Source organism: Pedococcus sp. P2_D7, from assembly GCF_056404295.1.
On record NZ_JBFUEH010000001.1, the window covers coordinates 55991 to 112721 of the forward strand.

At 71.2% G+C, this 56731-nt stretch carries 54 protein-coding genes (2 of these 54 cut by a window edge); 30 read left to right on the forward strand and 24 right to left on the reverse strand.

The annotated features are described in order from the left end of the window. Window positions 1-268, forward strand: the 3' portion of a protein-coding gene (locus AC1DWJ_RS00275) for an NUDIX hydrolase (RefSeq protein ID WP_457252928.1). 251 nt of this gene lie to the left of the window's left edge; 268 of the gene's 519 nt are visible here — the last part of the coding sequence; its start codon lies beyond the left edge, outside the window; it ends in the stop codon at window positions 266-268. Here AC1DWJ_RS00275 and AC1DWJ_RS00280 read toward each other — a convergent pair. Together AC1DWJ_RS00280 and AC1DWJ_RS00285 are read right to left on the reverse strand one after the other, a co-directional pair. After that, on the reverse strand, window positions 163-1512 hold the full coding sequence (locus AC1DWJ_RS00280) for a glycosyltransferase 87 family protein (protein ID WP_477619750.1): 1350 nt from the start codon (window positions 1510-1512) through the stop codon (window positions 163-165). The two genes, AC1DWJ_RS00275 and AC1DWJ_RS00280, sit on opposite strands and share 106 nt — an antisense overlap. Before the next feature lie 49 nt (window positions 1513-1561). Continuing rightward, window positions 1562-3361 carry an AMP-dependent synthetase/ligase gene (locus tag AC1DWJ_RS00285; RefSeq protein ID WP_477619751.1) on the reverse strand — a complete coding sequence of 600 codons (1800 nt, stop codon included), beginning with the start codon at window positions 3359-3361 and terminating at the stop codon, window positions 1562-1564. Between the two features lie 131 nt (window positions 3362-3492). Between AC1DWJ_RS00285 and AC1DWJ_RS00290 the strand changes: the two genes are divergently transcribed. From AC1DWJ_RS00290 to AC1DWJ_RS00315, 6 genes are read left to right on the forward strand one after another with little or no spacing between them, the layout of a single operon-like run. Further along, complete coding sequence (locus tag AC1DWJ_RS00290; RefSeq protein ID WP_457252925.1) at window positions 3493-3861, forward strand: hypothetical protein; 369 nt, start codon at window positions 3493-3495, stop codon at window positions 3859-3861. Window positions 3862-3871: 10 nt separating this feature from the next. After that, complete coding sequence (locus AC1DWJ_RS00295) at window positions 3872-4318, forward strand: SRPBCC family protein (RefSeq protein WP_457252924.1); 447 nt, start codon at window positions 3872-3874, stop codon at window positions 4316-4318. 48 nt (window positions 4319-4366) lie between these two features. Further along, window positions 4367-5578, forward strand: coding sequence for an ArsA family ATPase (locus AC1DWJ_RS00300; protein ID WP_477619752.1), 1212 nt, complete (start codon window positions 4367-4369; stop codon window positions 5576-5578). Beyond that, window positions 5571-6128, forward strand: coding sequence for a hypothetical protein (locus tag AC1DWJ_RS00305; RefSeq protein WP_457252922.1), 558 nt, complete (start codon window positions 5571-5573; stop codon window positions 6126-6128). Before AC1DWJ_RS00300 ends, AC1DWJ_RS00305 begins: the two co-directional genes overlap by 8 nt. After that, window positions 6125-7117, forward strand: coding sequence for an ROK family glucokinase (locus AC1DWJ_RS00310; protein WP_457252921.1), 993 nt, complete (start codon window positions 6125-6127; stop codon window positions 7115-7117). The genes AC1DWJ_RS00305 and AC1DWJ_RS00310 overlap by 4 nt, the downstream gene beginning before the upstream one ends. Next, the gene (locus AC1DWJ_RS00315; RefSeq protein WP_457252920.1) at window positions 7114-7917 is read left to right on the forward strand and encodes an endonuclease/exonuclease/phosphatase family protein; all 804 of its coding nucleotides are present in this window, start codon (window positions 7114-7116) and stop codon (window positions 7915-7917) included. Before AC1DWJ_RS00310 ends, AC1DWJ_RS00315 begins: the two co-directional genes overlap by 4 nt. Here AC1DWJ_RS00315 and AC1DWJ_RS00320 read toward each other — a convergent pair. From AC1DWJ_RS00320 to AC1DWJ_RS00330, 3 genes are all read right to left on the reverse strand, one after another. Next, on the reverse strand, window positions 7914-8756 hold the full coding sequence (locus AC1DWJ_RS00320; protein ID WP_457252918.1) for a hypothetical protein: 843 nt from the start codon (window positions 8754-8756) through the stop codon (window positions 7914-7916). The genes AC1DWJ_RS00315 and AC1DWJ_RS00320 overlap by 4 nt on opposite strands. Before the next feature lie 104 nt (window positions 8757-8860). Beyond that, window positions 8861-9445 (reverse strand): hypothetical protein, encoded by a 585-nt coding sequence (locus AC1DWJ_RS00325; RefSeq protein ID WP_457252917.1) that lies wholly within the window; start codon window positions 9443-9445, stop codon window positions 8861-8863. Between the two features lie 55 nt (window positions 9446-9500). Continuing rightward, a complete protein-coding gene (locus AC1DWJ_RS00330; protein ID WP_457254149.1) occupies window positions 9501-10238 on the reverse strand; it encodes an alpha/beta hydrolase in 738 nt (245 codons plus the stop codon). A 129-nt stretch (window positions 10239-10367) separates the two neighbouring features. On the opposite strand from AC1DWJ_RS00330, the gene AC1DWJ_RS00335 reads away from it, so the two are divergent. The 3 genes from AC1DWJ_RS00335 to AC1DWJ_RS00345 are packed head-to-tail and all read left to right on the forward strand — an operon-like array spanning window position 10368 to window position 13205. Continuing rightward, complete coding sequence (locus tag AC1DWJ_RS00335; protein WP_457252916.1) at window positions 10368-11309, forward strand: 1-acyl-sn-glycerol-3-phosphate acyltransferase; 942 nt, start codon at window positions 10368-10370, stop codon at window positions 11307-11309. A 13-nt stretch (window positions 11310-11322) separates the two neighbouring features. Then, window positions 11323-12507 (forward strand): MacS family sensor histidine kinase, encoded by a 1185-nt coding sequence (macS, locus tag AC1DWJ_RS00340; protein WP_457252915.1) that lies wholly within the window; start codon window positions 11323-11325, stop codon window positions 12505-12507. Beyond that, on the forward strand, window positions 12504-13205 hold the full coding sequence (locus tag AC1DWJ_RS00345) for a response regulator (protein ID WP_477619753.1): 702 nt from the start codon (window positions 12504-12506) through the stop codon (window positions 13203-13205). Before macS ends, AC1DWJ_RS00345 begins: the two co-directional genes overlap by 4 nt. Before the next feature lie 31 nt (window positions 13206-13236). Here the strand turns inward: AC1DWJ_RS00345 and AC1DWJ_RS00350 are convergent, their stop codons facing one another. Continuing rightward, complete coding sequence (locus AC1DWJ_RS00350; protein WP_477619754.1) at window positions 13237-13797, reverse strand: dihydrofolate reductase family protein; 561 nt, start codon at window positions 13795-13797, stop codon at window positions 13237-13239. Window positions 13798-13799: 2 nt separating this feature from the next. After that, entirely contained in the window at window positions 13800-13994 is a 195-nt protein-coding gene (locus AC1DWJ_RS00355; protein ID WP_477619755.1) for an ATP-binding protein, read from the reverse strand. Window positions 13995-14007: 13 nt separating this feature from the next. Here AC1DWJ_RS00355 and AC1DWJ_RS00360 point away from each other — a divergent pair, with 13 nt between their 5' ends. Beyond that, entirely contained in the window at window positions 14008-15360 is a 1353-nt protein-coding gene (locus AC1DWJ_RS00360) for a class II 3-deoxy-7-phosphoheptulonate synthase (RefSeq protein ID WP_457252910.1), read from the forward strand. 4 nt (window positions 15361-15364) lie between these two features. After that, window positions 15365-16432, forward strand: a complete 1068-nt coding sequence (locus AC1DWJ_RS00365) for a threonine aldolase family protein (RefSeq protein ID WP_477619756.1) — start codon at window positions 15365-15367, stop codon at window positions 16430-16432. A gap of 4 nt (window positions 16433-16436) precedes the next feature. Here the strand turns inward: AC1DWJ_RS00365 and AC1DWJ_RS00370 are convergent, their stop codons facing one another. From AC1DWJ_RS00370 to AC1DWJ_RS00380, 3 genes are all read right to left on the reverse strand, one after another. Further along, the gene (locus AC1DWJ_RS00370; RefSeq protein WP_477619757.1) at window positions 16437-17360 is read right to left on the reverse strand and encodes a DMT family transporter; all 924 of its coding nucleotides are present in this window, start codon (window positions 17358-17360) and stop codon (window positions 16437-16439) included. A 1-nt stretch (window position 17361) separates the two neighbouring features. Continuing rightward, window positions 17362-19323: a Stk1 family PASTA domain-containing Ser/Thr kinase gene (gene pknB, locus AC1DWJ_RS00375; protein ID WP_477619758.1), complete on the reverse strand. Its 1962-nt coding sequence runs from the start codon at window positions 19321-19323 to the stop codon at window positions 17362-17364. A 112-nt stretch (window positions 19324-19435) separates the two neighbouring features. After that, complete coding sequence (locus AC1DWJ_RS00380) at window positions 19436-20755, reverse strand: LysM peptidoglycan-binding domain-containing protein (protein ID WP_477619759.1); 1320 nt, start codon at window positions 20753-20755, stop codon at window positions 19436-19438. A 214-nt stretch (window positions 20756-20969) separates the two neighbouring features. Between AC1DWJ_RS00380 and AC1DWJ_RS00385 the strand changes: the two genes are divergently transcribed. Continuing rightward, window positions 20970-21425 (forward strand): Rv2175c family DNA-binding protein, encoded by a 456-nt coding sequence (locus AC1DWJ_RS00385; RefSeq protein ID WP_477619760.1) that lies wholly within the window; start codon window positions 20970-20972, stop codon window positions 21423-21425. Window positions 21426-21447: 22 nt separating this feature from the next. Here AC1DWJ_RS00385 and AC1DWJ_RS00390 read toward each other — a convergent pair whose 3' ends face one another. Next, window positions 21448-22533, reverse strand: coding sequence for a polyprenyl synthetase family protein (locus AC1DWJ_RS00390; RefSeq protein WP_457252902.1), 1086 nt, complete (start codon window positions 22531-22533; stop codon window positions 21448-21450). A gap of 95 nt (window positions 22534-22628) precedes the next feature. On the opposite strand from AC1DWJ_RS00390, the gene metF reads away from it, so the two are divergent. After that, entirely contained in the window at window positions 22629-23564 is a 936-nt protein-coding gene (metF, locus tag AC1DWJ_RS00395; protein WP_457252901.1) for a methylenetetrahydrofolate reductase [NAD(P)H], read from the forward strand. Window positions 23565-23806: 242 nt separating this feature from the next. Here metF and AC1DWJ_RS00400 read toward each other — a convergent pair whose 3' ends face one another. Then, a complete protein-coding gene (locus tag AC1DWJ_RS00400; RefSeq protein ID WP_477619761.1) occupies window positions 23807-25096 on the reverse strand; it encodes an MFS transporter in 1290 nt (429 codons plus the stop codon). A gap of 101 nt (window positions 25097-25197) precedes the next feature. Between AC1DWJ_RS00400 and AC1DWJ_RS00405 the strand changes: the two genes are divergently transcribed. Continuing rightward, a complete protein-coding gene (locus AC1DWJ_RS00405) occupies window positions 25198-25515 on the forward strand; it encodes an ArsR/SmtB family transcription factor (protein ID WP_477619762.1) in 318 nt (105 codons plus the stop codon). 36 nt (window positions 25516-25551) lie between these two features. On the opposite strand, the gene AC1DWJ_RS00410 is transcribed toward AC1DWJ_RS00405, so the two are convergent. After that, window positions 25552-26358 (reverse strand): HAD-IIA family hydrolase, encoded by an 807-nt coding sequence (locus tag AC1DWJ_RS00410; RefSeq protein ID WP_477619763.1) that lies wholly within the window; start codon window positions 26356-26358, stop codon window positions 25552-25554. Window positions 26359-26451: 93 nt separating this feature from the next. On the opposite strand from AC1DWJ_RS00410, the gene AC1DWJ_RS00415 reads away from it, so the two are divergent. Continuing rightward, window positions 26452-26838, forward strand: coding sequence for a VOC family protein (locus AC1DWJ_RS00415; protein ID WP_457252897.1), 387 nt, complete (start codon window positions 26452-26454; stop codon window positions 26836-26838). Between the two features lie 78 nt (window positions 26839-26916). Here the strand turns inward: AC1DWJ_RS00415 and AC1DWJ_RS00420 are convergent, their stop codons facing one another. Continuing rightward, the gene (locus AC1DWJ_RS00420) at window positions 26917-27567 is read right to left on the reverse strand and encodes a YbaK/EbsC family protein (RefSeq protein WP_477619764.1); all 651 of its coding nucleotides are present in this window, start codon (window positions 27565-27567) and stop codon (window positions 26917-26919) included. Window positions 27568-27945: 378 nt separating this feature from the next. Between AC1DWJ_RS00420 and AC1DWJ_RS00425 the strand changes: the two genes are divergently transcribed. The 6 genes from AC1DWJ_RS00425 (at window position 27946) to AC1DWJ_RS00450 (ending at window position 35493) form a co-directional block, all read left to right on the forward strand. Beyond that, a complete protein-coding gene (locus tag AC1DWJ_RS00425; RefSeq protein WP_457252894.1) occupies window positions 27946-28305 on the forward strand; it encodes a DUF6504 family protein in 360 nt (119 codons plus the stop codon). Then, window positions 28305-28850 (forward strand): SAV_6107 family HEPN domain-containing protein, encoded by a 546-nt coding sequence (locus AC1DWJ_RS00430; protein ID WP_457252893.1) that lies wholly within the window; start codon window positions 28305-28307, stop codon window positions 28848-28850. The genes AC1DWJ_RS00425 and AC1DWJ_RS00430 overlap by 1 nt, the downstream gene beginning before the upstream one ends. Further along, the gene (locus AC1DWJ_RS00435) at window positions 28847-32812 is read left to right on the forward strand and encodes a DNA polymerase III subunit alpha (protein ID WP_457252892.1); all 3966 of its coding nucleotides are present in this window, start codon (window positions 28847-28849) and stop codon (window positions 32810-32812) included. The genes AC1DWJ_RS00430 and AC1DWJ_RS00435 overlap by 4 nt, the downstream gene beginning before the upstream one ends. 43 nt (window positions 32813-32855) lie before the next feature. Continuing rightward, a complete protein-coding gene (locus AC1DWJ_RS00440) occupies window positions 32856-33629 on the forward strand; it encodes a methyltransferase domain-containing protein (RefSeq protein ID WP_457252891.1) in 774 nt (257 codons plus the stop codon). A 20-nt stretch (window positions 33630-33649) separates the two neighbouring features. Further along, window positions 33650-34936, forward strand: a complete 1287-nt coding sequence (gene dinB / locus AC1DWJ_RS00445) for a DNA polymerase IV (protein WP_457252890.1) — start codon at window positions 33650-33652, stop codon at window positions 34934-34936. Between the two features lie 143 nt (window positions 34937-35079). Continuing rightward, the gene (locus AC1DWJ_RS00450; RefSeq protein ID WP_457252889.1) at window positions 35080-35493 is read left to right on the forward strand and encodes a DUF3040 domain-containing protein; all 414 of its coding nucleotides are present in this window, start codon (window positions 35080-35082) and stop codon (window positions 35491-35493) included. A 60-nt stretch (window positions 35494-35553) separates the two neighbouring features. On the opposite strand, the gene AC1DWJ_RS00455 is transcribed toward AC1DWJ_RS00450, so the two are convergent. After that, window positions 35554-36039, reverse strand: coding sequence for a DUF456 domain-containing protein (locus tag AC1DWJ_RS00455; protein WP_457252887.1), 486 nt, complete (start codon window positions 36037-36039; stop codon window positions 35554-35556). Between the two features lie 21 nt (window positions 36040-36060). After that, window positions 36061-36282, reverse strand: coding sequence for a DUF7455 domain-containing protein (locus AC1DWJ_RS00460; RefSeq protein WP_457252886.1), 222 nt, complete (start codon window positions 36280-36282; stop codon window positions 36061-36063). Window positions 36283-36599: 317 nt separating this feature from the next. Here AC1DWJ_RS00460 and AC1DWJ_RS00465 point away from each other — a divergent pair, with 317 nt between their 5' ends. Further along, the gene (locus AC1DWJ_RS00465; RefSeq protein ID WP_477619765.1) at window positions 36600-38798 is read left to right on the forward strand and encodes a DNA gyrase/topoisomerase IV subunit B; all 2199 of its coding nucleotides are present in this window, start codon (window positions 36600-36602) and stop codon (window positions 38796-38798) included. Window positions 38799-38952: 154 nt separating this feature from the next. After that, window positions 38953-40389, forward strand: a complete 1437-nt coding sequence (locus AC1DWJ_RS00470; protein WP_457252883.1) for an APC family permease — start codon at window positions 38953-38955, stop codon at window positions 40387-40389. A 50-nt stretch (window positions 40390-40439) separates the two neighbouring features. Here AC1DWJ_RS00470 and AC1DWJ_RS00475 read toward each other — a convergent pair whose 3' ends face one another. The 8 genes from AC1DWJ_RS00475 to AC1DWJ_RS00510 form a co-directional block, all read right to left on the reverse strand. Next, window positions 40440-41486 carry a LacI family DNA-binding transcriptional regulator gene (locus AC1DWJ_RS00475; RefSeq protein WP_457252881.1) on the reverse strand — a complete coding sequence of 349 codons (1047 nt, stop codon included), beginning with the start codon at window positions 41484-41486 and terminating at the stop codon, window positions 40440-40442. Window positions 41487-41507: 21 nt separating this feature from the next. Then, the gene (locus AC1DWJ_RS00480) at window positions 41508-41669 is read right to left on the reverse strand and encodes a hypothetical protein (RefSeq protein WP_457252879.1); all 162 of its coding nucleotides are present in this window, start codon (window positions 41667-41669) and stop codon (window positions 41508-41510) included. Window positions 41670-41757: 88 nt separating this feature from the next. Beyond that, window positions 41758-42666, reverse strand: a complete 909-nt coding sequence (locus AC1DWJ_RS00485) for a carbohydrate ABC transporter permease (protein WP_457252878.1) — start codon at window positions 42664-42666, stop codon at window positions 41758-41760. Between the two features lies 1 nt (window position 42667). Then, window positions 42668-43726, reverse strand: coding sequence for a carbohydrate ABC transporter permease (locus tag AC1DWJ_RS00490; RefSeq protein WP_457252877.1), 1059 nt, complete (start codon window positions 43724-43726; stop codon window positions 42668-42670). Window positions 43727-43879: 153 nt separating this feature from the next. Then, a complete protein-coding gene (locus AC1DWJ_RS00495; RefSeq protein WP_477619974.1) occupies window positions 43880-45151 on the reverse strand; it encodes an ABC transporter substrate-binding protein in 1272 nt (423 codons plus the stop codon). A 190-nt stretch (window positions 45152-45341) separates the two neighbouring features. Continuing rightward, complete coding sequence (locus AC1DWJ_RS00500; protein ID WP_457252876.1) at window positions 45342-46325, reverse strand: sucrase ferredoxin; 984 nt, start codon at window positions 46323-46325, stop codon at window positions 45342-45344. Between the two features lie 10 nt (window positions 46326-46335). Next, the gene (locus AC1DWJ_RS00505) at window positions 46336-48783 is read right to left on the reverse strand and encodes a DNA gyrase/topoisomerase IV subunit A (protein ID WP_457252875.1); all 2448 of its coding nucleotides are present in this window, start codon (window positions 48781-48783) and stop codon (window positions 46336-46338) included. Between the two features lie 66 nt (window positions 48784-48849). Next, window positions 48850-49527 carry a nitroreductase family protein gene (locus tag AC1DWJ_RS00510; protein WP_457252874.1) on the reverse strand — a complete coding sequence of 226 codons (678 nt, stop codon included), beginning with the start codon at window positions 49525-49527 and terminating at the stop codon, window positions 48850-48852. Window positions 49528-49670: 143 nt separating this feature from the next. Between AC1DWJ_RS00510 and AC1DWJ_RS00515 the strand changes: the two genes are divergently transcribed. The 6 genes from AC1DWJ_RS00515 to AC1DWJ_RS00540 all read left to right on the forward strand — a co-directional run. Then, window positions 49671-50192, forward strand: a complete 522-nt coding sequence (locus tag AC1DWJ_RS00515; protein WP_457252873.1) for an RNA polymerase sigma factor — start codon at window positions 49671-49673, stop codon at window positions 50190-50192. Continuing rightward, window positions 50189-51637, forward strand: coding sequence for a sialidase family protein (locus AC1DWJ_RS00520; RefSeq protein ID WP_457252872.1), 1449 nt, complete (start codon window positions 50189-50191; stop codon window positions 51635-51637). Before AC1DWJ_RS00515 ends, AC1DWJ_RS00520 begins: the two co-directional genes overlap by 4 nt. 119 nt (window positions 51638-51756) lie before the next feature. Beyond that, window positions 51757-54423, forward strand: a complete 2667-nt coding sequence (locus AC1DWJ_RS00525; protein ID WP_457252871.1) for a bifunctional acetate--CoA ligase family protein/GNAT family N-acetyltransferase — start codon at window positions 51757-51759, stop codon at window positions 54421-54423. Window positions 54424-54470: 47 nt separating this feature from the next. Then, window positions 54471-55091 (forward strand): DUF5998 family protein, encoded by a 621-nt coding sequence (locus AC1DWJ_RS00530; protein WP_457252870.1) that lies wholly within the window; start codon window positions 54471-54473, stop codon window positions 55089-55091. A gap of 94 nt (window positions 55092-55185) precedes the next feature. Then, window positions 55186-56334 carry an alkaline phosphatase family protein gene (locus AC1DWJ_RS00535; protein ID WP_457252869.1) on the forward strand — a complete coding sequence of 383 codons (1149 nt, stop codon included), beginning with the start codon at window positions 55186-55188 and terminating at the stop codon, window positions 56332-56334. A gap of 11 nt (window positions 56335-56345) precedes the next feature. After that, on the forward strand, window positions 56346-56731 hold the 5' portion of the coding sequence (locus tag AC1DWJ_RS00540; protein ID WP_457252868.1) for a thymidine kinase. The gene runs 289 nt beyond the window's last position; 386 of the gene's 675 nt are visible here — the first part of the coding sequence; the start codon lies at window positions 56346-56348; its stop codon lies beyond the right edge, outside the window.

Sequence of the window (56731 nt, forward strand, 5' to 3'; positions counted from 1 at the left end):
CTCCTTCGAGGGGCGCACGATCGTCCAGCAGCAGGTCTTCTACGGCTGGGTCACCGAGCGCTTCGACGCCGACCCATCCGGCTTCGCCGAGCTGGAGGTCCGGTCGACCATCCAGCTGGCGTGGATCGACCCTGCCCTGCACCGCGCTCGCGGTGAAGCGGTCTACCCCGTGGTGCTCGAGCAGCTGGTGCAGGACGTCCTGCAGGCGGCCGGGGCCAGGGCGAGCGAGACGACGACCAGGGACCCGACGAGCCAGAACTGGTTGTAGAAGGCCTGTTTGTTGACGAGGTTGGCCACCAGCAGCACCAGCGCCAGCCAGCGCAGCACGTCGGCCAGGTCGGGCTGGCGGCGCCAGACGGTCCAGCAGACGGCGGCGAGGGTGCCCAGCACGGCGACCCCGGTCACGGCGAACGGCAACGTCACGCCAAAGGTGTTGAGCGCCAACAGGTAGAGCGTGTTGGCGAACTTGATGGGGTGGAACCCGACGAGCAGGCTGATCGTGTCGTGGACGAAGTCCGGCGGGCTCGCGACGAACCACGGCGCGACCAGCACCCCGGTCAGCGCACCCGTCGCCACGGCTCGGCGCCACCCGAACGGTCGCCACACCAGCAGCACGGGCAGCAGCAGGGCCAGGTGCTGCTTGCTGGCGCAGGCGAGGGCGAGGGGGATGACCGCCCACCACGCGCGGTCGCGCTGGACCAGCACGGCCCACCACACCAGGCCCGCGAGCAGCAACGGCTCGGTCCAGGCCTGGTCGAGCTGGGTGAGCGTGCCGGGGGCCAGGACGAGCAGACCGGTGACCGCGGCCGCGGTCCAGACCCAGGCGCCCCCGGTATGCCGTGGGGCCGCGCCGCGGGCGAGCATCCAGACCCCGGCCACCGCGACGAGCGTCCAGAACGCCAGCGCCCACCGCACGTCACCGAACAGCCAGCGGCCCGGCGCGAGCAGCACGGCCGTCCAGGGCAGGTAGGTGAAGGCGTCCTGGATGCCGGGGGATCCGGTCCAGTTCATCGCGTAGAAGTTCTCGCCTCGGCCGAGGCCGTCGGCGGCCTGCTGCAGCGTCACCCAGACGTCGATGCGGGGCCGCGGTGAGGACGTGATCGCGACGGCTGCACACGCGGCATACCCGGTCACGGCCACCACGCCGGCAGCCCAGTGGGCGCGAACGGTGTTGGCACACAAGAGGACCGCGCACGCCAGCGGTACCACGACGAAGAGCGTCGTCGCGATCGCGAGGCCGGTCGGTGCGAGGTAGCTGAACAGGGGCACCGCAAGGGTGGCCAGGGCCGAGCCGGCCAGCATCACCGCCACCGCGGGTCGGTGGAGGCTGGCCCGCCAGCCGGCCCACTGCCAGAGCGCCAGCCCCAGCGTGGCCGCGGTGAGGGCGATCACGATGGGGATGCGGTAGCGCACGACGCTCCACTGCAACGCGGTGAAGAAGACCAGCCACGCCAGCGGCAGGGCGAACGACCCCACCACGGACCGGGCGGAGGGTCCGGGGGCAGTGCGCATGGCTAGACCCTACGGGTCGGTGTTGGCCGGGACCGTGCGGGTCAGCGGGTCACTCCTTGGCGCCGGAGTAGAGCGCCTCGACCTCGTCGTGGAAGTCCTTCATGACGATGTTCCGCTTGAGCTTCAGGCTCGGCGTGAGGTAGCCGTTCTCCTCGGTGAAGTCACCCGGCAGCACCGCGAACTTGCGGATCGACTCGGCCTTGGACACCGACTTGTTGGCGTCGTCGACGGCCTTCTGGAGCTCGGCGAGGACGGTCTCGTTGGTGCGGGCCTGGTCGAAGCTGACCCCGGAGAGGCCGTTATTCTTGGCCCAGCCCGGGTACATCTCCTCGTCGAGGGTGAGGAGGGCGCCGATGAACGGCTTCTGGTCGCCCACGACGATGCACTGGGAGATGAGGGGATGCGCCCGGAGCCGGTCCTCCAGACCTGCCGGGGCGACGTTCTTGCCGCCGGCGGTGACGAGGAGCTCCTTCTTGCGACCGGTGATCTTGAGGTAGCCGTCCTCGTCGAGCTCGCCGATGTCGCCGGTGTGGAACCACCCGTCGAGCACCGCACTCGAGGTGGCCTCGGCGTTGTTGTTGTAGGCGGCGAAGACGTTGTTGCCCTGGATCAGGATCTCGCCGTCGTCGGCGATGCGGATGCCCACGCCGGGCAGGGGGGCACCCACGGTGCCGATCTTCACGCGGTCGGGCACGTTGACCGTGGCCGGGGCGGTGGTCTCGGTCAGGCCGTAGCCCTCGAGCACGGTCACGCCGATGCCGCGGAAGAAGTGGCCCAGCCGGGTGCCCAGCGGGGCGCCACCGGACACGGCGTACATGACCTGGCCGCCCATGGCGGCGCGCAGCTTGGAGTAGACCAGCTTGTCGAAGATGCCGTGCCGGACCTTGAGGCCGAGCCCGGCCCCGCCGGTGTCCTGGGCGGTGGACCAGGCGATGGCGGTGTCGGTCGCGGTCGCGAAGATCTTGCCCTTGCCCTCGGCGGTCGCCTTGGCCTCGGCAGAGTTGTAGATCTTCTCGAAGACGCGGGGCACCGAGAGGATGAAGGTCGGCTTGAACTCGGCGAAGTCCGCGAGGAGGTTCTTGATGTCGGCGCTGTGGCCCATCTTGGCCTCGCCCGTGACGCACAGGACCTGGATGAACCGCGCGAAGACGTGGGCCAGGGGGAGGAAGAGCAGGGTCGAGGCGCCCTCGGCCTTGACGACCGACTTGAGCTTGGTGATGGCGTTCTCGGACAGGGCGAGGAAGTTGTCGTGGGTCAGCTGGACGCCCTTGGGGCGACCGGTCGTGCCCGAGGTGTAGATGATCGTCGCGATGCTCGCGCGGTCGAGCCCGCCCTTGGCGGCCTCGAGGTCGGCGTCACCCACGTCGGCGCCCGAGCTCTTCAGCTCGGCGATGGCACCGGCATCGACCTGCCAGGCGTGGTCGAGCCCTGGCAGCTGGTCGCGGACCTCGGCGAGGGTGGCCGCGTGGGACGGGGTCTCGAGCATGATGCCCCTGGCCCCGGAGTCGGTGAGGATCCAGGCGACCTGCTCGGCGGAGGAGGTCTCGTAGATGGGGACGGTGACCGCACCGGCAGTCCAGATCGCGAAGTCGGTGAGGGTCCACTCGTAGCGCGTCTTGCACATGATGGCCACGCGGTCACCGGGCGCGATGCCGGCGGCGATGAGGCCCTTGGCGACCGCGCGCACGTCCTCGTCGAACTCGGCCGCGGTCACGTCGATCCACCGGCTGCCCTCCTTGCGGGAGAACGCCACCCGCGTGGGGTCGGAGGCGGCGTTGCGGCCCGGCAGGTCGGCCAGGCTCCCCTCGGTCGTGGGTGGCACGAGTGGGGGTGCGACGTGTTCCTGCACGGAGTCTCCTTTGACGACGGCGTGACTGCCTCAGTGGGCGTGACTGCCTCAGTGCGCACAGACTACCCGCGGGTAGGCACGCGGGGGAGGGTCCATCCACATGCCGACGTGACGTGCGGAACACTGATCCGGTGCGCGACCACAGGATCGACATCGTCGACGAGACCTTCATCCGGGCATCGCCCGAGGTCGTGCGCGCGGGCCTGGACGACGAGAGTTGGGTGGCGCAGGTCTGGCCGCACCTGGCCCCCACGGTGACGCGGGACCGTGGGGTCAAGGGCGTGCGCTGGGCCGTGACCGGCCAGGTCGTCGGCGAGATGGAGGTCTGGCTCGAGCCGTTCCGCGACGGAGTGGTCGTCCACCACTACGTCCGGGGCCATCGGGGGCCGCGCGCACCCCGGGACGTCGCCACGCGGCATACCTTGCGGTGGAAGCGGGCGGTGCACGGACTCAAGGACCGCCTCGAAGGCGGTCCGTCGTCCGACGCCTCGGTCTTGTAGCCTTCGGCGCATGGCCGACCGCACCGAATCAAGCATCGACATCGACGCAAAGCCGGGTGAAGTCCTCGACGTCATTGCCGACTTCGAGAGCTATCCGGAGTGGGCCACCGAGGTCAAGGCGGTCAGCATCCTCACCGAGGAGGGCGACGGCTGGGCCGACCAGGTGCAGTTCACCCTCGACGCCGGGGCGATCAAGGACACCTACACCCTCGACTACGAGTGGGACGTCGCACGCAACGGCACCGGGGTCGTCTCGTGGAGCCTCGTCGAGGCCACCGTGCTCAAGGCGATGAACGGCTCCTACACCCTGGCCGCCAAGGGCAAGGACACCACGACCGTCACCTACCGCCTGGCCGTCGACGTGAAGATCCCGATGCTCGGGATGCTCAAGCGCAAGGCCGAGAAGGTCATCATCGACACCGCGCTCAAGTCGCTGAAGAAGCGGGTGGAGGGTTGAGGCAGCTCGTCGCCGCGGACTCCCGATAGCCGAGGGGTGTCGACAGCCATGCGCGTCATCCTCTTCACCGGCAAGGGCGGGGTCGGCAAGACGACCACGGCGGCCGCCACGGCCGTCAAGGCCGCTCGCGCCGGGGTCAAGACCCTGGTCATGTCGACCGATGCCGCCCACTCCCTGGGCGACGCACTCGGGGTCGCCCTGGGCGGGTCGCGCGGCGGGTCCCCGGTGGACGTCGAGCCCGGCCTGTCCGCGCTGCAGATCAGCCCGCCCCACCTGCTGGGCGAGTCGTGGCGCGTGGTCCAGGACTACCTGCTCGCCGTCCTCGACACCGTGGGCGTCGACCCGGTCGTCGCCGAGGAGCTGACCCGCCTGCCCGGCGCCGAGGAGGTCGCGGCGCTCCTCGAGCTGCGGTCGCAGGTCGAGTCGGGCCCGTGGGACCTCGTCGTCGTCGACTGCGCCCCCACCGCCGAGACCCTGAGGCTGCTGGCCCTGCCCGAGGCGCTCGCGTGGCACCTCGAGCGCCTGCTCCCGGCCCAGCGCGGCCTGATCCGCACCCTGCGTCCGGCCGCCGCGGCGGCCGCCGGGGTGCCGCTGCCCGACTCGGCGGTGGTCGAGGCGGTCACGGGGTGGCACCGGCAGATGCGCGAGGTCCACCGCATCCTCACTGGTGAACAGACCTCGGTGCGGCTGGTCCTCACGCCCGAACGCGTGGTGATCGCCGAGTCCCGGCGCACCTGGACCTCCCTGTCGCTCTACGGCTTCGTCGTCGACGCGGTCGTCGTCAACCGGGTGTTCCCGGACGCCATCGCCGAGCAGGGCCAGCGACCCGACGCCTGGCGGGCCTCGTGGAACGCGGCCCAGCAGGGTGGGCTGGTCGAGGTGCGCGAGTCGTTCGCGGGGCTGCCGGTGGTCGTGACCCCCTACCTGCCGTCCGAGCCGATCGGGGCCGACGCGCTCGCCGAGCTCGCGGAGGCGCAGGAAGGCGGAACCGACGTCCTCGCCCCCGTCACCCACCGAGGCCTGGCGGTCGAACGGACCGACGAGGGGTTCCTCCTGGTCCTCCCGCTCCCGCTGGCGCATGCCGCCGACCTGGGCCTCCAGCGCCGCGACGACGAGCTCGTCGTGACGGTCGGGGAGCACCGCCGGGTGCTCACCCTGCCGTCGGCTCTGCAACGATGCGTGGTCGAGGGTGCTTCCGTGCGCGACGGACTGCTGCGGGTGCGCTTCGTCCCCGACGAGGAGGTCTGGCCGCGTGGCTGACGACGAACGCCCTGCCGTGGGCACGGTGGCGGAGGAGGCTGCCCGCCTCCTGGACGCGCTGGGCGGCTGGGCCGCCAGTGCGCAGACCGGGTATGCCGCGCGACCGGCTCAGGCTGCGACCGCGCCTGCCGCCGACGGGTCCGGCACCGACGGGTCCGGCACCGACGGGTCCGGCACCGACGGGTCCGGCACCGACGGGTCCGGCACCGACGAGTCGGGCACCGACGAGTCCCCGGCACCCGCAGAGGGCGCCGAGTCGGCCACGCCACGCTGCTCGTCGTGCGGTGCGGAGAACGGCGTCGGGCAGGCGGTGGCCTGCCAGCTGTGCCCGGTCTGCCAAGGCATCGGGCTGCTGCGGTCGGTCCGACCCGAGACCGTCGACCGGTTGGCCGACCTCGCGGGGGCGCTCGCCGCGACGTTGAGGGACATCGCCGGCCAGCGCCGCACCGACGCCGGGACGGCGTCACCGCGGCGGTCCCAGTCCCCCTCCTCGCGGGTGCAGGACATCGCCGTCGACGACGAGGACGCTCCGGGGAGTGCGACCTCGTGAGCGGCGGCCTGTCGGTCGGGATCGACATCGGGGGCACCAAGGTCGCCGGCGGAGTCGTGGACACCGACGGCGTGGTCGTGGCGCGCGCCCGTCGCGACACGCCGCACCGCTCGACCAGCCCCGGCGTCGTCGAGGACACCATCGTCGACGTGGTCGCCGAGCTGATCGACGGCGCGGGTGACGACGTCGTCGCGGTGGGCATCGGCGCGGCGGGGTTCGTGGCCGCCGACCGGGCGACCGTGGTGTTCGCCCCCCACCTGTCCTGGCGCGACGAGCCGCTCGAGGCCAACCTGCAACGCCGGGTACCGGTGCCGATCTCGGTCGACAACGACGCCAACGCCGCGGCGTGGGCGGAGTGGAGATTCGGTGCGGCGCAAGGCGACTCGCACGTCGTGATGGTCAACCTCGGCACCGGGATCGGGGGCGCGATGATCTTGGACGGTCAGATCATGCGCGGCCGCTACGGGATCGCGGGGGAGTTCGGCCACATGCAGGTCGTCCCCGGCGGCCAACGGTGCGAGTGCGGCAACAAGGGCTGCTGGGAGCAGTACGCCTCTGGTAACGCCCTGGTGCGCGAGGCCCGGGCGATGATGACGGCCGGCAGCCCGATGGCGACGGACCTGCTCAACCTCGTGGGCGGTGACCCGTCCTCGCTGACCGGTCCGATGATCACCGAGGCGGCCCGCGACGGTGACGCGACGGCGACCGAGCTGCTGGGCGAGATCGGCCAGTGGCTGGGGATCGGGATCGCCAACCTGGCCGCGGCCTTCGACCCCGGGGTCTTCGTCATCGGTGGCGGGGTCAGCGCTGCGGGAGACCTGCTGCTCGACCCGGCCCGGACGACCTTCCGGCGTCACCTCACGGGGCGTGGCTACCGGCCCGAGGCCCGGATCGTCGCCGCGGCCCTGGGCAACGAGGCGGGGTTGATCGGCGCAGCGGACCTGGCGCGCCGCGACGCCCTCGGACGGGCCGCGGCCGAGGGCGCATGAGCACGATGCGGGTGGCGTCCTACAACCTCAAGGACTTCACCCTCGACCGGCACGCGGCAGCGCGCGTCATCCGCGCCATCGACCCCGACGTGCTGTGCCTCCAGGAGGTGCCTCGACGGCTGCTCTCGACGTGGCGCGTGTCCGACTTCGCGGCCGAGTGCGGCCTGTTCTGGTCCGGACGGCACCGCGGCAGTGGCGGGACGACGATCTTCACCTCCCTGCGCGTGCAGGTGAGCGAGTCACGGCACCACCGACTCCGGGTGGCTGCGCTGCAGCGCACCCGCGGGTATGCGGTGATCCGGGTCGGTCCGGCCGGTCACCAGCCGCTCGTGGTGTCGTCGGTGCACCTGAGCCTCGACGCCGACGAACGCGAGCGGCACGCGGGCCAGATCCTGCGGACCGTGGCCGGGGGCGGTCCGGTGCTCCTGGCCGGTGACCTCAACGAGGGGGAGACCGGCAAGGCGTGGCGGCTGTTCGCCGCGCCGCTGCGCCTCATCTCGCCCGGCGTGCCGACCTACCCCGCCAAGGCTCCCCACCGGGTGCTCGACGTCATCTTCGCCTCGCCCGAGCTCGTGGTGCTGCCGCACCGGGAGGTCGAGCTCGCGGTCGCCGACCTCGTGGCTGCCAGCGACCACCGCCCCACCTGGGTCGACGTCGACCTCGACCCCCAGGCGGTGCCGACCGCGGAGACCGAGACCGAGGGTGAGCCGGTGGTCCCCGCGTCGACCGTCGAGCGGGTCGAGCAGGTCGCTGCCGACGCAGCGGCGGCAACCGGCCCGGAGGACGACCGACCGGCCTAGGAGGCCGAACTGGGGGGCGTGGCCGACGGCGGCTCGTCGGTGGGTGTCCTCGCGGGGTCGCGCGGTGTCGCGCCGAGCATCGACAGGAGCCCGGGCAGCAGTCCGCCGGAGGTGACCAGCGGCTGCAGCGCGGCCGGGACCGGGGTGTCGGCTTCGCCCACGGCCCACGGCATCAGCGAGTCGAGCCGCGGACCCTTCACCACCTGCACGGACGGGGCGAAGGCCGTGGCCGCCTTGGTGAGGGCGGCCCGCTCGAGCCGCCCCGCGACGCCGATCTGGCGGTAGGGCATCTCCTCCCAGGACCGGACCGACTCCAGCACCGCGTCGCGGACGTCCGGCAGCCCCTCGAGCACCTGGTCGAGCTGCGCCCGCTCCGGTGCCGGAGTGGGCCGCGGGACCCGGAGCCGGACGCCGAGGGCGCGGTGTCGCTGGAGCCCGGTGAGACCCACGCGACGCTCTACGGCCGTGAAGAAGACCAGCTCGGCGACGTTGCTCCACGGGATCGCCTCGCCGGCCCGCCGGTCCGTGCCGGCCAGCCAGACACCGCCGGCCCCCACGGAGACTGCTGGTGCGGAAGCCTGTTGGTAGCGGACCCACCCCAGGTAGCCAGGGACGGCAGCGAACAGGCTCATGATGAGGAAGCCCGGGATGGACAGGTGGGCCAGGGCGAAGACCGCTCCGACGGCACCGACGAGGGACACCACGATGAGGAACAGGATGTCGACGACCGGGCCGGTGACCCCCGTGACCGGGCCGCCGCGAGTGACGGACTCGGGTGGCACGAGGTCGCGGGCGCGCATCCACGACACCTGGGTCTTGACCGGCCTGATGCTCTGCATGCGCGCGAAGGTAGCGCCCGGTCACGGACCCGCTGGGGCGAATGGGGACAAGTCCGGCTGAACGGGCCGGGGGCCGAGGCCCCCGAGGTCACCCCAGGCGTGCGTCAGATGCGGGCGCCGTTGTCGGGGTCGTCCTCGTCGCGGGCGTGCGGCTGCCGCATCACCAGCAGGACGAAGCCCATCACGGTCAGCCCCAGCGCACCGAGGATCCACCAGTCGCTCACGTCGGGCCGGAAGAGGACCAGCCAGAGCAGCAGCAGAGGGCCCGCGACCAGGCCGACGATGATCCCCCAGAACTGGAGGTCCTCCTGCGGCGGCAGGGGAGCGGTCGGCCCGGGCTCGAAGTGGTCGTCGTCGACGTCGGCGAGGTCGCGGAGCTCCACCGGGTCGGGGGACTCCTCGCCTGGCTCGGGCTCCGGGATCTCGGCACCGCGCCAGACGACGAAGGGCCGGGTCGGTGGCGGGTTGGTGTTCGACCGCAGCGGAGGGTTCACACCGGGCCCGAGAGCCTGGGGGGAGTCGCCGGGCGCGGTCGGCCCGTCGCCCGTCGCCGGGTCGGTCCGCACGTCTGTCCCGGCATCGGTCTCCGCGGTCGCGGCAGAGCCCTCCGCGGTGTCGGGCAGCGACTCGACCTCGTCCCAGCGCGCGATGATGTCCGCGAACTCGGCGTCGACGTCGCGGTCGCTCATGGATGCCCCTTGGTCTGGATCGGACGACTGGCCGGCCGGCGTGGGACCGGCACGATCAGGTCAGCCGCTCGATGAACTGCACCGACTCGTCAAAGATACGTGGCGCGTCGTGGTCGAGGGTAGCCACGTGGTAGCTGTCGTGGAGCAGGATCTCGGTGGAGTCCTCGCTGGAGATCCGGGCGAGCACCAGCTCGGAGCTCGACGCCGGCACGACGTGGTCCTCCGCGGAGTGCAGGAGGAGCACGGGTTGGGTGACCTCGGGCAGGTCGCGGATGACGTTCTTCCACGCCGTGAACTGCGAGTGAGCCGCCTGCACCGGCGACCGGCCGTAGGCCAGCTCGACCACTCCCGGCTTCTTGATGTCGCTGGCGATGGGGGCGACGCTGGGCACGACGTGGCGCAGCAGCGGCACCAGTCGCACCCGCCAGTCGTCGAACTTCACCGCGGGGTTGACCAGGACCAGGCCGGACACCCGGGGCCCGTGCTCCTGGGCGAGCGCGAGCGCCAGGGCCCCACCCATCGAGAGTCCGCCGACGAACACCCGGCCACACCGCTCGTGGAGCTCGCGGAACGCGGCGTCGGCGACGGCATACCAGTCCGGCCAGCGGGTGCGGTTGAGCTCCTGCCACGTCGTCCCGTGACCCGGCAGTCGGGGCACCCGCACCGTCCAGCCGCGGCCGGCGAGGTGTTCGGCCCACGGGCGCACGGCCTGGGGAGTGCCGGTGAAACCGTGGAGCAGCAGGACCCCGGTGTCGGTTCCGTCGTGGGAGTACGGCTCGGCGCCGGGAAGCACGGACAACGGGGCTCCTGGGTGACTCCGGGGTCGGACGGGGGGATCCGACGATGGCGCGCATTCTCGCACGGTGCCGCGGGGACTCCCTCGGTACCGTAGAGTTCACGGCGTCACTTCGGAGGTGTGCTGGTGTTCTACTGGGTGCTCAAGACGGTCGTTCTTGGCCCGATCCTCAAGCTGCTCTTTCGCCCGTGGGTCGAGGGCGAGGAGAACATTCCCGACGACGGCGCCGCGATCTTCGCGAGCAACCACCTGTCCTTCTCCGACTCGATCTTCCTGCCGCTGGTCGTCCCGCGCCGCATGACGTTCCTGGCGAAGTCCGACTACTTCACCGGTCGGGGCCTCAAGGGTCGCGCGACGGCCGCGTTCTTCCGCGGCGTGGGCCAGCTGCCCGTCGACCGCTCCGGTGGTCGGGCCGGCGAGGCGGCACTGCGCTCGGGGCTGAAGGTCCTGCGTCGGGGTGAGCTGCTCGGCATCTACCCCGAGGGCACCCGCAGCCCCGACGGACGGCTCTACCGTGGCCGCACCGGTGTCGCGCGGATGGCCCTCGAGGGCGGCGTCAAGGTGCTGCCGGTGGCGATGATCGGCACCGACAAGGCCCAGCCCACCGGCACCAAGATCCCCAAGCTGATCCGGATCGGCGTCAAGATCGGCAAGCCGCTCGACTTCTCGCGCTACGAGGGCATGGAGGACGACCGCTTCGTCCTGCGGTCGATCACCGACGAGATCATGTACGAGCTGATGCTCCTGTCCGACCAGGAGTACGTCGACATGTACGCCACGTCGATGAAGGACCGCATCGTCGCCGCCGCGAAGACCAAGGCGCGCGAGCTCCAGGAGGCCGCCCTGCCGGGCACCGCCGCCAAGGAGCTCGAGGAGGCGCTCGACGCGCAGGACGACGAGTCATCGCGCAAGGTGCGTCCCAGCGTCGACGACGCGGTCGGCGACATCGACGAGCTGACCGCCCGCGACGACGTCCGTGCCGAGGCCGGTGCCGACCCGCTCCACGTGGAGGACTCGGGCGACAAGGCCTCCGACGAGGTGCCCCCGGGCGCCCGCGCGGCGAGCTGAGGGCACCTTCCCAGTGGCGCGGCACCTGAGCCTGTCCGCGCGCCGGGACGTCGCAGTGCCGGGTTCGCAACCCGAGGTGGTGTCGGCGTTCTGGAAGGGCATCGACGTCTTCCGGCCCCTGGCCCTGGCGTATGCCGCGTACTCGCTCTGGGACCGCCCGCACGACCTGGTGCGGCCCACCCTCGCGTGGGCGGTGCTCGCCGTGCTGGGCGTCTGGACCGTCTTCCTCGTGTTCTACCGTCGTCGCCGGTGGTGGCTGGTGGCGGTCGAGCTGGTGCTGGCGGCGGGGGCGATCCTCGCGACCAGGCTGGTCGACACGGCTGCCGCGATCGAGGCGGGGAGCCGCACCCTGCCCACCTTCTGGCCGGCGGCCGGAGTGGTCTCGGCGGCCGTGCTGCTCGGTCGCAAGGGCGGCCTGGCGGCGGCCGTCTTCATCGGGGTCGTCGACGTGGTCGAGGTCGGCCGCGCGACGCCCAACACCATCAACAACATCGTCCTGCTCCTGCTCATCGGGACGCTCATCGGCTACGCCTGCGACCTGGCCCGCGAGGGCCACGCCAAGCTGCGCGAGGCGCTCGCCCTCGAGGCTCGGGTGCGCGAGCGCGAGCGGCTGGCCCGCACGGTGCACGACGGCGTCCTGCAGACCCTTGCCTTCATCAACCGGCGCGGCACCCAGCTCGGCGGCGAGTCCGCCCAGCTCGGCGCCATGGCCGCCGACCAGGAACGGCTGCTGCGCGCGCTCGTCAGCGGGACGTCGCCGGCCGACACCGAGGCGACCGTGTCGGGCGACGTCGACCTGCGCCAGCTGCTGGGGCGCTACGCGGGCGGCAAGGTGCACCTCGTCGCGCCCGCCGACCCCGTGCTCGTGCCGCCGCGGGTGGCGGGTGAGCTGGTCGCGGCAGTGGGTGCCGCGCTCGACAACGTCCGCGTGCACGCGGGAGAGGACGCCGAGGCCTGGGTGCTCGTCGAGGACGACGGCGACGAGGTCGGCCTGACCGTCCGCGACAACGGTGTGGGTATGCCGGCGGGTCGCCTCGAGGAAGCGGCCGCGGCCGGGAGGATGGGCGCGTCATCGAGCATCCGGGGTCGGCTCTCCGACCTGGGTGGGACGGCGGAGTACGCCGGACGTGAAGGTGCCGGGGTGACCGTGCGGATGCGGGCGCCGAAAGACGGCGGACGAGACGAAGGAGCGCGATGAGCGAGCAGGAGCAGCCCACCGGCGACGCGGGGGTGGAGCCCGCGCGGGAGCCGAGCGTGGTGGTCGCCGACGACCACCCGTTGTGGCGTGACGCCGTGGCCCGCGACCTGGCCGAGGCCGGCATGGCGGTGCTCGCCACCGCCGACGACGGACCGTCCGCGGTCAACCGCACCAAGGCCACCCGTCCGGACGTGCTGGTCCTCGACCTCAACCTGCCGGGGATGCGCGGCCACGAGGTGTGCGCGGCCCTGGGTTCGCTGCAGACGAGGGTGCTGGTGCTCTCGGCGTCGGGCGAGCAGCAGGACGTCCTCGAGGCGGTCAAGGCCGGCGCGACCGGCTACCTGGTGAAGTCCGCCTCGCGGGAGCAGATCGTCGAGGCCGTCCGGGCGACGGCGCGCGGCGAGGCCGTCTTCACGGCCGGCCTCGCAGGGCTGGTGCTCGGGGAGTTCCGCAAGCTGTCGACGCAGCCGCAGACGGACCCGTCGCGGCCGATCCCCGAGCTGACCGAGCGGGAGACCGAGGTGCTCAAGCTGGTCGCGACGGGCATGTCCTACAAGGAGATCGCGTCCGACCTGTTCATCTCGCACCGCACCGTGCAGAACCACGTGCAGAACACGCTGGGCAAGCTGCAGCTGCACAACCGGATCGAGCTGGTGCGGTTCGCCATCGCGAAGGGCCTCGACACCCCGGAGGCGTGACGGTCCCGGCGGTCGTCGGGGAGGACTGCTGTCAGCGGGAGTCGCCGGCCCGGCGGTACTGCTCGTACGCGACCCCGCCGCCGAAGGTGCGCGTCTCGGCGAGCTCGAACCGCACGAGGTCGGTGACCGGCGGCAGGTGGGGCGTGCCGCCGCCGACGACGACCGGGTAGCGGAACACCCGCAGCTCGTCGACGAGGCCCAGCTCGAAGGCCTGGCCGGCCAGGTCTGCCCCACCGATGGAGACGTCCCGGTCGGTCTCGCCGAGGGCTCGGGCCACCTCCTCGAGCACTGTGCCCCGGGCGACCCGGGCGTTGCCCTGCACGGCGTCGAGGGTACGGCTGAAGACGACCTTCGGCAGCGCGCACCAGACGTCGGCGAACGCCGCACCGTCCTCGGTGTCCCGCAGGGAAGGGTCGGTCTCCCAGACCAGCATCGTCTCGTAGAGCCGGCGGCCCAACAGGTAGGCGCCGAGCTTGCCGACCTCGGCGAGGTGGAAGCGGAATAGGTCGTCGTCGAGCGCGCCCCAGCCGAAGTCGCCCACCCGGTCGTTGATGAAGCCGTCGACCGAGACGCCTATGGAGTACATCAGCATGGCTACCGGCTCCTTGCCGTGGTCGGGAGCTCCACGGTGGTCCGCAGCCCACCGTCCGGTCGGGGGCTGAGGGTGAGGGTCCCGTCGTGGGCTCGGACGATGCTGTCGACGATAGCGAGTCCGACCCCGGCCCCGTCGCGACAGCGCCGGTCGTGACCGCGATCCGAGCCGGCCGCCCACGGGCTGGTGACGCGCACCTATCCTTGACCGGTGAGCACCACGCAGCACCACGACGCCCTCGCCAGCCTCGCGGCCGGCGCAGCCCTCCCGGCCGCCCAGCAGCCGGAGTGGCCCGACGCCGCCCGCCTGTCCAGCGCCGTCGCCGAGCTCGCCTCGTATCCGCCGCTGGTATTCGCGGGGGAGTGCGACGTCCTCAAGTCGCGGATGGCCGCCGCCGCGCGTGGTGACGCCTTCGTGCTCCAGGGTGGCGACTGCGCCGAGACCTTTGCCTCGGCGACGGCCGACAACATCCGCGACCGCGTCAAGACGATCCTCCAGATGGCGGCCGTCCTCACCTACGGCGCGTCCGTCCCGGTGGTCAAGGTCGGCCGGATGGCGGGGCAGTACGCCAAGCCGCGCAGCAGCGGTGCCGAGACGCGCGAGGGAGTGAGCCTCCCGGCATACCGCGGAGACATGGTCAACGACTTCGAGTTCACGCTCGAGTCGCGCACGCCCGACCCCCAACGGCTGGTCAAGGCCTACCACGCGAGCACGGCCACCCTGAACCTCGTCCGCGCCTTCACGCAGGGTGGCTTCGCCGACCTGCGCCACGTGCACGACTGGAACCGCGGCTTCGTCGCCAACGCCGCCAACAGCCGGTACGAGCGGCTGGCCAAGGACATCGACAAGGCGATGAAGTTCATGCAGGCCTGTGGCGCCGACTTCGACGCCATGCGCACGACCGAGTTCTTCTCATCCCATGAGGCCCTGCTCCTCGACTACGAGCGTCCGCTGACCCGGGTCGACAGCCGCACCGGCGAGCTCTACGACACCAGTGGCCACTTCATCTGGGTGGGGGAGCGCACCCGCGACATCGACGGGGCGCACATCGACTTCGTGTCGAAGGTGCTCAACCCGATCGGCGTCAAGCTGTCGGCCAAGGCCGAGGTCGACGACGTGCTGCGCCTCATCGACAAGGTCGACCCCGACCGCGAGCCCGGCCGGCTCACCTTCATCACCCGCATGGGTGCCAAGACGGTGCGCGACGCCCTGCCCACCCTGGTCGACAAGATCACCGGCAGCGGCGCCCAGGTCACCTGGATCTGCGACCCGATGCACGGCAACACGTTCGAGTCCGCCAGTGGCTACAAGACGCGCGACTTCGACGACGTCGTGGAGGAGGTGCGCGGGTTCTTCGAGGTCCACCAGGGGCTCGGGACGGTGCCCGGTGGCATCCACGTCGAGCTCACCGGCAACGACGTCACCGAATGCCTCGGTGGCGCGGAGAAGATCCTCGACGCCGACCTCAACAAGCGCTACGAGACGGTCTGCGACCCGCGGTTGAACCACCAGCAGAGCCTCGAGCTCGCGTTCCTCGTCGCCGAGATGCTGGCCAAGGACTGACCGTATGCCGCCCACCGCACCTGACGTGCACGTCGACCTGCTGTCCGACACCCTCACCCAGCCCACCGATGCGATGCGTCGCGCCATGGCCGACGCCCCGGTCGGCGACGACGTCTTCGGTGAGGACCCCACGGTGCGTCGGCTCGAGGAGCGGGTGGCCGAGCTGCTCGGCCACGAGGACGCCCTCTTCGCGCCGACCGGGTCGATGGCCAACCAGCTCTGCCTGCGGCTGCACGTCGCCCACGGCGAGGAGCTGGTCGCCGACTCGCTCGCGCACGTCCTGCGTGCCGAGATGGGCGCTGCCGCAGTGCTTTCCGGCATCTCGTCGCGGTCGTGGGTGGCCGAGCACGGACTGCTCGACGCCGCGCAGCCGCTGGCGCTGATGATCCCCGACGGCGGGACCTACCAGGTCAACACCCGCCTGGTCGTCGTCGAGAACACCCACAACTTCGGCGGTGGCACGGTCCAGCCCCTCGACCAGATCGAGGCCTTGCGCTCGGGCACCCGGGACCGCGGAGTCGCGATGCACCTCGACGGCGCCCGCCTCTGGAACGCCCACGTCGCCACCGGTGTCCCGCTCGACACCTACGGCCGGCAGTTCGACACCGTCAGCGTCTGCCTGTCCAAGGGCCTCGGCGCACCGGTCGGCTCCGTGCTGGCCGGGTCCCGCGACCTGATGGCCAGCGCCCGGATCTGGCGCAAGCGGTTCGGCGGTGGCATGCGCCAGGTCGGCATCCTCGCGGCAGCCGGCCTGCACGCCCTCGACCACCACCTCGAGCGGCTGGCCGACGACCACGCCCGGGCCCGCCGGTTCGCCGAGGCGGCGGCCGCGGCGGTCCCCGGGTCGATCGACCCGCAGCGGGTGCAGACCAACATCGTCGTGCTCGACGTGGCCGGTGCCGGGTGGACGCCCGCGGCGTTCGTGGCGGAGGCGGGTCGACGCGGCATACGCCTCTATCCGGTGAGCACGACGGCGGTGCGCCTGGTCTGGCACCTCGACGTCGACGACGCCGGCACCGACCGCGCCATCAGCGAGCTGGTCCCGCTGCTGGCCGACGGTCCCTCGAGCTGACGCCTCAGACGTCGTGGTGGAGCAGCTCGGCCGGCCGGTCCTCGGCCGCCGTGGCACCCGGCGGCCCGGAACGCCGTCCCAGGAGCTCCACCACGTACATCGCCGTCAGCACCATCGCGCCGCCCACCACCATCCGGGAGGTCAGCGACTCGCCACCGAAGAGCACGGCGAAGAACGTCGCGAAGACCGGCTCCATGGTCATGACGATCGCCGCGCGGGTCGCCGGAAGGTGCGACTGGGCCCAGGTCTGGGCCCACAGGGCCACGGCACCGGCGATCAGGGCCATGTAGAGCAGCGAGGTCCACTGCCCGCCGGTCGCCGGAAGGGTGATCCCACCGGGCAGGGCCGCCACCAGGGTGACCGCCGCGATGACGAAGGCCTGCACGGTGGCCAGCCCAGTGGCTGACTCCGCGGTGGAGTAGCGCCCCAGACCGACGATGTGCAGGGCGTAGAGGGCTGCGGAGGCCAGCGTCACCGCCTCGCCGTAGCCCACGGTGAGCCCCCGCAGCGACAGGACGGCCAGTCCGGCGGTCGCGAGGAGCACCGCCAGCCAGGTCGTGCGGTTGATGCGGTCGCGCAGCAGCAGCGCCCCGAAGACGGGGGTCAGCACGACGTAGGTGCCCGTGACGAAACCCGACACGGACGCGGGGGTGTGCTCGAGGCCGATCGTCTGGAGCAGCTGGGCCAGGCCGTAGAGGACGCCGAGGCCGACCCCGATGAGGACCTCGCGACGGCTCAGCGCAAGGGTCTGGCGCCGGAAGAGCACGGCCATGACGACCGCTGCGATCGCGAACCGCACGGTGAGGAAGTCGGCCGAGGGGACGTGGGTGACGAGGTCGCGGATGAGGAAGAAGGTCGAGCCCCACACCGCGGTGACCGAGACGAGCAGCAGCGTCGCGAGACGGCTGGCGGGCAGGCGGCTGGACACCTCAGACGATGACGAGCTTGATGGTGCTGCCCTTGGGCTGTTCGGTGTTGGCCCCGGGCTCCTGGCTGCGAACGGTGCCGAAGATGCCGCCCATGAAGCGCTCCACCACGACCTTGAACCCGACGCCCTCGAGGATGGCCTTGGCCTCGGCCTCCTGCTTGCCCTGCACGTCAGGCACCTTCACCAGCACCGGGCCCTTGGAGACCACGAGCTTGACGGTGTCGCCCTTGAAGAGGGTGCCGCCGGCTGGCGACTGGGAGATCACGTTGCCCTTGGCCACGGTGTCGCTGTTGGCCTGCTCGGTCGCGTCGACCTCGAGCCCGGCCTTGGACAGCGCGTCGACCGCCTCGCTCGCGGGCTTGTTGGTGAAGTCGGTGACCTGGATCGGCTGGCGGCCCTTGGAGACCACGAGGTTGACCTTGCTGCCGCGCTTCAGCTGCGTGCCGACCTTCGGGTCGACCCCCACGACGAGCCCGGCGGCGATGGTGTCGTCGAAGGCCTCCTTGGAGGTGCCGACGGTGAGCTTGGCCGCGGTGATCTGGTCACGCGCCTCGGCTGCCGACTTCTTGACCACGTTCGGCACGGCATACCGCTCCGGACCCTTGGACACGGTGACCTTGACGTCGGTGCCGCGGCGGACCTCCTGGCCGGCGCCCGGGTCGGTCGACATGACGATGCCCTTGGGCACCGACTCGTCGAAGCTCTCCACCTGCTCCGCGCCGAGGTGGGCGCGCTCTAGTGCGGTCTGGGCCTGCGCGAAGGTGAGCTTGGTCGTCTGCGGCACCACGGTGGGCGAGCCGGGGCCGGCCAGGAACCACCACGCGGCGAGGCCGGCGATGAGGGCGACCCCGAGGGCCGCCCAGACCCAGCGCCAGGGCCCACGCCGCTCGTCCTCGTCGTCGTAGGTGTCGACGACGCGGCCGTGCAGTACGGGGGGAGTGGTCGGGGTGCGGTCGATCGGGAGCGCGACCGGGGGCAGCGCGCGGCCGCCCTGCGCGGCATGCCGCGCCTCGTGCTGGACCGGCAGCGCGCTGGTCCGCTCGACGGCCACCGTGCTCGCGCCACCGCCGAGGGCGGCGGGGCCCTCGGGGCGCCGGTCCAGCTCGGCGGCGGTCAGCATCGCCCGCGACTTGCGCACCTCGGTGAGGAAGTCCTCGGCGTCGTGGGGCCGGTGGTCCGGGTCGCGAGAGGTGGCCAGGGCCACGAGGGCGTCGAGCTCGCTGGGCACCGAGCTCACCCGCGACGAGGGAGCCGGGATCGAGCCGTGCACGTGCTGGTAGGCGATGTGGATCGGCGTGTCACCGGTGAACGCCTTGGTGCCGGTCAGCATCTCGAACAGGATCAGCCCCGCGGCGTAGACGTCGCTGCGGGCGTCGGCGATGCCGCGCTCGACCTGCTCTGGGGACAGGTAGGCCACCGTGCCGAGCAGCACGCCGGTCTGGGAGTGGGAGGTCTGGTTGGAGACTGCGCGTGCGAGCCCGAAGTCGGCGACCTTCACGGTGCCGTCGCCCTCGCGCAGGATGATGTTCTCGGGCTTGACGTCGCGGTGGATGATGCCGCCGCGGTGCGCGGCGCCGAGCGCCTGCAGGACCGGGCCCATGATGTCGAGGGCGGCGCGCGGGGTGAGGGGACCCTCGGCCTTCATCACCTCACGCAACGTCTGCCCTGGCACGTACTCCATGGCCAGGAACATGTGGCCGTCGTCCTCGCCCTGGTCGAAGACCGACACGACGTTGGGGTGCGAGAGCCGGGCCGCGGAGCGGGCCTCGCGCTTGAACCGGCTGACGAACGCGTCGTCCTGGGCCAGGTCGTGACGCAGCACCTTGAGGGCCACGTCACGGTCGAGCCGGGTGTCGAGGGCAAGGTAGACCGACGCCATTCCGCCGTCGGCAATGTGCGACAGGACGCGGTAACGCCCGTCGAACACCCGACCGAGCAACGACTCGGTGACACCTGAAGACACCCGCAAAGTGTAGGAGGTCTCGCTGGTCATCTCGCGCAGGCGGGTCCGTGGGTGGTGTCCGGGCTCACATCAGGTGCCTGAGATCCGGGGTCACCCTGGCCCACACCGGGGCTCACATCCGCCCGCGGTGCGCCTTGATGTTGGCCACGTAGACCTTGGTGTCGGCGTACATGCCGTGCTGCTGCACCGAGTAGAGCCCTTGGTAGTAGCCGGCGATCGCCTGGTCGAGGGTCTTCGCCGAGCGGGTCAGCGAGCGCAGGATGACGACGCCGGCGGTGATGTTGTCCTGGGTGCGCAGCAGGTTCAGGGGGCGACCGGCCATGTCGGAGGCCCACTGTCCGGAGGAGGGGATGACCTGCATGACGCCGATGGCGTTCGCGACGGAGACCTGCCGCTGGTTCCAGCCCGACTCCTGCCACCCGACGGCCAGCGCCAGCTGGGGATCCACGCCGTGACGACGTGCCGTCGCGACGATCATGGCCTTGGTCTGGCTGCGGCTGGGCACGGACGTCCTGGCCAGGGCGGCCCGGTTGCGGTTGGCCGCGTTCACCGTCGAGCTGGGATAGGTGCGCCCGGCGAAGCTGTTGGCGCTCGTCGCGCTCTTGACGGGTTTGGCCGGCACTCGCAGCCGCTGACCCGGGTGGATGACCGAGGCCCCCGACAGGCGGTTGGTCTTGAGCAGGGCCGCGAGGGTGGTGCCGTGCTTCACGGCGATGCCGCTGAGGGTGTCACCCGAGCGCACCCGGTATGCCGCGGAGCCGGCTCGCCGGGTCGCCGCCGGCGTCGTCCCGCGCACCCTGATGAGCTGGCCGGGGTGGATGACGCTGCGCGCGTTCAGGCGGTTCACGGAGTAGACGGTCGCCAGCGACGTCTTGGTGCGGGCGGCGATGGCGCTGAGGGTGTCGCCGCTGCGCACCCGGTAGGTGGTGGTCGAGACCGTCCGGGCGCCCGGACGGCTCGCACTCGCCGCGCCGGCACCGGGGATCCGGATCTTCTGGCCGACCTGCAGGATCGAGCGGGTCGACAGGTGGTTCGCCTTGAGCAGCGCCGCGAGCGAGACGCCCTTGCGGGCGGCGATGTGGCTGAGGGTGTCTCCGGGGCGGACGACGTAGGTGGCGCGCTTGATCGCGGCGGCGCGGGCTGCCGCCGCGGCCCTCGCCCGGGCGGCCTCGGCCCGCGCCTGGGCGGCGGTCTTCGGCACCGAGAGGCGCTGGCCGATGGAGAGGTGGTTGCCCCCACCCTTGAGGTGGTTGCGGGACGCGAGCACACCCGTGGTGGTGCCGGTCCGGTCGGCGATGGCGGCGAGGGTGTCGCCACTGCGCACCGTGTAGGTGGTCCAGCCGTGCGGGGCGGGCGTGGCCTTCTGCACGACCGCGACCGGTGCCTGCAGGGTGGCCGAAGGGAGCGCTGCGGGAGCGATCACTGGAGACATCGGGGGGGCTGCCTTTCGGGCGAACGGTGGGCGATCCTGCCCGCGGCGTGCGGGCCGCGAGGCTGGAGCGTCAGTCGGTGCTGGAGTTGACAGTGTGGCGACTGTGACGAATGTGAAAGGTACACCATTCGGGCACTCCCATATCGACTTACATCGATGTAATTCGCATTCTGGTGCGATTTGCTTTGCCTGCTCCTGCTGGCACTCTTGTCCCGTGACCGAACAGCCCGCGGCGTCCACCGCCCAGTCCGACGACACCGCGCAGTCCAATGACACCGCGGAGTCCGTCGACGCCGCGCAGTCCGATGCCGCCGAGCCCTCGCTCGAGACCCTGGTCGGCTCCTGGCTGACCGTCCCCGACGTCGCCGAGCGGATGGGCATCGCCCTGTCGGCCGTCCGACGGCTCATCGAGGAACGCGAGCTGCTGAGCGCACGCATCGGTGAGCGCAGGGTCGTGGCCGTGCCCGAGCAGTTCCTCCACGAGGACGTGTTCCGGCACCTGCGCGGCACCTTCACGGTGCTGGGCGACGGGGGTCTGGACGACGACGAGATCCTGCGCTGGCTCTTCACCCCCGACCCGACGCTGCGCGTCCCGGGCACGCCGGTCGACAACCTTGCCGCCGGTTTCAAGACCGAGGTGCGGCGCCGGGCGATGGAGCAGGCCTTCTAGGGCTGCCCGCACTCCGGTCGGGTCAGTTGGCTCGGCTGGTCGCGCTGTCGATCAGCTGGTCGAGCACGCCGGTCGCCTCGGGCGACAGGTCACGCGTCGACTTCAGGGCCATCCGTGCCGACCCCGCGAGGCGGGCGATGTCGGCCTCGACGGCGTCGACGGCCCCGGCTGCGGTGATGGCGTCACGCAGCTGCTGGACGACTTCGGCATCCAGGGCCGGGTCGCCGAGCCGGCTCTCGATGAGCTCGCGGTCCGCGTCGTCCGCCCCGGCCAAGGCGTGCGCGACCAGCACGGTGCGCTTGCCCTCGCGCAGGTCGTCGCCCGCGGGCTTGCCGGTGGCCGCCGGGTCCCCGAAGACGCCCAGCAGGTCGTCGCGCAGCTGGAAGGCCTGACCGAGGTCGAGCCCGTACCGCGACAGCGCAGCGAGGTCGTCGTCCGACGCGCCGCCGGCGGTCGCGCCGATGAGGAGGGGGTGCTCGACGGTGTACTTGGCGCTCTTGAACCGGATCACGTGCTCGGCCCGCTCCACCCGCTCGCTCGTCGGCACGCCGTCCCAGGACCGGGCTGACTCGACGACGTCGAGGAACTGACCGCCCATCAGCTGGGTGCGCATGCGGTCGAAGACCCCGCGCCCGCGCGCGAGGTGCGCGGGATCGAGGCCCGAGGTCGCGTAGATCTCCTCGGTCCAGTTGAGGCACAGGTTGCCGGCCAGGATCGCGCCGGCCACCCCGAACCGGTCGGCGTCGCCGGACCACGACTCGCGCTCGTGGCGCGCCGCGAGCGAACGGTGCGCCGCCGGCATACCTCGTCGGGTGTCGCTGTCGTCCATGACGTCGTCGTGGATCAACGCGGCCGCCTGGAAGAACTCCATCGCGGTTGCGACGCGGACGAGGGCGTCGGAGTCGGGCTGGCCCGCGGCGCGGTAGCCCCAGTAGAGGAAGGCGGCCCGCAGCCGCTTGCCGCCGGTGAGCAGGCGGGCGACGGCGCCGAGCAGCTCCTGCGCGTCGGGGCCCACTTCGGCCAGGACCGTCGCCTGGTGGGCGAGGACGTCGTCGACGGTGGCCTGCACCCGCTCACGCAGGGCGGCGGCGTCGAGCGGGTTGGTCACCACGCGATCCCTCCCAGGCGGCTGTCGGTCCGAGGATGTCTCATCCTGTGCTGGCCCCGAGCCTACGGCGTGACGCCTCGACTAGTCTCACCGCCATGGCTTTGGTGCACACGTCGCGGGACGGGCGACGAGGCAGGGAACCGCTGTCGATCCCCGGCATGCTGGCCGCCGACCACCCGTCGATCAGCTTCGAGTTCTTCCCGCCCAAGGACGACGCGGGGGAGTCGGCCCTCTGGGACGCCATCCGTCGGCTGGAGTCCGTGCGACCGGACTTCGTGTCGGTCACCTACGGCGCCGGTGGGTCGAACCAGGACCGCACCGTGCGGGTCACCGAGCGGATCGCCCGCGAGACCACGCTGACCCCGCTGGCTCACCTCACCTGCGTGGGAGCGTCGGTCGCCGCGCTGCGCCAGGTGGTCGGGCTGTATGCCGCGAGCGGCGTCCACAACATCCTCGCCCTGCGCGGCGACCCGCCGGGCGACCCCGGCGGCGAGTGGACGGCACACCCCGAGGGACTCAACCACGCGACCGACCTGGTCGAGCTCGTGCGGACCCTGGGCGACTTCACCATCGGCGTCGCAGCGTTCCCCGACGTCCACCCCGCGTCCCCGAGCTTCGAGCACGACGTCGATGTGATGGTCCGCAAGGCCGACGCCGGCGCGAGCTTCGCGATCACCCAGATGGTCTTCGACGCCAACAGCTACCTGCGGCTGCGCGACGCCGTCGCCGCACGCCGCGACCTGCCGATCACGCCCGGCCTGATGCCGGTCACCAACTTCAAGCAGGTCGCGCGGATGTCCGAGCTGATGGGAACCCCGCTGCCGGCGGCCGTCGTGCAGCGGCTGCAGGCGGTCTCCGACGACCCCGCCGCCACGCGCGAGGTGGGGGTGCAGATCGCCACCGAGCTGGCCAACCGGATGCTCTCCGAGGGGGCGCCCGGGCTGCACTTCATCACCATGAACCGCTCGACCGCGACGCTCGAGGTCTACCGCAACCTCGACCTCGGGGCGAAGGCCGCCAGCAGCGCCTGATCCCGGCGCGCAGGCCCGGCGACGGCGGAGGCCTGCGACATCTGAGTACCTGTACGGATGCCCGCGTCGGTGCCGGCGCGGGAGGGTGGACCCCGTCGCAGTCGGGGGAGTGCGGCAGCGGGACACGAACCGTGACGCAGCCATGAGGGGAGCCTGCGCCCGGCTCGTGTCCCGCCCCCGTGGGCCTGCTCCACGGTGGCCTGCACCACGGCCTGCACCACGGTGGGGCGGTGGTCCTGCGGTCAGTCGCGGGTGGTGAAGGCCCGTGCGAGCGCCGCGGCGCCCGAGAGCACGACCACGGCCAGGCCGTAGACCGTCGCGGTCCGCTCGAGACCAAGGTGGGGAGCAGCGAACCCGGCGGCGACCGCGGGCAGCCCGAAGGCCAGGTAGCTGACCACGAACACGCTGGAGAAGAGCTCGCCGCGCTGCTCCGGCCCGACCGTCGGGGTGATCGAGCGCATGATCCCGAGGAACGACGTCCCGAAGCCGGACCCGGCCACCACGGCGGCGAGCAGGAAGCCCACCAGCGACTCGGCGTGCAGCGCCACGAGGGTCAGGATCGTGCCGAGCGCGAGCATGGTGGTGCCGTAGAGCGTGATCTCGCGGGGCGAGCGATGCCGGCCGAGGGCCGAGCTGAGCGCGCCGACCCCGGTCAGGATCGCCACGACCGCGCCCTGTTCGAGGTGGCTTCGCCCGCCCAGGAGCTGACCGACGATCGGCGCTCCGAGGGAGAGGTAGAGGCCGCCGGTGGCCCAGCCGGCGAAGAGGGCGGGGGCGCTGCGCCGGAAGGCAGGTCGTGCCGCCACGGGTATGCCGACCTGTGGCCGCAGCGAGCGCCGCCAGCCCTCGTGGCGGGGGGAGGTCTCGGGCAGTGCCAGCACGGTCACGGCGAGGACCACGTAGAGGACCGTGAGGGTCGCGAACACGATCGGCAGGGCGTGCGTCGTGGCGTCCAGGGCGATCCCGGCGAGCAGGGCGCCCGCGGCCAGGCCGAACAGCGGGGTGACGCTGTTGAGGGTGGCGGCGAGGCCGGGGCGGTTCCGGGGCTCGAGGTCGACGACGGCGGCGGACATGGTCGACATCAGCAGGCCCGCGGCCACGCCCTGCACGGCGCGCGAGGCCATCAGGGTCGCCACGCCATCGGCGTGCCAGAACCCGACCATGCTCACGGCGAGGACGACGAAGCCGGTCGCCAGCACGGGACGGCGGCCGATGTGGTCCGACAGCGACCCCGTCACGAGGAGGGTCGCGAGGAGGGTGAGGGCGTAGACCCCGAAGATGGTGGTCATCGTGCCCGGGGAGAAGCCGATCTCGGCCTGCAGGACGGGGTAGAACGGCGACGGGGCGCTCGCGCCGACCATCATGGCGACGACGGTCGTGAGGGCGAGCGCGAAGGCAGGGCGGCGGGGGAGCCGTAGCCGGCCCAGCCCCTCTGGGGGCGCCGGCCTGGCGGTCGTGCTGGTCGTCGTGCGGGGAGTCGTGCTGGGGGTCGTGCTGGTGGTGCCGGTCGGGATGCTGCTGGTCGCACTCATGACGGGCCTCTCGGACGAAACAACGGTTCGATATTTGTCGAACTGTCATTCCGGACGGGGCATTCCCGATTCCGCCAAATTGGTTCGAGTATTATCGAACCATGCCCGCCAACCAGGTGCTCCCGCACCCTGACCTCGCCGACCTCACGCTCACCGACGTGCTCTTCGCCCTGAGCGACCCCGCCCGGCTGCAGATCGTCCGTGACCTCGCGGACGGCCCGCTCGAGATGGCCCAGTGCGGCGCCACCAACCCGGCCCTGCCCAAGTCGACCAAGTCGCACCTGATGAAGGTGCTGCGCGAAGCGGGGGTGATCCGCAACGAGCCGCGCGGTCGCGAGCGGCTGGTGTCGCTTCGTCGCGAGGAGCTCGACCTGACCTTCCCCGGACTGCTCGACAGCGTCCTCGGCGCCACCCGCTGACCCGGCCACGCGGCATACCCGCGTCGGGGGACGCGCTCAGTCCCGGGGTGCGGGGCGCAGCTCGCTGACCAGCGGCACGACGTCGGCGATCGAGTCGACGATGCGCGTGGGCTGGTAGGGGAAGCGGCCCACCTGCTCGGGACGGGTGGAGCCGGTGAGGACCAGGACGGTGCGCAGCCCCGCCTCGAGGCCGCTGATGACGTCGGTGTCCATCCGGTCGCCGATCATCACCGTCGACTCGGAATGGGCGTCGATGCGGTTGAGCGCGCTGCGCATCATCAGGGGGTTCGGCTTGCCGACGAAGTAGGGCTGGTGGCCGGTCGCCGTGCTGATCAGGGCCGCGACGGAGCCGGTGGCGGGCAGCATGCCGTGCGGGCTGGGACCGCTGACGTCGGGGTTCGTGGCGATGAAGCGGGCCCCCGCCTCGATGAGCCGGATCGCCTTGGTGATCGCCTCGAACGAGTACGTGCGGGTCTCGCCCAGAACCACGTAGTCCGGGTCGCGCTCGGTCATCGTGTAGCCGACCTCGTGCAGTGCGGTCGTCAGGCCGGCCTCGCCGACCACGAACGCGGTCCCGCCGGGTCGCTGGTCGGCGAGGAACTGCGCGGTCGCGAGGGCCGAGGTCCAGATCGACTGCTCGGGCACGTCGATGCCGCTGGCGAGCAGGCGGGCCCGCAGGTCACGTGGGGTGAAGATCGAGTTGTTCGTCAGGACGAGGAAGCGTGTCCCGGACTCCTGCAGGGCGGCGATGAACTCGGGTGCCCCGGGGATGACGCTCTCCTCGTGGACGAGCACGCCGTCCATGTCGGTGAGCCAGCACTCGACGGGCTTGGGGGTGGTCATGGGCCCATTGTGCCGACTTGTGCTGCGCGCTTTGGTGGAGCACCAGCAGCCGGACCGGGAGCACGCTGGGAGGGCCTGAAGGAGGTGCTCGTCATGTCATTGGCCACGAGCGCAGTTGCGGCGCTGCTTCCTGTCGCGGACATCGATCGCGCCAAGGGTTTCTACGACCTGCTGGACCTGCCGTTCCTGGGGACGAACGACGAGGGCAGCCTCATGTACCAGCTCAGTGGTGGCGCGATGCTGATGCTGCTTCCCCGTGAAGCGGGCACGCAGAACCCCAGCACCGCGCTGACCTGGGAGGTCGACGACGTGGTCGCCGAGGTGGCCGACCTCGAAGGGCGGGGCGTGGTCTTCGAGGACTACGACCTGCCCGACCTCAAGACCGTCGACCACATCGCCGAGATGGGTGGCGAGAAGGCGGCGTGGTTCAAGGACCCCGACGGCAACGTCCTGTGCGTCCACCAGGTGGCGAGCGGCTAGCCAGCAGCCCTCGTATGCCGTGCCCCGCCCTCAGGGGCACGCCCGACTCCGTGCGTGCGGGGTCAGGGTGCGGGTCGCTCAGGCGACCTCGATGGCGTGTCCGCCGGTGACCCGCAGGAGCTCCTCGTAGGTCGTGCGGAAGACCGTGTGGCTGTGCCCGGCGGCGGCCCACACGTGCCGGTAGCGGCTGAGCGAGACGTCGACGAGGGTGCGCACCGGGGTGGCGTGGCCGACCGGTGCGACCCCGCCGATGGTGAAACCGGTCGCCGCCAGGACGAAGTCGGCGTCGGCGCGGTCGAGGTGGTCGATGTCGTCGACGAGCTCGGCGACCTTGACCAGGTCGACCTTGTGCGCGCCCGAGGTGAGGATGAGCACCGGGCTGATGCTCTGGTCGGGGGCGTGGGCACGGAAGATGAGTGAGTTGGCGATCTCGGCCGGGGTGATGCCGAGGGCGGCGGCTGCGGCGGCTGCGGTCCGGGCGGCGTCGGGCAGGCTGACCACCTGCGGGACGACGTGGTGCACCGCAAGCGTGTCGAGGACCCGGCGCACGGCGGGGTGCCCGGTCAGGTCGGGGGTCGAGGCAGCCGGGTCGGTGGCTGGTGCGGCCGGGTCGGCGGTGGATGCGGCCGGGTCGGCGGTGGATGCGGCCGGGTCGGTGGCGGCCGGCATCGGGTCGGTGGCGGAGGCCACCAGGTCGGGGGCCGACGGCGGTCCGTCGGGCGCTGTCATGTCCCCAAACTAGGGGCGTGGGGGAGTCGCTGTCACCACTGGTTCCGCAGGGGTTGACGGGCTGTCCGTGGCGGGGTGTACGGTTCTTCTTATCGAACACTTGTTCGAACTCGTGGTCCCACGACCGGTCCACCGGTCACGGCCCGCTGGTGACGGCTCCACCGTGACCGGCGGTCCCGCGGAGCACTGCGGCTCTGGCCCTGTGATCAGGCGCCTCGACCCCGCCCGTCACAGGGCCAGAGCAGCACCCGAGTGCGCCGTCGCGCCTGCCCTCGACGGTGCTGCGTCATGCCCGGTTTCACGCTGCCCATCTCATCGCCCTCTCATCCCACCTCTCATCCCACCTCTCATCCGCACCAGACCGTGAAGGAGCATCCCGTGGTTCGCCGCTACGAAGAGACCATCGAGGTCCGCGAGGGGGTTCGCGACGATCTCACCTCCGGCACCCTGGGGGCTGCCGGAGGTGTCGAGGGTGCGGGAGCAGGACGCGAGCCCGAGGCGTTCGTCTGGCGCGGCCGGCTCTACGTCGTGCGGGCCGTGCTCGACCGCTGGCAGGAACGCCGCCCGTGGTGGCGCGACGCCCGGGAGCGTGATGGTGGCAGTGACGTGCTCACCGATGCCCGCGAGCGACAGGTCTGGCGGGTCGAGGCGAGTGCCGGCCGCCTCTGCGGGGTGGGGGTCTACGACCTGGGTGCCGACCACGGCAGCCAGTGGCGGCTGCTGAGGGTCGCGGACTGATGGGAAACCCACTGATGACCACCGAGGCCTCCACCGGGGCTTCCACCGGGGCTTCCACCGGGGCTTCCACCGGGGCTTCCACCGGGGCCGCTGCCACCCTCGACCTGCTCGACCGGGCCCGGCACTCACTGCTCGAGGCCTGCCAGAGCCAGGAGGTCACCCGGCGTTACGACCAGGCCCAGCTCGGGGCGCTGCGCGCCGCCGCCGCCGTGGTCGCCACCCGCACCTCCAGTCGTCCACCCACGGGTCAGTCGGGTCCGCGCAGCCTGTGGGAGCTGCTGCCCACGGTCGCCCCGGAGCTCTCCGAGTGGGCGGGGTTCTTCGAGGTGGTCGGAGCTCGTCGCCACCACGGTCACAGTGCACGGGAGGCCGATGACGTGCTGCGGCAGTCCGAGCTCTTCCTCGACCTCGTCTGCCACACCCTCGGTCTGCCGGTGACCGTGTCGCCCCACGACCACCTGCTGGTGCCCACCGCCCTGGCCACGACGACGCCTGACCCCACCACCACCCGAGCTGCCACCACCGGTGCGAGGGCGGCGCCATGAGCACCGAGTTCGCCCACCTGCACGTCGCGTCGGGGTTCTCGATGCGTTACGGCACAGCACCCCCCGAAGCCCTGGTCGAGCGCGCCGCCCAGCACCGCCAGCCGATCCTCGCCCTCACCGACCGTGACGGTCTCTACGGCGCGGTCCGGTTCGTCCAGGCGGCCACCGCGGCCGGGATCGCCCCGGTCCTCGGCGTCGACCTCGCGGTGGGTCCGGACGCGGCCCACCCCGGCGCAGCGGGGGCGCGACCCGCTCCCACCCCCACCCGGACGCCGGTCCGCGGTGGTGCCGAGCGCGACGCGCGCCACCCACGGGTCACCGTCCTCGCGCGGGGGCGCACAGCCGGGGTGCCCGCCGGGGTGGGGTGGGCGGCGTTGTGCCGGCTGGTCACCCAGACCCACCTGCGGGGGGAGCGCGGGGTGCCGGTGAGCTCCGTCGCGGTGCTCGCCGGCGCGTGCGGGGGACCGGCGGGAGTGCCGGGGGAGCAGGGCGGTGGAACAGCAAGGGGAGCAGCAGGGGGACCCGACGGTGGGGGAGAGCCCAGCCCGCTCGTGGTGCTGCTCGGACCCGACTCCGACGTGGGTCGCGCGCTGCTGGCGCGACGCACCGACCGGGCCCGGGAGCTGCTGTCCGCCTGGCGACGCCGGCTGCCACCCGACGCCGTCGTCATCGAGGTGGTCTGCCACGGGGGACCCGAGGGCACGCCGGCCTCACGCAGCCACGCCCGGCGACTGCTCGGGCTCGCCGACGAGCAGGGTGTCCCTGCGGTGCTCACCGCCGCGGTGCGCCACGTCGACCCGGGGGAGTCGGCGGTCGTCGACGTGCTCGACGCCGCGCGGCGGTTGGTCGCCCTCGACACCCGGCACCTCGACCGGGTCACCGACGCGGCCCACCTCGCGAGCACCGACACGATGCACGCCATCGCCCGCGAGGTCACCGGTGGCGACCGGGCGCGCGCCGACGCCCTGGTCGCCCGCACCCTGGCCCTGGGGCTCGGGTGCGCCCAGAGCGCACGGCACGACCTCGGCATCGGCTCGATCCACCTGCCCGAGCCCGAGCGGCTGGGGGTGGAGCCGGGCATGAGCGCCCAGGTCATGCTCGAGCAGCGGTGTCGCGGGGCGGTGGCCTGGCGCTACCCCGGGGCCAGCGAGCACGAGCTGATGGCCATCGAGAGCCGGCTCGCCGACGAGCTCAAGGTGATCGCCGAGCTCGGCTACCCGACCTACTTCCTCACCGTCGCCCAGGTCGTCGACCTGATCCGGGAGATGGGGGTACGCGTCGCGGCCCGCGGATCCGGTGCCGGGTCGCTGGTCAACTACCTGCTCGGCATCAGCGGGGTCGACCCGATCCGCTACCACCTGCTGATGGAGCGGTTCTGCTCCCCGCTGCGGGCCGAGCTGCCCGACATCGACATCGACGTGGAGTCGGCCCGGCGCACCGAGGTCTACGAACGGATCCTCGACCGGTTCGGCGGTGAACGCGTCACGTGCGTCTCGATGATGGACACCTACAAGGTCCGCCACGCCATCCGCGACGTCGGATCGGCCCTCGGGCTGCCACCGGTGGAGATCGACGAGATCGCCAAGGCGTTCCCGCACATCCGGGCCAAGGACGCGCGCAATGCCATCGCCGAGCTACCCGAGCTGCGGGCCCGGGGTCTGGACAGCCCACGCCTGCGGGCTCTGTTCGACCTCGTCGAGCGGCTCGACGGGCTGCCCCGGCACATCGCGTTGCACCCGTGCGGGGTGATCCTGTCCGACGGCAGCCTGCTCGACCGCACCCCGGTCGAGGCGAGCTGGCTGGGGTTCCCGATGAGCCAGTTCGACAAGGACGACGTCGAGACGCTCGGGCTGCTCAAGCTCGACGTCCTCGGCATCCGCATGCAGTCGGCGATGGCGCACGCCGTGGCCGAGGTCGCCCGGGTCGACGGGGTGCAGGTCGACCTCGACGACCAGGCGCAGGTGCCGCTCGACGACGAGGCGACCTTCCGGCTGATCCGCACCAGCCACACCCTCGGCTGCTTCCAGATCGAGAGCCCCGGGCAGCGCGAGCTGATCGGCAAGTTCGGCCCGGAGCGGTTCGAGGACCTCGTCATCGACATCTCGCTGTTCCGACCCGGCCCGGTGAAGTCCGACATGATCACGCCGTTCCTCGAGGCCCGACACGGGTGGAAGGAGGTCAGCTACCTGCACCCCACGCTCATCGAGGCGCTGCGCGAGACCGAGGGGGTCGTCGTCTTCCACGAGCAGGTGCTGATGATCGTCGCCGAGACCACCGGGGTGTCGCTGGCCCAGGCCGACGAGGTCCGCCGGGCCCTCGGCACCCCCAAGGGCCAGCACGAGATCGAGGCCTGGTGGCGACCCGCGGCGAGGGCGCGCGGCTATGCCCCGGCCGACGTCGACCGGATCTGGGAGGTGCTCAAGGCGTTCGCGTCGTTCGGGTTCTGCAAGGCGCACGCCGCGGCCTTCGCGCTGCCCACCTACCACTCGGCGTGGCTCAAGACCCACCACGCCGCCGCGTTCCTCGCCGGGGTGCTCACCCACGACCCGGGCATGTACCCCAAGCGGCTCATCCTCGACGACGCCCGGAGCCTGGGCATCGCGGTGCTCGGGCTCGACGTCAACGTCTCCACCGACAGCTACCGCATCGAGCGCCTGGCCGATGACACCAATGACACCGATGACCCCAATGACACCGATGACCCAGACCCGTCCGGGTTCGTGCCACCGCACCCCGACCTGCCCGATGCCAGCAGCTACGGCATCCGGCTGTCCCTGGCCGACGTGCGGGGGATCAACGACGCGGAGGTGGCCCGCATCGTGGCGGGCCAGCCCTACGCCGGGTTGGCCGACTTCTGGCACCGCGCCCACGTCTCGCGACCGATCGCCGAGCGCCTCGTCCTCGCCGGCGGGTTCGACAGCCTCTATGGCATGCGGGTCGAGTCCGCCGGGATCGGTGCCGGGGGACTCGGGCGCCGGGGTCGCACCACCCGTCGCGACCTGCTGCTCCACGTCGCCGAGCTCGACCGCTACGGACGCGCCCTCGACCGCGCTGCGAAGCGGGCGGCCCCACGACGGGGGAGGGCGTCGAGCGCTGCCCCGTCGGACCAGGCGCTCGAGACCGGCCAGGTGCGGGCCAGGGCGGCCGCGCAGTCCCAGGGTGCCCTGCCGGTCCGCGCGGCCGACCAGCAGCCGACCCAGCTCGCGCTCGACCTCGGCGACCGGCCCGAGCTCACCAGCGGCACCGGCCTGCCTGAGCTGTCCGGTCCCGAACGCATCCGCGCCGAGCTCGACATCCTCGGCCTCGACGCCAGCGCCCACGTCGTCGCCTTCTACGCGCCGATGCTCGACGCCTTGGGGGTGACCCGCAGCCGTGACCTGCTGCGGGCGCGCAGCCGGTCGACCGTGTGGGCGTGCGGGGTCAAGGTGGCCACCCAGACGCCGCCGATCCGGACCGGCCGCAGGGTGGTCTTCCTGACCCTCGACGACTCCACGGGTCCGGTCGACGCGACCTTCTTCGAGGACGTGCAAGGCCCGTATGCCGCCACGGTGTTCCACTCGTGGATGCTGCTGGTGCGGGGAGTGGTCCGACGCACCGGCCCGCGAGGCATCTCGCTGCGGGCGACCGGGGCGTGGGAGCTCACCCCGTTGTGGGAGGCCTGGCTGGGCGGTGGCCTCGAGGCGGTGTATGCCGCGATGGAGGCGACCGAGCGCGCCGCCACCGAGCAGGCGGAGGCGTTGGAGGCGGCCCACCTGGACCAGGTGGGCGCGGGCCGGCGGGTGCTCGTCCACGCCTCGGGGTTCCGCCAGTCGCCCTACGCCGACACCCGCCCACCCGGAGAGGACGTGCGGGGTTCGCACCGGCTGGGTCAGGGGGTGGTCGTGCCCGATGGCAGGGAGGCAGAGCAGTTCAGCCCGCCACGCAAGCTCTGGCACTCCAGCCCAGGAAGCTCGGGCCATTAGGCTGGCCGACGTACCCGCAGACCCAGCACAGGAGGTGGCCGTCGTGGCCGAAGAGCAGTGGCGGCACCGGCGCGGCGGCGTCGAGACGGCCCTGCGGACCTCGGCGGTGTGGGCCTCGGTGCGCAGCCTCATCGAGCGTCGGCAGAGCGAGCTCGGCCGCTCCCTGCGGGTCCTGGACCTGGGTGGCGGCACGGGAGGGCTCGCGGTCCCGCTCGCCGAGCTCGGCCACCAGGTGACCGTGGTCGACCCCAGCCCCGACGCCCTGGCCTCGCTCTCGCGGCGCAGTGCCGAGCGGGGCGTGGCCGACCGCATCACCGCGCTGCAGGGCGATGCGGACTCGCTCGCCGGCTTCGTGGGCGCACAGCAGCTCGACCTGGTCTGCTGCCACGGCACGCTCGAGGTCGTCGACGACCCAGAGGCCACCCTCGCGGCGCTGGCCGGCGTGCTCGCACCCGGCGGCTACCTCAGCCTGGTGGCCGCCGGGCGTCTCGCGGCGGTCCTCGCCAGGGCGCTGGCCGGCCAGTTCGCGCAGGCGCACACGGCCCTGACCTCGCCGGACGGCCGATGGGGCGGCGCCGACCCGCTGCCGCGCCGGTTCGACGCCGCCGCCCTGCGCTCCCTGGTCGAGCAGACCGGGCTGGTCGTGGAGGACGTGCACGGGGTGCGCGTGTTCAGCGACCTCGTCCCCTCGGCCCTGATCGACTCCGACGCCGACCGCGTCGCCCTGCTCGAGCTCGAGGAGGCCGCCACCGGCCACCCGGACTTCGGCTTCCTCGGACAGCTCGGCGCCGCGGTACACGTCCTCGCCCGACGCTGACGGCGTCCGAGCCACCCGAGATGAGCCGACGCCAGTACACGCTTCCCCAGCGCGGCGAGGAGCACCCCCCGGACGACACCGGGTGCACGGTGCTGCACGTCGACATGGATGCCTTCTACGCGTCGGCCTCCCTGCTCAGCCGTCCCGAGCTGGTCGGCACCCCCGTCATCATCGGTGGCGGTGGCAACCGGGGGGTGGTCCTGTCCGCGACCTACGAGGCTCGCAAGTACGGCGTCGCCTCCGCCATGCCGATGGCGCGCGCCCGGCGGCTGTGTCCCACCGCCACGGTCGTGGCGCCCGACCACGCCCTCTACAGCGCGATCTCCGCCGCCGTGATGGCGACCTTCGAGACCATCACCCCGGTGGTGGAGCCGCTGTCCCTCGACGAGGCCTTCCTCGACGTCTCCGGGGCGATCCGGCGGCTCGGCAACCCGGCCAGGATCGGCCAGCTGATCCGCGACACCATCCACGACGAGCAGGGCATCACCTGCTCGGTCGGGGTGGCACCCACCAAGTTCGTGGCCAAGCTCGCCTCCGGCCTGGCCAAGCCCGACGGCATGGTCATCGTGCCCCGTGACGAGGTGGTGACCTTCGTGCAGCAGCTGCCCGTGGGAGCACTGTGGGGGGTGGGTGACAAGACGGAGGAGGCTCTCCTGCGGCTCGGCTTGCACACCGTGGCCGACATCGCCCACACACCCGTCGACACGTTGCGCCGGGCGCTGGGCGAGAGCGCCGGCCCGCACCTGCACGACCTGTCCTGGGGTCGCGACCCCCGCCACGTCGAGGTCCAGCGCCGCGAGCGCAGCATCGGCTCGGACGAGACGTTCGAGTTCGACGTCGACGACCCGGCCTACATCCACCGACAGCTGCTCAAGCTCAGCGACCGGACCGCGGCCCGGGTGCGCTCGGCGGGGATGCTCGGGCGGACGGTCACGATCAGGGTGCGGTTCTCCGACTTCACCACCATCACCCGCAGCCGGACGCTGCGAGACCCCACCGACGTCAGTCGTGAGATCTTCGACACGGCCAAGGGGCTCTACGACGCGTTGGGCCTGCAGAGGGCCAGGATCCGCCTGGTGGGGGTGCGGATGGAGGGCCTCGTGGAGAGCCAGGGCGCGCCGATCCAGGGCACCCTGGACGAGCCGGACCACGGGTGGCGCGACGCCGACCGTGCGGTCGACCGGGCCAGCGCCCGGTTCGGGGCGGGGAGCGTGCGCCCCGCCAGCCTGATCAGCGACCGCGAACGCGACAGGCGGCGCGGGCGGCAGGGTGGAGTCGAATCCGAGACGGGCCAGACCTCCCCCTGAGAACGGGTAGTGCAACACCGCGCGGCGACATATCCTGAAGAGGTCAGCGGAAGGCCACTGACCGGCAACGATGCTCTCGACAGGCAACGATTCGGTGGCTTGACGCGTTAGTTGGGTGCACGCCGAACGTCCAGGAGGTCACCGTGCCGCTCTCTGAGCACGAACAGCAGCTGCTTGAGCAGATGGAGCAGGCGCTGTATGCCGAGGACCCCAAGTTCGCCTCGCAGATGCAGGGTGCCGGTGCCCGCGCCAGGGCCCGACGACGGATGGCCGTCGGCGTCGTGGGTGTCGTGGTCGGTCTGGCCCTCGTCCTGGTCGGCGTGAACACCACGATGTGGATCGGCGCGATCGGTTTCGCCGTGATGGTGAGCGCCGTCGCGTTCGCGCTCACGCCGCCGCGGCGCAAGGCCGCCCTCGGCACGGTCCAGCCAGATGGCAGCGTCCGGCGCGCCACCCCCGGCAAGTCACCCAGCAAGCCCAAGTCCACCAAGTCCGGCGGGTCGTTCATGAACCGCATGGAGGAGCGGTGGGACAAGCGCCGCGACGACGGCTACTGAGCACGACGACCACTGAGCACGACGGCATGCGGGTGGTCCGCAGTCACGCCGTCCTGAGCGTCAGACCCGGCTGAGCAGCACGCCCACGACCCACGTGACGGCGATCGCCAGCGCGGCGAGCAGCTCGATGCCCATCGACAGGAAGACCGCCTTGAGCGCGGCCTTGGTCGAGACCCAGGCGGCCGACCGGTCCTGTGAGTGGCCGAGCTCGACGAGGAAGATCCCGCCGACGAACCCGACGGCGGCCCCCACGACGGGGATCACGAAGAAGCCGACGACGGCCAGCAGCACCGCCAGGACCAGGGTCGACCGGCGGACGCCGGCCTCGCGCATGCGACGACCCGGCACGGCATACTGCAGCGCCAGCCCGGCCAGGTAGAGCGCAGCGCACGCCCCGAAGACCGACCAGCCGAGCGTGCTCTGGGTGTCCAGGGCCCACAGGAAAACGCCCGCGAGGCACAGCAGCAGCCCGGGGATCACGGGAATGACGATCCCCACCATCCCGATCACGATCAGGACGGCGGGGACCCAGAGGGTGGCCTCCATCAGGAGGTCTGGTGTCGCGTTCTACCGCTCCTCGATGGGAGCCACCGGGGGAGTCTCGTTGAGGCGCTCGGTCTCGTCGACGATGTCAGCGTGCTCGCGCAGCTTCGGCAGGTGCTCGCGGCCGTGGTGGGCGCAGAACAGCAGTTCGCCTCCAGCGTGAAGGCGAGCGCGCACGTAGGCCTGGGCGCCGCAGCGGTCGCAGCGGTCGGCCGCGGTCATAGAGGGTGCCAGTGCAGTGGTCACGTCAGCCTTCCTTTCGTTGCGCCCGGGAGCGCGTTGTCTCTGATGAGACGAGGTACCCCGGACTTCGGTTGATACACCCGGGGAAGTACTTTTCCCGAATGGCCCGTCCGGTGCCGTGGTCAACAGTCAAGCACGCCACGTTCTTCCCAGTTGGTATTGGGTGTCATGTGGGCCATCTCATGTCGCATTGGGTGATTCGTAGGTCAGGCGTCCGGTGGATGGGAAATCCGACCGCGCAGTGGGTGGGGCCGCCGTGCCGCGTGCCTGCACGGTGACCGGAGAGGGGCGAGATAGCGTGGGGTCACCCCTGTGTGAGCATGAGTGAGCACGCAGGAGTCGCCGGAACCCACCACAGGAGCACAGCACCGTTGGCCACCGCCACCACCGCCAAGAAGGCCGCGACCACCAAGTCGACGTCGGACTACAGCGCGCACCACCTGCAGGTCCTCGAGGGCCTCGAGGCGGTCCGCAAGCGCCCCGGCATGTACATCGGGTCCACCGACGGTCGCGGCCTGATGCACTGCCTCTGGGAGATCATCGACAACGCGGTCGACGAGGCGCTGGCCGGGGTCTGCGACCACATCGAGGTCGTCCTCTACCGCGACGGGTCGGTCGAGGTGCGCGACAACGGTCGTGGCATCCCGGTCGACATCGAGCCGCGCACCGGCCTCACGGGTGTCGAGGTGGTCTTCACCAAGCTCCACGCGGGTGGCAAGTTCGGTGGCGGCTCCTACACGGCTTCCGGTGGACTGCACGGTGTCGGCGCCTCCGTGGTCAACGCGGTCTCGGCTCGGCTCGACGTCGAGGTCGACCGGGGCGGCAACACCTACGCGATGAGCTTCCGCCGGGGGGAGCCCGGCTACTTCCCGGACGTCGCCACCGACGACAAGGCGCCGGACCACGAGTTCACCCCCTACGAGCGCTCGAGCGAGCTCGCGGTGGTCGGCAAGACCAAGCGCGGTGTCACCGGCAGCCGGATCCGCTACTGGGCCGACGAGCAGATCTTCCTCAAGGATGCCGAGTTCGACTACGACGGACTGGTCGCCCGCGCCCGCCAGACGTCCTTCCTCATCCCCGGGCTGACCCTGGTGATCCGCGACGAGCGACGCAGGCCGGGCACGGCGGGGGAGTCGGCGACCCACGTCGAGACCCTCGTCCACGACGGCGGCATCTCCGAGTTCGCCGAGTTCCTCGCCCCGGACGCAGCCGTCACGGAGGTCTGGCGACTCCAGGGCACCGGCACCTTCACCGAGACCGTGCCGGTCCTTGACGCCAACGGCCACATGTCGCCGACCGCCGTCGAGCGGGAGTGCGCCGTCGACGTCGCGGTGCGATGGGGCACGGGCTACGACGCCAAGGTCAGCTCGTTCGTGAACATCATCTCGACGCCCAAGGGTGGCACCCACCTGGCCGGCTTCGAGCAGGCGCTGCTCAAGGTGTTCCGCAAGCAGCTCGAGGTCAACAGCCGGCGCCTCAAGGTCGGCAGCGACAAGCCCGAGAAGGACGACGTCCTCGCGGGCCTGACCGCGGTCGTCACGGTGCGGCTCGCCGAGCCCCAGTTCGAGGGCCAGACCAAGGAGGTCCTCGGCACCAACGCGGTGCGGGCGATCGTCGCCAAGGTGGTCGAGCAGGAGCTCACCGCCCGGATCACGTCCACCAAGCGTGGCGAGAAGGCCCAGGCCGCGCTGCTGCTGGAGAAGGTCGTCTCGGAGATGAAGTCGCGGATCAGCGCGCGGCTGCACAAGGAGACCCAGCGTCGCAAGAACGCCCTCGAGACGAGCAGCCTGCCGGCCAAGCTGGCCGACTGCCGGTCGACCGACGTCGAGCGGTCCGAGCTGTTCATCGTCGAGGGCGACAGCGCCCTCGGCACCGCGAAGCTGGCGCGCTCGAGCGACTACCAGGCGCTCCTGCCGATCCGCGGCAAGATCCTCAACGTCCAGAAGGCCTCGGTCTCGGACATGCTCAAGAACGCCGAGTGCGCCGCGATCATCCAGGTGATCGGCGCCGGCTCCGGGCGGTCCTTCGACCTCGACGTCGCGCGCTACGGCAAGGTCATCATCATGACCGACGCCGATGTCGACGGCGCCCACATCCGGACCCTCCTGCTCACCTTGTTCTTCCGCTACATGCGTCCCCTCGTCGAGGCCGGGAGGGTGTATGCCGCCGTGCCCCCGTTGCACCGCATCGAGGTCGTCAACCCCGGCTCGAAGAAGAACGAGCTCATCTACACCTACTCCGAGAAGGAGATGCGCACGACGGTGGCCTCCCTCGGCAAGCGGGGCAAGAACATCAAGCAGCCCCTGCAGCGCTACAAGGGCCTCGGGGAGATGGACGCCGACCAGCTGGCCGAGACCACGATGGACCCTCGGTTCCGCACGTTGCGGAAGGTGACCCTGCGCGACGCCGAGGCTGCCGAGCGGGTCTTCGAGCTGCTGATGGGCAATGACGTCGCCCCGCGCAAGGACTTCATCGTCGACTCGGCGGCAGGTCTCGACCGAGAGCGCATCGACGCCTGACGGCCCGGCTCACCCACGGCCTCGGCCGCGGCGATGCGTGGTGCCCGGGACGCGGCATACGCGGTGTTTGTCGTTGCCCGACCGGGGCTTCTAGGCCACTGTGGGGGTCTGCAGGGGCCGTGAAGGGCGGCTCCCGCGATCAGAAGGATGTGCCATGAGCGCTGTTGCCGAGGCCGACACGGGGGAGACCCAGACCGAGCTGAAGCGGGTGATGGGGCCCAAGCTCCTGCTCCTGTTCATCGTCGGTGACATCCTGGGCACCGGGGTGTACGCGCTCACCGGGAAGGTGGCTGCGGAGGTCGGCGGCGCGGCCTGGGTGCCCTTCCTCGTGGCCTTCGGGATCGCCATGATCACGGCGTTCTCCTACCTCGAGCTGGTGACCAAGTACCCGCAGGCGGCCGGCGCCGCGCTCTACACCCACAAGGCGTTCGGGGTGCACTTCCTCACGTTCATCGTCGCCTTCACCGTGATGTGCTCCGGCATCACCAGTGCCTCCACGGCGTCGCGGGCCTTCGCCTCCAACCTCGCGAAGGGCTTCGGCCTCGACAAGGACAACACCACGCTGATCCTCGTGGTGGCGCTGTGCTTCATGGCGCTGGTCGCCCTGGTCAACTTCCGGGGCGTCGGCGAGAGCGTGCGCGCCAACATCGTGCTCACCCTCGTCGAGCTCTCCGGGCTGCTGCTCGTCATCCTCGTGGGCTTCTACGCGCTCTTCGCGGGCAAGACCGACTTCCGCCAGACCATGGTGTTCGACAGCCCCAGCGACAAGAGCGCCTTCCTCGCCGTCACCGCGGCCACGTCGCTGGCCTTCTTCGCGATGGTCGGCTTCGAGGACTCGGTCAACATGGCCGAGGAGACCAAGGACCCGGTGAAGATCTTCCCGAAGATGATGATCACGGGGATCTCGCTGACGGGTGTCATCTACATCCTCGTGGCGCTGTTCTCCGTGGCGATCGTGCCGGTGGGCGTGCTCGGGGAGAGCGAGACCCCGTTGGTCACCGTCGTCGAGAAGGCCGCCCCGGGCGTCCCGATCGACACCCTGCTGCCCTTCATCTCGATGTTCGCGGTGGCGAACTCGGCCCTGATCAACATGCTCATGGCCAGCCGGCTGCTCTACGGCATGGCCAAGCAGGAGGTCCTGCCGCCGTTCCTCGGCAAGGTGCACCGCAGGCGCCAGACGCCGTGGGCAGCCATCATCTTCACCACGCTGCTGGCGTTCGGCCTGATCGCCTACGTGTCGCGGGCGAGCACCTCGGCCACCGAGACCCTCGGTGGCACGACGTCGCTCTTGCTGCTGGGCGTCTTCACCCTCGTCAACATCTGCGTGCTCGTGCTGCGCAAGAACACCATCGACCGCAAGCACTTCGTCGCCCCGACCGTCCTGCCCGTCATCGGGGCGGTCCTGTGCCTGTTCTTCGTCACCCCGCTGACCGGAAGGGCTGGGGAGCAGTACAAGATCGCCGGGATCCTCCTGGCCCTCGGAGTCGTGCTGTGGGCGGTCACGTGGTTCGCCAACCGCGCGCTGCGGGCCAAGAAGACCTTCCTGCGCGACCCCGAGGAGCTCAGCGAGCGGGAGGGCGGCGCCAACTAGCCGTACTGCCCCGCCGTCGGCCCACGGTCCGAGGCCAGACGGGTCCGAGGTCAGACGACGGCAGCCGCCGGCGACCGTCGTCGGCCGGCGGGTCGGGGAGCAGCGGTGGAGCCACGCACGATCAATTCGACCTCGAGGACCTTGTCCACGACGGTGTCACCCCCGCGACCGCGCAGGGCATCGAGCATCATCTGTCCCGCGAGGCGGCCCTGCGCCTCCACGTCCTGGCGCACCGTCGTGAGGTCGAAGATCTCGGCGTGGACGTGGTCGTCGATCCCGATGACCGACACGTCCTCCGGGACGCGCAGACCGTGCCGTCGGGCAGCACTCAGCACCCCGAAGGCCATCTCGTCGGACGCCGCGATCACGCACGTGGGGAAGTGGGCGAGCCCGAACAGGCGGTCGGCGTGCTCGGCAGCGCCGGCGGCAGTCCAGTCGCACTCGAGGACCCACTCCGGTGGGCAGACCAAGCCGTGGTCGGACATCACCCTGGCGAAGGCGTCCCGCCGGTCGAACGGCGTCTGCAGGTGGGTGATCGAGGACGGCACCGTGCCGGCGTAGCCGATCTCGCGGTGGCCCAGCTCGATCGCGTAGCGGGTGGCCAGGGCCATCGCCTCCCGGTCGTCGATCCGGACCGAGGGCCAGCCGGGCTGGCGGTTGCCGACGGTCACCACCGGCATACCGAGGCGGTCGAGGAGGGACCGCTCGGCGGGCACGGGGGGCACGTTGAGGATGACCGCGCCGTCGGCGCGCTTCCAGAGCATCGTCTGGGTGATCGGCAGCCGGGTGTCGAAGGTGTGGCCTTCGAGGTCGCACAACAGGACGTGGAAGCCTTCCTCACGCAGGACCTTCTCGATGCCGCTGACGACGGTGGCGAAGAACCACCGGTTGAAGTACGGGGTGATGACGCCGACCCCTCGGGTCCGACCGGAGACGAGGCTGGTCGCGGCGGGCGAGGCGACGTAGTGCAGCTCGGTGGCTGCCGCGAGCACCCTGTCGCGCGTGCGGGGGCTGACCCGGTCCACCCCGCGCAACGCACGGGACACGGTGGCCACGGACACGCCCGCGGCCTTGGCCACATCGCCGATGGTGGTCATCTCGCAACCCCCATTCGAGGTCTAGACGCCGGTGTTGCGCCGCAGCCGCCACACGAACCAGAGGACTGCCAGGAGGACCGCGAGGAGCACGGCGGACCCTGCCGCCGACTCCCCGCGGACCTCCAGCACCACCGTCTGGACGACGGCCATGAACGCGAAGAACCCGATGATTCCGAGCAGCATGTCCAGCCGCTGGGCTCGTGCCCGTTGGCCGCCCGTGCCGCCCCCTGGGTTGAAGATTCCCATGGGTGCTGGGGGTTTCGGCTGTCGCCTAGCCCTTCACACCTCCCGCCGTGAGGCCGGACACGATGGCCCGCTGGAAGATGAGCACCATGATGATGAGCGGCACGGTGACGATGGTCCCGGCCGCCATGACCGCGGTGTACGGCTCCTGGTGGGGTTGGGCTCCGGTGAACTGGGCGATGGCCACCGTGACCGTCTGGGTCTTCGGTGTCGAGAACTGCGCGGCCAGGAGGTACTCGTTCCAGCTGGCGATGAAGGCCAGGATGGCGGTCGTGAACAGACCGGGCGCCGCAAGCGGGAGCATGATCTTGCGGAACGCCTGACCCGGGGTGCACCCGTCGATCCGGGCGGATTCCTCGAGCTCCCATGGCATCTCGGACAAGAACGCCGTCAACGTATAGATCGTCAGCGGTAGGGCGAACGAGATGTTCGGGATGATCAGGGCCTGGTAGTTGGCGCCGGTCAGCCAGCCGAAGTTGGAGAACATCTGGAACAGCGGCGAGACCAGGGCCACGCCCGGGAACATCGATGCGCCGAGGATGACCCCGAGGACGGCGTACTTGCCCGGGAAGTCCAGGCGAGCCAGCGCGTAGGAGGCGAAGACGCCCACCAGCAGGGCCACCGCGGTGGTGACGATGCCGATGATGACCGAGTGGAACAGCGCGGCACCGAAGTGGTTGCCGCGGTCGGTCGAGAAGGCCGTCTTGAAGTTGTCCAGCGTCACGTGGGTGGGCCACGGCGACGTGTCGAACGTGTAGCCGACGTCGCGGAACGCGGTGACGACCATCCAGTAGAACGGGGCGAGTCCCCAGATGACCAGGGCCGCGAGGCCGAGGTACATGCGGATCTTGGCGCCGCGCTCACTCTTGAAGTGGATCTCCTGGGCCTCGGTGCGGCCGGAGTCCGGGGGCGCGGCCGTCGTGGTCGTGGTGCTCATCTCATGCTCCCGTCGACGTGGCGTTGGCGGCGACCGGGTTGCCGGTCTCGGCGGCTGGCTTGTCAGGTTTCTTGGACTTGGGTGGCCGTTGCACCACGTCCGCGCCGCCGAACTGGATGAACAGCCAAGCCGTGAAGGCGATCAGGAGGAAGACGATCGTCGACAGGGCCGAGGCGCTGTGGAAGCCACCACGGATCTGTTTGATGACGAGCATCGACAGCGAGGTCGTTCCTCCACCACCGCCGGTGAGGATCGCCGGCAGGTCGTAGATGCGCAGCACGTCGAGCGTGCGGAACAGCACGGCCACCATGAGCGGCACCTTGACGAGCGGCAGCGTGATCTTGGTGAAGGTCTGCCACTTGGTCGCACCGTCGATCTGCGCCGCCTCGTAGACGTCGCCGGGCACGAGCTGCAGTCCGGCGAGGATGAGCAGCGCCATGAACGGGGTGGTCTTCCACACGTCGGCGATGATGATCGCGAACTTGGCGGCCGTGGGGTCGCTCGTCCACAGCTGTGGGTTGATGCCGACGATGCCCAACAACCGGTTGGCGATTCCGTCGAAGGCGAAGATGAAGAACCAGAGCTTCGCGGTCACGGCCGTGGGGATGGCCCACGGCACGAGGATGGCCGCGCGGACCAGGCCGCGGCCCTTGAAGTCGCGGTTCATGATCATCGCGAACCACATGCCGAGGATGACCTCGAAGAAGACGCTGACCACGGTGAAGAACAGCGTCACCCAGAGGGCGTCGTAGAACTGGGCGCCCAGCGTGCCGGGCGGGCAGTCCACCTCGCCGCACTTCTGGAGCAGCCAGTGGGTGTAGTTGGAGATCCCTGCGTTGCCGCCCTCCACGAACAGCCCAGTGGCCGGGTCGAGGCCGGCGTCCTTCTGGAAGGACAGCTGGATCGCCTTGAACAGCGGATAGATGATGATCACCGCGAGGAAGAGCATGGTGGGTGCCACGAGCATCAGGCCCAGGCGACCTTGGCCTGCGTTGAGGCCCTTGCTCTTCTTCGGCTTCGTGCCAGTCGATCGCGGTGGTGCGGATGTGGCTGCGCTCATGCCTGCTCCTAGCCCGGGAGGTGCGTCTCAGGGTGGGTCGAGATGGTGGTCGAGTGGAGCGTCGACCGAGGATGCGAAAGGCAGGGGTCCTGCAGGTGTGGGGGTGACCCCGTGGGGCCACCCCCACACCTTGGGATGTTGCGTTCAGACCGGTCAGCCGCCGGCTGCCGCCATGGCGGACTGCATGTCCTTGACCGCGGCCTCAGGTGTCTTCTGGCCCTGGATAGCGGCGTAGAAGTTGTCCTGGATGGCCTGGGTCACCTGCGGGTAGAACGGGGTGACGGGACGGGAGACCGCGTTGGCGATGGACTCCTTGAGCACCGGGAGGTACGGGTACTTCTTGACCAGTGCCTCGTCGGTGTAGATGGACTCGATGACCGGGGCCAGCGAACCCTTCTCCATGTTGGTCTTCTGCTGCTCGGGGCTGGTGAGGAACTTCAGGAAGTCCAGGGCGGTTGCCTTGTACTTCGAGTAGGCGCTGATGGCCGCCATGTGGCCACCGAGCGTCGACGTGCCGGGACCGTTCAGGCCGGGGAGCGGGGCGACGGCGAACTTGCCCTTGACCTTGGACGACTTGTCCGTGGAGGCCAGGTTGTAGACGTAGGGCCAGTTGCGCAGGAACAGCAGCTTGCCGTCCTGGAAGGCCGCACGGCTCTGCTCCTCCTGGTAGGTGATCGCCTGCTTCGGGATGTCACCGCTCTTGTAGTGGTCGGCCAGGGCCTTGAGGCCGGCCGCCGCCTCGGGGGAGTCGACGGTGGGCTTGCCCGCGTCGTCGACGACCTTGGCGCCATAGGCGTTCATCCACTCGGTGGCGTTACACGTGCCGCCCTCGTACTTGGCGAACTGGCCTGCGAAGCAGTCCATTCCGTTCTGCTTGGCGATGGAGCACATGCCCCACATCTCGTCGATCGTCTTCGGCGGCGTCTTCACCAGGTCGCTGCGGTAGTAGAGCATCGCGCCGTCCGAGGACGTCGGGGCCGCGAACAGCGTCTTGTTGTAGGTCGCGGCCTTGACTGTCGGCTCGAGGAACCCGGTGGTCGGCAGGGCCATCTTGTCCTTGAGCGGGGTCAGCCAGCCCTTGGCGGCGAACTCCGCTGTCCAGACGACGTCGACGGAGACGACGTCGTAGCTCGGGTCCTTGGCCTGGAAGTGCTGCACGAGGTCGTCGTGCTGCTGGTCGGCCTGGTCGGACTGCTCCTTGACGGTCACCTTCTCGTTCGGGTGGGAGGAGTTCCACTTCTCGGCCATGGGGCCGAGCAGACCGCTGTTGTCCTTGCCCTGGACGTAGGTGATCGGGCCTCGGGCTGCAGCGCCGGAGCCAGCCGTGCTGCCCGTGCCGCCGCCGTCATCGCCGCCACAGGCAGCGGCAACGAGCGCCACGGCCACAGCTCCGGCCATCACCGTGAGGGTGCGCCGCTTGTGCATTCGAAGGGCCATACGCCCGCCTCCATCTTCTCGCGTTGCGCTGGGGCGGACTGCCCTCAGCGCTGAGGTGAACCGAGTTCATGTAAACGTTTACGCTCCGCCGCCGCAATCCGAAGACGCAGTCGTTCCGGTAACGATTGGGTAACTGGCAGGTGATCCACGCGTGACGAGCCGGAGTTGTCCCGATCCGTCAGTCGACGAGGGTCCCGACCCAGTCCGCCACGTGGACAGCGGCCTTGCCGCAGGACTCGGGCAGGTCCTCGTGCGTGCGGCGTTCGAGCGCCACGTGCCACACGCGACCGTCCCTGTGCCGCACCACGAGCGAGCCACCGGCGTCATCCGCACGGTCGCCCACGCCAACCGCTGCGTCCTCGACGTCGAGGCCGGTCAGGTCGGTGATCCCCACCCGGTGCCGGACGAACGACTCCGCGGCCTGGTGGGGGCCGGACAGGGGGCTGCGCCCGCGGTCGTGCAGCGGTCCGAGGACCGATCGGGGCAGGTGGCCGGCGTCGGCCGCGGTCAGGACCTCGGCACTCGCCGCGGCGTCGAGCCTGGCCAGCGTGGCACCGTGCGGCAGCAGCACGCCGGTCGGGGCGAACCGGTGTCCGCCGGTGTGGGACGCCTCCCACACCCTCCCCGGGTGGGCCGCGGACGACTCCAGGGCGACCGGGCGACCGCGGACGGCGCAGCAGACGTCGCGGCGTCCGTTGGTGCACAACAGGAGGATCGGCTCGGCGGGGGTCGCGCCCGGCGCAGTCGCCAGGACGGCCTCGCGGTCACCGCGAGCGAGCGCGTCGAGGTCGAGGTCGAGGAGCGTTGCCGGGTCCCTGACCGAGAGCTGCAGCAGCCAGGGCGCGGCACCCGCCCAGGCGAGGTATGCCGTGTGGCCGGCCTCGCGCGCGTCGTCGGCGTGGCGACCCGGCCGGCGGATGAGGGAGAGTCGACCGCCGCGATCCGAACACTCCTCGGACAGGGAACGTCCTACAGCCGCAGGCAGATGCGACTCAGTCGCCGCATCTCGACCCCAGGGCCCGGACTGCTCGAGCGCGATGAAGAAGGTGGCTCGCGCAGCCGTGCCGTAGGCGCTGACGTCGGCTCGGTCGAAGCCCACCGAACAGGCGTCCGGCGCCGGGGTGGCATGGGTGGCAGGGCTGTGCGGACTGGCTGACGTCACGACCGCGCCGTCACGAGAGTGGCGGCCCGGCGATGCGGGCGATGGCGGTTGCCGCAGGGACACCCGAGCCGTCCCGGCGGCCGGTGGCCTCGGGCAGGTCGAGGGCCACGCCGTTCGCGGCCGCGGCCCGGGCCGGCAGCGCGCCCGCCCAGGCGAGGACGAGGGTGTCCTCGCCCTTGAGGAACCGGTGGCAGCGCACACCACCGGTGGCCCGGCCCTTGGGCGGGTACTCCGAGTAGGGCGTGACCTTGAGTGAGCCGGGCTCGGTGCCCGGGAGCGCCCCCGAGGAGCCGGAGGAGGTGACCACCACGCCGTCGGCGCCCTGGGGCACCGCACCGAAGAAGGTGACCTGGTGCCCGGACCCGAGCTTGATGCCGGCCATGCCCCCGGCGGCCCGTCCCTGGGGTCGCACGGCCGCGGCCCCGAACCGCAGCAGCTGCGCGTCGGAGGTGATGAAGACCAGGTCTTCGGTGCCGGTCGCCAGCTCGACGGCTCCCACCACCTCGTCGCCGTCCTTGAGGGAGACGATCTCGAAGTCGGGGCGGGACGGGTAGTCCACCGTCACCCGCTTGACCACGCCCTGGGCGGTGCCGAGCGCGATCCCGGCCGACTCGGGGGAGACCGACACGAGGGTCAACGGCTCCTCACCGGGGGGCAGGTCGACGTAGGCCGCGAGCGGCGCACCTCCGGACAGGCTGGGCGAGCCGTTGGTCGGCGGCAGCGTCGGCAGCTCCAGCGCGGACAGCCGCACGAGCCGGCCCCGGGACGTCACGAGCCCGACCTCACCGCGGGCGGTCGTGCGGACCGCTCCCACGAGCGCGTCGTGCTTGCTGCGCGCCGAGTCCAGCGGGAGCGGGTCGGCCGACCCGGTGCGGGCCAGCAGCCCGGTGGAGGAGAGCAGCACCCAGCACGGGTCGTCGGCGACCTCGAGCGGGGTGGTGGTCGTCGCGGGCACACCGGCCGACTCCAGCAGGACCGTCCGGCGGGGCGTGCCGTGCGCCTTCGCGACGTCGGCGAGCTCGGTGGAGACCGTCTTCATCAGCAGCTTCTCGTCACCGAGGATGGCTTCGAGCTCCTCGATGAGGCGCTCCAGCTCGGTCTTCTCCTTGTCGAGCTCGAGCCGGCTGAACTTGGTCAGGCGGCGCAGCTGGAGCTCGAGGATGTAGTTGGCCTGCGCCTCGGAGAGGTCGAAGACGTCGATCAGCCGAAGGCGAGCGGCGGCTGCGTCGTCCGAGGTGCGGATCACCTGGATGACCTCGTCGATGTCGAGGATCGCGATGAGCAGTCCCTCGACCAGGTGCAGGCGGTCCTTGTACTTGGTGAGCCGGTACTCGGTGCGGCGACGAACCACGTCGGTGCGGAAGTCGACGTAGACGCGCAGAAGATCCTTGAGCCCCAACGTCTTTGGCTGACCGTCGACGAGCGCGACGTTGTTGATGGAGAACGAGTCCTCCATCGGGGTGAGCTTGTAGAGCTGCTCGAGGACGGCGTCGGGGTTGAAGCCGTTCTTCACCTCGATGACGAGGCGCAGCCCGTGCTTGCGGTCGGTCAGGTCCTTGACGTCGGAGATGCCCTGGAGCTTCTTGGACTGGACTGCGTCCTTGATCTTCTCGATCACCTTCTCGGGACCGACGAGGTAGGGGAGCTCGGTGACGACGATGCCCATCCGCCGGGGCGAGGTCTTCTCGATCCGCGTGGTGGCCCGGGTCCGGAAGCTGCCGCGGCCGCCCAGGTACGCGTCCCGGATCCCGTCGAGCCCGATGATCCGTCCGCCCTGGGGCAGGTCCGGGCCCGGCACGAACCGCATGAGGTCGTCGAGCGAGCAAGTGGGGTTGGCGATGAGGTGACGAGCCGCGCCGATCACCTCGACGAGGTTGTGGGGGGCCATGTTGGTGGCCATGCCGACAGCGATCCCGCTGGCACCGTTGACGAGCAGGTTGGGGAAGGCAGCGGGGAGCACCGCAGGCTGGAGGAGCTGGTCGTCGTAGTTGGGGATGAAGTCGACGGTCTCCTCGTCAAGACCGGTGACCATCAGCATCGCGGCGGCAGCGAGCCGGGCCTCGGTGTAGCGCGAGGCAGCCGGGCCGTCGTCGAGCGAGCCGAAGTTGCCGTGGCCGTCGACGAGCGGCAGGCGCATCGTGAACGGCTGGGCCATGCGGACCAGGGCGTCGTAGATCGCCGTGTCCCCGTGCGGGTGGTACTTGCCCATCACGTCGCCCACGACACGGGAGGACTTCACGTGACCGCGGTCGGGGCGCAGCCCCATCTCGGCCATGGAGAACAGGATGCGGCGCTGGACCGGCTTGAGACCGTCGCGCGCGTCAGGCAGGGCGCGCGAGTAGATGACCGAGTAGGCGTACTCGAGGAACGCCCCCTGCATCTCCTCCTCGACGTCGATGTCGACGATCCGCTCGACGTAGCTGTCGTCGGCCGGTGCGGGTGGGGTCTTGCGGGCCATGCGTGCGTGCAACTCCTCGCGGTCGTCCCCGCTCGGTGCGGGGATCCCCCCAATCTTGTCCCACGCCTAGACCGGGGTTGCCCCCGACTCGCCGCTGACCCCGTGCTGGGTGCCCTCGCTGACCCCGAGGTCGGCGCCCTTGAAGTGCCCCCAGTGCACGACCTCGGTGGCCGCGCGCCGTGGCCGGGTCCGGCTGGACCCCTCGGTGCGCCGCAGCTCGTGGCCCAGGGCCACGACGCCGACGAGCCGCCGGTTCTCCGGTATGCCGTGTGCCCGGCGCACCGCCGCGTGCCTGGGCGCTGGGACCCCGAAGAACAGCGCCCCCACCCCCTGGTCGACCGCCGCGAGCAGCATCAGCATGGCGGCCATCCCGGTGTCGACGTCCCAGTAGGGGACCGGCCAGCGCGCCGGGTCACGGTCGTCCCAGCCTTTGTCGGGCTCGGCGTAGCGGTCGAGGTAGGTGTCCGGGTCGGACAGGCAGAGCACCAGCACCGGCGCCGCCGAGACGCCGGCCAGCCAGGCGTCGCGCGGTGCGCCTGATGCCGGGTCGCGGGTCGCACTCCAGAACCGCGAGCGGTCGTCGTCCTCCAGGAGCACCACGAAGTCCCAGCCCTGGCTGAAGCCGGCGCTGGGAGCCCGCTGCGCGGCATACAGGACCGCGTCGAGGACGGCGGGCGGGACCGGTCGGTCGGGGTCGAAGCGTCGCACCATGCGGCGCCGCCTGAGCACGTCTGCGAACTCCATGGGGTCATCCTGTCGTGGCGGCCGTCGAGGCACCGGATGGCCCGTGCACCCTGCCTGCAAGACTGGCCGACGACCCACCCGCCCAGCACTGCCAACCCGGGACCGCCCTGCGGCGTCCACGAGGCATGACGACCATGGCCGCGGTGGCACTCACGGGAGGGGTGGCAGTGCCGGCGCGAGACCGCGTGGACGTGGAAGCGTCCGTCCGTGAGCTCTACGACGTGCACTACGCCCGCCTCGCGGGGTGGACCGCCAAGCTCGTGGGCGACCCCGACCTGGCCCACGACCTCGCGACCGAGGCGTTCCTCAAGCTGTTCCGGGACTTCGGCCGGGTCGACGAGCCGAGGCCGTGGCTCTACACGGTGACGGCCAACCTGGTCCGGGACCACTGGCGCAAGCGCGGTCGCGAGGCGGCCGCCTACCGGCGGCACGAGGCCGGTCGCGACGACTTCACGACCGACGCCGACCCCGCGACAACCCTCACCGTCCGGGACGCCGTCGAGGCGCTGCCCGACCGGTTGCGGGTGGTGGTCATGCTGCACTACTTCGCCGACCTTCCGGTGGCCACCGTGGCCAGGCAGCTCGAGAAGTCCGAGGGAACCATCAAGCGGGACCTGTTCGACGCGCGCCAGCGGATGGCGACGATGCTGGGAGAGATCCGATGAACCGCCACCTGTCCGACCTGCCCGACGAGGGAGAGCAGCGCGACCCGGTCGCCGACTTCTTCGCCCGCGAGCGAGCCGACATCCGTGACCTGCCCGCCGGGGCCGACCGCTGGGAGTCGATCCTCGTCGAGGCGCGCCGTCCGGTGCGCCGCAGCTGGCTGCCCTACCTCGCCGGTGCCGCGGCGGTCGTCCTGGTTGGCGGAGTGTTGTGGGGCAACGGACGCGGACCCGGTACCGACCGTGCGGCCGACCCCGCCAGCAGCACGGCCGCCGTCTCCACGGCCACGGTCAGCGCCACCGAGGCCACCACGCTGGCGCAGCCGTCGGCCACCGGCGGGACCTCATCGCCGGGCACCCCGACGGCGACCACCTTCCCGGCGCCCAACAGCTTCGACATCGTGTCCATGACCAACGCCGGCGGGAAGCACCTGTTCGCCCTCGGCAAGGCGACGTGCCCCAAGGGGGAGTGCACCGCTGTCATCGGCTCGGACGACGACGGTGCCACGTGGACCACCCGGGCGTCCTTCACCACGCTCACCAGCCCCGGCCCGCGCACCACCCCGGCCGACCCCGGCCAGGTCGTGGGCATCCGTTTCGCCAACCCGCAGGTCGGCTACGTCTACGGCAGCACCACGATGCGCACGGTCGACGGCGGCCGGCACTGGGACCCGGTGGACGTCAGCGGTCGCACCGTCCTGTCGCTGGAGACCGACGGCAAGCAGGTGTGGATGGTGACGGCGAGCAGCTGCCTTCTCTCCGAGAAGGGCACCCGGGGATGCGCGGGCCTCGAGGTCTGGTCGACGGACGTCACCGGGGCCAAGGCGGCGAAGGTCGTAGGGCTGGACACGCCGGCGCCGGCGGACGGGGCGTGGTTGAGCATGGACGGCACCGACGCGTACGTCAGCGTCTCCTACGAGGACCAGGAAGCGCAGTCGCTGCCGCAGCGGGTCTCAGGTACGCCAAACCCTGTCTCGCGGCCCCGCGGTTGCGCATCGACGGGTGGTGTCTGGGTCTGGGGGACGGCACGGACCCGCGGTGCGCTGGTTGCCGTGTGCCGCGCCTCTGGCGCACCGGGCAAGTCCTACGCGCTCGCCACCTCCACTGACAGCGGCCGATCGTGGTCGCCTGCGCAGGCATCGCCGGACCTGGCCACCCCCGGCGCCCCCGGCGTGTGGCTGACGGCGGCTGACCTGAGGCACTTCGTCGTGGTGCTCCAGGGTCTGACCGTCAGCATCCCGGCCTACCAGAACGCCACCGCGATCCTGTCGACCCGGGACGGGGGAGCCACGTGGGCCCGCCCTCGGCTGGACCAGGGCGCTGACGACTCCTTCGTCTGGGTCGGTGCCGCAGGCGGGCCGATCGTCTACGCGGTGGCCCGTGGCGGTAGGTACGACGTCAGCACTGACAGCGGGGCCTCGTTCGAACAGCGGTCGTTCAGGAAGTAGCGCGCTAGAGCACGCCTCAGCGCGCTGCCCGGTCGCACGGCGGTCGCACGGCGGTCGCACGGCGGTCGCAGGGCGGGTCAGCCGGTTCGGGGACACCCGGACGTGACATGCTTTCGGCCATGAGTGAGGCCTCGGCGCTTCCCGCCGGTTACCCGGTGTCGTGGGAGGCCGACGTCGTCCTGCGAGACGGGTCGGTGGCCCACCTGCGTCCGATCACGCCGAGCGACGTCGACGCCGTGCACCGGTTCCACGCCGGCCAGTCCGCCGAGTCGATCTACATGCGCTTCTTCGCGCCCCTGCGCCAGCTGAGCGACCGTGACGTCACCCGGTTCACCAACGTCGACTACCACGACCGGGTGGCCCTGGTGGCGACCGTGCGGGGCGACATCATCGGGATCGGGCGCTACGACCGGGTCACCCCGACGAGCGCGGAGGTGGCCTTCAACATCTCCGACAGCTACCAGGGTCGGGGGATCGGCTCCGTGCTCCTCGAGCACCTGGCCGTGATCGCCTGGGAGTCGGGGGTCGAGGAGTTCACCGCCGAGGTCCTGCCGCAGAACCGCAAGATGATCTCGGTCTTCTCCGACGCCGGCTACGAGGTGAGCCGCCGCTTCGAGGACGGCGTCGTCTCGCTCACCTTCCAGATCAAGCCGACCGAGCGCTCCGAGGCGGTGCGGCTGTCGCGCGAGCACCGCGCCGAGTCGGTCAGCATGCACTCGGTGCTCTTCCCCGACTCGATCGCCGTGGTCGGGGCGAGTCGTCGGCCGGAGTCGATCGGCCACCACATCCTGTCCAACATCCTCGCGGCCGACTTCAACGGCGCCGTCCACGCGGTCAACCGCGAGGCCATGGAGGTGCTCGGGCTGCCGGCCCACACCCGGGTCTCCGAGATCCCCGACGACGTCGACCTCGCGGTGGTCGCAGTCCCCGCCGACGAGGTCCTCGACGTCGTGGCCGACTGCGCCGAGGCGGGCGTCAAGACGTTGCTGGTGGTGAGCGCCGGCTTCGCCGAGTCCGGCCCCGACGGCGCGGAGCTGCAGTCCCGCCTGCTCACTGCCGTCCGCGAGTCCGGGATGCGAGTGCTCGGCCCCAACTCGTTCGGGGTGATCAACAACGACCCTGCGGTGCGACTGAACGCCTCGCTCGCGCCCGAGCTGCCGCCCCCGGGACGGCTGGGGCTGTTCGCCCAGAGCGGGGCCCTGGGCATCGCCGTGCTGGCCTCCGCCTCACGCCGGGGTCTCGGCATCTCCGTCTTCGCCTCGGCCGGCAACCGCGTCGACGTCTCCGGCAACGACTTCATGCAGTACTGGATCGACGACGACAGCACCGACGCGGTCGGGCTCTACCTCGAGTCGATGGGCAACCCTCGCAAGTTCTCCCGGATCGCCCGGCGGCTCGCCTCCACGAAACCCGTCATCGTCGTCAAGTCGGGGGTGTCGTCCTACGGCGTCCCCCCGGGTCACCGCGCCCGGCACACCCGGATCCGGCCCGAGGCCTTCGACGCCATGCTGCGCCAGGCCGGCGTGATCCGCGTCGAGAACGTCCACCAGATGTTCGATGTCGCCCAGCTCGTGGTCCACCAGCCACTGCCCCAGGGCAACCGGGTGGCCATCGTCGGCAACTCCGACGCGTTGGGGGCGCTGAGCGCCGAGGCGTGTGTCAGCTGGGGCCTGCAGGTCGCCCACGGGCCGGTCTCGCTGCCGAGCGAGGCGAGCGGTGAGAAGTTCGCCGAGGCGCTCGCCGATGCGTTCGCCGACCCCGAGGTCGACAGCGTCCTGACCTGCTTCATCCCACCCCTCGTCACGCTCGACGAGGACGTGGCCATCGCCGTGCGCGATGCTGCCATGAAGCACGAGAAGCCCTGCCTCGCAACGTTCCTCGGCATGCGGGGTGTCCTCGAGAGGCTGTCCGGCACCACCGACGACGGGCGCACCACGGTCGTCCCCGCCTACGCCATGCCGGAGGACGCCGTCCGCGCCCTGGCCGCCGCGACGAGGTATGCCGAGTGGCGCGCTCGCGACCGCGGCATACCGGTGCTCCCGGTCGGGATCGACCGCGAGGCCGCCGAGGCGTTCGTCGAGCGGGTGCTCGAGGAGTCGCCGGAAGGGCGGCGGCTCACGCTGCAGGAGGTCACCGAGCTGCTGGCCACCTACGGGATCGACGTGTGGGGCAGTGTGCCGGCCCGTACCGTCGACGAGGCGGTGACTGCTGCCGAGGCCATCGGCTACCCGGTGGTCATCAAGTCGGTGGCGCCGCTCATGCGGCACTCCCCGGGGCTGAGCGGGATCCGGGTCGACCTCCGGTCGGAGGCGCAGCTGCGTGAGGCGTTCGAAGGGCTCAACGAGCGACTGGCGCCGATGTCGGCCAACAGCTTCGTCATCCAGCGGATGGCCACGCCGGGGGTGTCGTGCGTGGTGCGGTCCGACGAGGACCCCCTCTTCGGCCCGGTCGTGTCGTTCAGCATCGCGGGACCGCCCACGGAGCTCCTCGGCGACATCGGGCACCGGATCCCGCCGTTGACGGACGTCGACGTCTCCGACCTCATCTCGTCGGTGAAGGCGTCGCCGATGCTGCACGGGCACCGGGGTGCGGCGCCGGTCCACCGCGCGGCGCTGGCCGACCTGATCGCCCGGGTGTCGGTGCTGGCCGACAACCTGCCGGAGGTCGGCAGCCTCGTGCTCAACCCGGTCAACGCACACGTCGGGGGAGTCGACGTGCTCGGCGCCGAGGTCACGCTGGCCCCGACCCCGCGAAGGCAGGACCAGGGTCGCCGCACGCTGACCTAGCCGACCTAGCCGGAGCGCCACCGGTCGGCCTAGGGCAAGATGGACGTATGGGTCCCACCTCCTCGCACAGTGCCTCGTCGCAGAGTGCTGCTGCACCCCTCATCCCGCTGCCGGTCGACCTGACGCGGGCGATCGAGCAGGCCGGCTACTACCCGGCACTCGTGGCAGACGTGGTCCAGGCCGCACTCGGCTCGGAGGAAGTGGTGTCGCACCTCGTGCACCAGGAGACGACGTTCGACCACGACGTCGTCCGTCGGCACATCACCGTGCTGGCCCTGACCGGCACCCGGCTGGTCATCGCCCACGCCGACGACCACACCGACGAGCGACCCGGCCACGAGGACGTCGCGACCGCCACGACCGAGAGCGTGCCCCTGTCGGCGGTGCGGGGCGTGATGATCACGCACGTCGTCGCGCGGCCGCAGGAGTACCAGCCCGGCTCGCTCGGACGCGAGATCACGCTGACGCTGGGCTGGGGGGCGGTCAGCCGGATCGACCTCATGCCCGCCACGTGTGCCGACCCCGACTGCGATGCCGACCACGGCTACGAGGGCAGCGTCGCATCCGACGACATCTCGCTGCGGATCAGTGCCGATGCCGAGGGCGAGGCGGCCCTGCAGCACGCCCTGGGGTTCGCGCGAGAGCTCTCGGCGAGCATCGGCAGCTGAGGTGCGTCGCGACCGCGGTCAGTCCTTGCTCGACCCGACCGACCCGACCGTCGCGGCCGAATCTCTCGACCTGACCCGGGCGAACCCCTAGCCGATGCCCCACGAAGGTCTGCTCCCGCCCCGATACGACCAGTCCGGCCTCGCCGGGGTGCTGCCGGCCGTCGCCGCCAGCTTGGGCGTGCCACGGTATGCCGGTCCCGGTCACCTGCCGCTGCCCGGGGCCCGGCGAGCGGTCGTCGTCCTCGTCGACGGGCTGGGCTACGAGCTGATCCGCCGACGCGGTGGGCACGCTCCCTTCCTCCGTTCGCTCCTGCCGGCCGCGCACCGGATCACCGCCGGGTTCCCCGCCACGACCGCGACCTCGATGGGCACGTTCGGGACGGGCCTTCCGCCTGGCTCCCACGGCCTCCTGGGCTATGAGGTGCTGGTGCCGGGCGAGGACCGGCTGGTCAACGAGCTGTCCTGGGAGGACGGTCCCGACCCCCTCGCCTGGCAACCACAGCAGACCGTCTTCGAGGTCGTCGAAGGCGCTGGGGTGTCCGTCACCCGCGTCGGCCCGGGCTTCTTCGACGGGTCGGGCCTGACGCGAGCAGCGTTGCGGGGCGGGAGGTTCCGGGCCGCAGACACCCTCGCCGAACGGGTCGACGCGAGCCTGGCAGCAGTGCGGGCCAGTGCCCGGTCGATGGTGTACCTCTACTGGGGCGAGCTGGACAAGGTGGGGCACGTGCACGGGTGCCAGTCGTGGGAGTGGGGTGACGAGCTCGAGGCCATCGATGCCGAGCTCGGCCGGCTGGTGCGCTCGGTGCCCAGCGACACCGCGGTCCACATCACCGCCGACCACGGCATGGTCGACGCCCCGCACGCACTGCGGATCGACCTGGCCCACGACGCCGAGCTGGCCGCGGGCATCCGGCACGTCGGCGGAGAGCCGCGCGCCCTGCAGCTCTACTGCGAGGAGGGGGCGGCCGCCGACGTCGCCCAGACCTGGGCCGACCGGGTGGGGGAGCGGGCTTGGATCCGCACCCGCGAGGAGGCCACCCGCGAGGGGTGGTTCGGTCCGGTCAGCGAGGTCAACCGGGCCCGGATCGGTGACCTCGTCGTGGCGATGCGCGACAACTTCGCCATCGTCGACTCGCGCCGGGCCCGTCCCCAGCTCCTCGCCCTGCTCGGTCTGCACGGATCCCTGACACCCGAGGAGTCCGCCGTGCCGTGGTTCCACGTCCCGGCGCGGGACAACGCCTAGGGTGTCCTCTCGTGGCTGAGCTCGTCTTCTTCTCCGGGACCATGGACTGCGGCAAGTCGACCCTTGCACTCCAGATGGACCACAACCACCAGGCGCGGGGTCGGTCGGGCCTGATCTACACCAAGCTCGACCGCGCCGGCACCGATGTGCTGTCGTCCCGGCTCGGGCTGTCGACCGCCGCCCACGAGGTCAGCGACGACCTCGACTTCTGGGAGGCCGTGGTCGAGCACGCGACCAGCGGGCTGCGCGTCGACTACCTGATCTGTGACGAGGTGCAGTTCTACACCCCGGAGCAGGTCGAGCAGCTCGCGAAGCTGGTCGACGAGATGGGCATCGACGTGTTCGCGTTCGGCATCACCGCCGACTTCCGCACCCAGCTGTTCCCCGGGTCGAGACG

Excerpts from the sequence above, each read along its gene's own strand:
- AC1DWJ_RS00435 (WP_457252892.1), top strand. The coding sequence starts at position 28,847 with ATGAGCACCGAGTTCGCCCACCTGCACGTCGCGTCGGGGTTCTCGATG.
- AC1DWJ_RS00400 (WP_477619761.1), bottom strand. The coding sequence starts at position 25,096 with ATGAGTGCGACCAGCAGCATCCCGACCGGCACCACCAGCACGACCCCC.
- AC1DWJ_RS00520 (WP_457252872.1), top strand. The coding sequence starts at position 50,189 with ATGAACCGCCACCTGTCCGACCTGCCCGACGAGGGAGAGCAGCGCGAC.
- AC1DWJ_RS00300 (WP_477619752.1), top strand. The coding sequence starts at position 4,367 with ATGCGCGTCATCCTCTTCACCGGCAAGGGCGGGGTCGGCAAGACGACC.
- AC1DWJ_RS00405 (WP_477619762.1), top strand. The coding sequence starts at position 25,198 with ATGCCCGCCAACCAGGTGCTCCCGCACCCTGACCTCGCCGACCTCACG.
- AC1DWJ_RS00415 (WP_457252897.1), top strand. The coding sequence starts at position 26,452 with ATGTCATTGGCCACGAGCGCAGTTGCGGCGCTGCTTCCTGTCGCGGAC.
- AC1DWJ_RS00525 (WP_457252871.1), top strand. The coding sequence starts at position 51,757 with ATGAGTGAGGCCTCGGCGCTTCCCGCCGGTTACCCGGTGTCGTGGGAG.
- AC1DWJ_RS00350 (WP_477619754.1), bottom strand. The coding sequence starts at position 13,797 with ATGCTGATGTACTCCATAGGCGTCTCGGTCGACGGCTTCATCAACGAC.
- AC1DWJ_RS00325 (WP_457252917.1), bottom strand. The coding sequence starts at position 9,445 with ATGAGCGACCGCGACGTCGACGCCGAGTTCGCGGACATCATCGCGCGC.
- AC1DWJ_RS00485 (WP_457252878.1), bottom strand. The coding sequence starts at position 42,666 with ATGAGCACCACGACCACGACGGCCGCGCCCCCGGACTCCGGCCGCACC.
- dinB (WP_457252890.1), top strand. The coding sequence starts at position 33,650 with ATGAGCCGACGCCAGTACACGCTTCCCCAGCGCGGCGAGGAGCACCCC.
- AC1DWJ_RS00495 (WP_477619974.1), bottom strand. The coding sequence starts at position 45,151 with ATGCACAAGCGGCGCACCCTCACGGTGATGGCCGGAGCTGTGGCCGTG.
- AC1DWJ_RS00470 (WP_457252883.1), top strand. The coding sequence starts at position 38,953 with ATGAGCGCTGTTGCCGAGGCCGACACGGGGGAGACCCAGACCGAGCTG.
- AC1DWJ_RS00530 (WP_457252870.1), top strand. The coding sequence starts at position 54,471 with ATGGGTCCCACCTCCTCGCACAGTGCCTCGTCGCAGAGTGCTGCTGCA.
- AC1DWJ_RS00475 (WP_457252881.1), bottom strand. The coding sequence starts at position 41,486 with ATGACCACCATCGGCGATGTGGCCAAGGCCGCGGGCGTGTCCGTGGCC.
- AC1DWJ_RS00465 (WP_477619765.1), top strand. The coding sequence starts at position 36,600 with ATGAGTGAGCACGCAGGAGTCGCCGGAACCCACCACAGGAGCACAGCA.
- AC1DWJ_RS00315 (WP_457252920.1), top strand. The coding sequence starts at position 7,114 with ATGAGCACGATGCGGGTGGCGTCCTACAACCTCAAGGACTTCACCCTC.
- AC1DWJ_RS00320 (WP_457252918.1), bottom strand. The coding sequence starts at position 8,756 with ATGCAGAGCATCAGGCCGGTCAAGACCCAGGTGTCGTGGATGCGCGCC.
- AC1DWJ_RS00505 (WP_457252875.1), bottom strand. The coding sequence starts at position 48,783 with ATGGCCCGCAAGACCCCACCCGCACCGGCCGACGACAGCTACGTCGAG.
- AC1DWJ_RS00410 (WP_477619763.1), bottom strand. The coding sequence starts at position 26,358 with ATGACCACCCCCAAGCCCGTCGAGTGCTGGCTCACCGACATGGACGGC.
- AC1DWJ_RS00535 (WP_457252869.1), top strand. The coding sequence starts at position 55,186 with ATGCCCCACGAAGGTCTGCTCCCGCCCCGATACGACCAGTCCGGCCTC.
- AC1DWJ_RS00380 (WP_477619759.1), bottom strand. The coding sequence starts at position 20,755 with ATGTCTCCAGTGATCGCTCCCGCAGCGCTCCCTTCGGCCACCCTGCAG.
- AC1DWJ_RS00430 (WP_457252893.1), top strand. The coding sequence starts at position 28,305 with ATGGGAAACCCACTGATGACCACCGAGGCCTCCACCGGGGCTTCCACC.
- AC1DWJ_RS00365 (WP_477619756.1), top strand. The coding sequence starts at position 15,365 with ATGCCGCCCACCGCACCTGACGTGCACGTCGACCTGCTGTCCGACACC.
- AC1DWJ_RS00480 (WP_457252879.1), bottom strand. The coding sequence starts at position 41,669 with ATGCTGCTCGGAATCATCGGGTTCTTCGCGTTCATGGCCGTCGTCCAG.
- AC1DWJ_RS00510 (WP_457252874.1), bottom strand. The coding sequence starts at position 49,527 with ATGGAGTTCGCAGACGTGCTCAGGCGGCGCCGCATGGTGCGACGCTTC.
- AC1DWJ_RS00420 (WP_477619764.1), bottom strand. The coding sequence starts at position 27,567 with ATGACAGCGCCCGACGGACCGCCGTCGGCCCCCGACCTGGTGGCCTCC.
- AC1DWJ_RS00280 (WP_477619750.1), bottom strand. The coding sequence starts at position 1,512 with ATGCGCACTGCCCCCGGACCCTCCGCCCGGTCCGTGGTGGGGTCGTTC.
- AC1DWJ_RS00490 (WP_457252877.1), bottom strand. The coding sequence starts at position 43,726 with ATGAGCGCAGCCACATCCGCACCACCGCGATCGACTGGCACGAAGCCG.
- metF (WP_457252901.1), top strand. The coding sequence starts at position 22,629 with ATGGCTTTGGTGCACACGTCGCGGGACGGGCGACGAGGCAGGGAACCG.
- AC1DWJ_RS00295 (WP_457252924.1), top strand. The coding sequence starts at position 3,872 with ATGGCCGACCGCACCGAATCAAGCATCGACATCGACGCAAAGCCGGGT.
- AC1DWJ_RS00345 (WP_477619753.1), top strand. The coding sequence starts at position 12,504 with ATGAGCGAGCAGGAGCAGCCCACCGGCGACGCGGGGGTGGAGCCCGCG.
- AC1DWJ_RS00455 (WP_457252887.1), bottom strand. The coding sequence starts at position 36,039 with ATGGAGGCCACCCTCTGGGTCCCCGCCGTCCTGATCGTGATCGGGATG.